Origin of the sequence: Ureibacillus sp. FSL K6-2830 (assembly GCF_038004145.1) — a bacterium.
Lineage (GTDB): Bacteria > Bacillota > Bacilli > Bacillales_A > Planococcaceae > Ureibacillus > Ureibacillus thermosphaericus.
The window spans coordinates 1,441,790-1,499,460 of record NZ_JBBOQR010000001.1 but is presented as its reverse complement, the minus strand read 5'-3'; the positions used below and the strand labels follow the sequence as shown (position 1 = coordinate 1,499,460).

62 protein-coding genes, 1 pseudogene and 2 other annotated features (2 of these 65 running past the window's edge) are annotated in these 57,671 nt (G+C 37.9%); of the genes and pseudogenes, 58 read left to right on the top strand and 5 right to left on the bottom strand.

What is annotated here, in order from left to right; all coding sequences use genetic code 11:
* Together NSU17_RS07430 and NSU17_RS07425 are read right to left on the bottom strand one after the other, a co-directional pair.
* Positions 1 to 455: the 5' end (the start) of an IS110 family transposase gene (locus NSU17_RS07430; protein ID WP_096549889.1), read on the bottom strand. The gene continues 685 nt to the left of window position 1, outside the view; 455 of the gene's 1,140 nt are visible here — the first part of the coding sequence; its start codon is at positions 453 to 455; its stop codon lies off the left edge, out of view.
* A gap of 284 nt (positions 456 to 739) precedes the next feature.
* Positions 740 to 1,459: a DUF6904 family protein gene (locus NSU17_RS07425; RefSeq protein ID WP_096550045.1), complete on the bottom strand. Its 720-nt coding sequence runs from the start codon at positions 1,457 to 1,459 to the stop codon at positions 740 to 742.
* A gap of 360 nt (positions 1,460 to 1,819) precedes the next feature.
* On the opposite strand from NSU17_RS07425, the gene adh reads away from it, so the two are divergent.
* From adh to NSU17_RS07400, 5 genes are all read left to right on the top strand, one after another.
* Entirely contained in the window at positions 1,820 to 3,355 is a 1,536-nt protein-coding gene (gene adh, locus NSU17_RS07420; protein WP_340704694.1) for an aldehyde dehydrogenase, read from the top strand.
* A gap of 24 nt (positions 3,356 to 3,379) precedes the next feature.
* Positions 3,380 to 3,742 (top strand): DUF779 domain-containing protein, encoded by a 363-nt coding sequence (locus tag NSU17_RS07415; RefSeq protein ID WP_340432649.1) that lies wholly within the window; start codon positions 3,380 to 3,382, stop codon positions 3,740 to 3,742.
* A 99-nt stretch (positions 3,743 to 3,841) separates the two neighbouring features.
* Positions 3,842 to 4,810, top strand: a complete 969-nt coding sequence (locus NSU17_RS07410; RefSeq protein ID WP_016838518.1) for a DUF4003 family protein — start codon at positions 3,842 to 3,844, stop codon at positions 4,808 to 4,810.
* A 61-nt stretch (positions 4,811 to 4,871) separates the two neighbouring features.
* Positions 4,872 to 6,299: an aldehyde dehydrogenase family protein gene (locus tag NSU17_RS07405; protein WP_340704693.1), complete on the top strand. Its 1,428-nt coding sequence runs from the start codon at positions 4,872 to 4,874 to the stop codon at positions 6,297 to 6,299.
* Between the two features lie 100 nt (positions 6,300 to 6,399).
* Positions 6,400 to 6,873 carry an acyl-CoA thioesterase gene (locus NSU17_RS07400; RefSeq protein WP_340704692.1) on the top strand — a complete coding sequence of 158 codons (474 nt, stop codon included), beginning with the start codon at positions 6,400 to 6,402 and terminating at the stop codon, positions 6,871 to 6,873.
* 142 nt (positions 6,874 to 7,015) lie between these two features.
* On the opposite strand, the gene NSU17_RS15920 is transcribed toward NSU17_RS07400, so the two are convergent.
* Positions 7,016 to 7,540, bottom strand: a complete 525-nt coding sequence (locus NSU17_RS15920; RefSeq protein ID WP_232019929.1) for a methyl-accepting chemotaxis protein — start codon at positions 7,538 to 7,540, stop codon at positions 7,016 to 7,018.
* 240 nt (positions 7,541 to 7,780) lie between these two features.
* Positions 7,781 to 8,332: pseudogene (locus NSU17_RS15915) on the bottom strand (protoglobin domain-containing protein); the annotation flags it as partial.
* A 151-nt stretch (positions 8,333 to 8,483) separates the two neighbouring features.
* Between NSU17_RS15915 and NSU17_RS07390 the strand changes: the two are divergent.
* The 32 genes from NSU17_RS07390 (at position 8,484) to NSU17_RS07235 (ending at position 44,509) form a co-directional block, all read left to right on the top strand.
* Positions 8,484 to 8,711 carry a hypothetical protein gene (locus NSU17_RS07390; RefSeq protein ID WP_016838522.1) on the top strand — a complete coding sequence of 76 codons (228 nt, stop codon included), beginning with the start codon at positions 8,484 to 8,486 and terminating at the stop codon, positions 8,709 to 8,711.
* 231 nt (positions 8,712 to 8,942) lie between these two features.
* A complete protein-coding gene (locus NSU17_RS07385; protein WP_016838523.1) occupies positions 8,943 to 9,248 on the top strand; it encodes a DUF4870 domain-containing protein in 306 nt (101 codons plus the stop codon).
* A gap of 212 nt (positions 9,249 to 9,460) precedes the next feature.
* Entirely contained in the window at positions 9,461 to 9,925 is a 465-nt protein-coding gene (locus NSU17_RS07380; RefSeq protein WP_096552383.1) for a CtsR family transcriptional regulator, read from the top strand.
* Positions 9,926 to 9,939: 14 nt separating this feature from the next.
* The gene (locus tag NSU17_RS07375; RefSeq protein ID WP_340432639.1) at positions 9,940 to 10,494 is read left to right on the top strand and encodes a UvrB/UvrC motif-containing protein; all 555 of its coding nucleotides are present in this window, start codon (positions 9,940 to 9,942) and stop codon (positions 10,492 to 10,494) included.
* The gene (locus NSU17_RS07370) at positions 10,491 to 11,591 is read left to right on the top strand and encodes a protein arginine kinase (RefSeq protein WP_340704690.1); all 1,101 of its coding nucleotides are present in this window, start codon (positions 10,491 to 10,493) and stop codon (positions 11,589 to 11,591) included. Before NSU17_RS07375 ends, NSU17_RS07370 begins: the two co-directional genes overlap by 4 nt.
* Positions 11,581 to 14,019, top strand: a complete 2,439-nt coding sequence (locus NSU17_RS07365) for an ATP-dependent Clp protease ATP-binding subunit (RefSeq protein ID WP_016838527.1) — start codon at positions 11,581 to 11,583, stop codon at positions 14,017 to 14,019. Before NSU17_RS07370 ends, NSU17_RS07365 begins: the two co-directional genes overlap by 11 nt.
* 449 nt (positions 14,020 to 14,468) lie before the next feature.
* Positions 14,469 to 15,839 (top strand): DNA repair protein RadA, encoded by a 1,371-nt coding sequence (gene radA / locus NSU17_RS07360; protein WP_340704689.1) that lies wholly within the window; start codon positions 14,469 to 14,471, stop codon positions 15,837 to 15,839.
* Positions 15,840 to 16,037: 198 nt separating this feature from the next.
* Positions 16,038 to 17,132, top strand: coding sequence for a PIN/TRAM domain-containing protein (locus NSU17_RS07355; RefSeq protein ID WP_016838530.1), 1,095 nt, complete (start codon positions 16,038 to 16,040; stop codon positions 17,130 to 17,132).
* A gap of 31 nt (positions 17,133 to 17,163) precedes the next feature.
* Positions 17,164 to 17,874 (top strand): 2-C-methyl-D-erythritol 4-phosphate cytidylyltransferase, encoded by a 711-nt coding sequence (gene ispD / locus NSU17_RS07350; protein WP_096550052.1) that lies wholly within the window; start codon positions 17,164 to 17,166, stop codon positions 17,872 to 17,874.
* A 177-nt stretch (positions 17,875 to 18,051) separates the two neighbouring features.
* Positions 18,052 to 18,531 carry a 2-C-methyl-D-erythritol 2,4-cyclodiphosphate synthase gene (gene ispF, locus NSU17_RS07345; RefSeq protein ID WP_016838532.1) on the top strand — a complete coding sequence of 160 codons (480 nt, stop codon included), beginning with the start codon at positions 18,052 to 18,054 and terminating at the stop codon, positions 18,529 to 18,531.
* 189 nt (positions 18,532 to 18,720) lie between these two features.
* Complete coding sequence (gltX, locus tag NSU17_RS07340) at positions 18,721 to 20,181, top strand: glutamate--tRNA ligase (protein ID WP_016838533.1); 1,461 nt, start codon at positions 18,721 to 18,723, stop codon at positions 20,179 to 20,181.
* 48 nt (positions 20,182 to 20,229) lie between these two features.
* Positions 20,230 to 20,443, top strand: a binding site (T-box leader).
* 126 nt (positions 20,444 to 20,569) lie between these two features.
* Complete coding sequence (gene cysS / locus NSU17_RS07335) at positions 20,570 to 21,973, top strand: cysteine--tRNA ligase (protein ID WP_340704688.1); 1,404 nt, start codon at positions 20,570 to 20,572, stop codon at positions 21,971 to 21,973.
* Position 21,974: 1 nt separating this feature from the next.
* A complete protein-coding gene (locus tag NSU17_RS07330; protein ID WP_168412262.1) occupies positions 21,975 to 22,385 on the top strand; it encodes a Mini-ribonuclease 3 in 411 nt (136 codons plus the stop codon).
* 1 nt (position 22,386) lies between these two features.
* Positions 22,387 to 23,136, top strand: coding sequence for a 23S rRNA (guanosine(2251)-2'-O)-methyltransferase RlmB (rlmB, locus tag NSU17_RS07325; protein ID WP_340432625.1), 750 nt, complete (start codon positions 22,387 to 22,389; stop codon positions 23,134 to 23,136).
* A gap of 2 nt (positions 23,137 to 23,138) precedes the next feature.
* Positions 23,139 to 23,651 carry an NYN domain-containing protein gene (locus NSU17_RS07320; protein WP_340704687.1) on the top strand — a complete coding sequence of 171 codons (513 nt, stop codon included), beginning with the start codon at positions 23,139 to 23,141 and terminating at the stop codon, positions 23,649 to 23,651.
* A 70-nt stretch (positions 23,652 to 23,721) separates the two neighbouring features.
* Positions 23,722 to 24,369 carry an RNA polymerase sporulation sigma factor SigH gene (gene sigH, locus NSU17_RS07315; protein ID WP_016838538.1) on the top strand — a complete coding sequence of 216 codons (648 nt, stop codon included), beginning with the start codon at positions 23,722 to 23,724 and terminating at the stop codon, positions 24,367 to 24,369.
* A gap of 81 nt (positions 24,370 to 24,450) precedes the next feature.
* A complete protein-coding gene (gene rpmG / locus NSU17_RS07310) occupies positions 24,451 to 24,594 on the top strand; it encodes a 50S ribosomal protein L33 (protein ID WP_340704686.1) in 144 nt (47 codons plus the stop codon).
* Between the two features lie 44 nt (positions 24,595 to 24,638).
* The gene (gene secE, locus NSU17_RS07305) at positions 24,639 to 24,824 is read left to right on the top strand and encodes a preprotein translocase subunit SecE (protein WP_016838539.1); all 186 of its coding nucleotides are present in this window, start codon (positions 24,639 to 24,641) and stop codon (positions 24,822 to 24,824) included.
* Positions 24,825 to 24,973: 149 nt separating this feature from the next.
* Complete coding sequence (gene nusG / locus NSU17_RS07300) at positions 24,974 to 25,510, top strand: transcription termination/antitermination protein NusG (protein WP_016838540.1); 537 nt, start codon at positions 24,974 to 24,976, stop codon at positions 25,508 to 25,510.
* Between the two features lie 251 nt (positions 25,511 to 25,761).
* Entirely contained in the window at positions 25,762 to 26,187 is a 426-nt protein-coding gene (gene rplK, locus NSU17_RS07295) for a 50S ribosomal protein L11 (protein ID WP_016838541.1), read from the top strand.
* Between the two features lie 109 nt (positions 26,188 to 26,296).
* A complete protein-coding gene (gene rplA, locus NSU17_RS07290; protein WP_016838542.1) occupies positions 26,297 to 26,995 on the top strand; it encodes a 50S ribosomal protein L1 in 699 nt (232 codons plus the stop codon).
* A gap of 67 nt (positions 26,996 to 27,062) precedes the next feature.
* Positions 27,063 to 27,206 (top strand) — a sequence feature (ribosomal protein L10 leader region).
* 32 nt (positions 27,207 to 27,238) lie between these two features.
* Positions 27,239 to 27,739 carry a 50S ribosomal protein L10 gene (rplJ, locus tag NSU17_RS07285; protein ID WP_096550056.1) on the top strand — a complete coding sequence of 167 codons (501 nt, stop codon included), beginning with the start codon at positions 27,239 to 27,241 and terminating at the stop codon, positions 27,737 to 27,739.
* A 73-nt stretch (positions 27,740 to 27,812) separates the two neighbouring features.
* Positions 27,813 to 28,178: a 50S ribosomal protein L7/L12 gene (gene rplL, locus NSU17_RS07280; protein ID WP_096550057.1), complete on the top strand. Its 366-nt coding sequence runs from the start codon at positions 27,813 to 27,815 to the stop codon at positions 28,176 to 28,178.
* Positions 28,179 to 28,266: 88 nt separating this feature from the next.
* Entirely contained in the window at positions 28,267 to 28,866 is a 600-nt protein-coding gene (locus NSU17_RS07275) for a class I SAM-dependent methyltransferase (RefSeq protein ID WP_096550058.1), read from the top strand.
* A gap of 244 nt (positions 28,867 to 29,110) precedes the next feature.
* Positions 29,111 to 32,671, top strand: coding sequence for a DNA-directed RNA polymerase subunit beta (gene rpoB, locus NSU17_RS07270; protein ID WP_340432617.1), 3,561 nt, complete (start codon positions 29,111 to 29,113; stop codon positions 32,669 to 32,671).
* A 112-nt stretch (positions 32,672 to 32,783) separates the two neighbouring features.
* A complete protein-coding gene (gene rpoC / locus NSU17_RS07265) occupies positions 32,784 to 36,473 on the top strand; it encodes a DNA-directed RNA polymerase subunit beta' (protein ID WP_096550060.1) in 3,690 nt (1,229 codons plus the stop codon).
* Between the two features lie 256 nt (positions 36,474 to 36,729).
* The gene (locus NSU17_RS07260; RefSeq protein WP_016838548.1) at positions 36,730 to 36,981 is read left to right on the top strand and encodes a 50S ribosomal protein L7ae-like protein; all 252 of its coding nucleotides are present in this window, start codon (positions 36,730 to 36,732) and stop codon (positions 36,979 to 36,981) included.
* A 98-nt stretch (positions 36,982 to 37,079) separates the two neighbouring features.
* Positions 37,080 to 37,499 carry a 30S ribosomal protein S12 gene (gene rpsL / locus NSU17_RS07255; protein WP_016838549.1) on the top strand — a complete coding sequence of 140 codons (420 nt, stop codon included), beginning with the start codon at positions 37,080 to 37,082 and terminating at the stop codon, positions 37,497 to 37,499.
* 37 nt (positions 37,500 to 37,536) lie between these two features.
* Positions 37,537 to 38,007, top strand: a complete 471-nt coding sequence (gene rpsG / locus NSU17_RS07250; protein ID WP_016838550.1) for a 30S ribosomal protein S7 — start codon at positions 37,537 to 37,539, stop codon at positions 38,005 to 38,007.
* 89 nt (positions 38,008 to 38,096) lie between these two features.
* The gene (gene fusA / locus NSU17_RS07245; RefSeq protein ID WP_016838551.1) at positions 38,097 to 40,175 is read left to right on the top strand and encodes an elongation factor G; all 2,079 of its coding nucleotides are present in this window, start codon (positions 38,097 to 38,099) and stop codon (positions 40,173 to 40,175) included.
* 123 nt (positions 40,176 to 40,298) lie between these two features.
* Positions 40,299 to 41,486: an elongation factor Tu gene (gene tuf, locus NSU17_RS07240; RefSeq protein WP_340704685.1), complete on the top strand. Its 1,188-nt coding sequence runs from the start codon at positions 40,299 to 40,301 to the stop codon at positions 41,484 to 41,486.
* A gap of 839 nt (positions 41,487 to 42,325) precedes the next feature.
* Positions 42,326 to 44,509 carry a malate synthase G gene (locus tag NSU17_RS07235; RefSeq protein ID WP_340704684.1) on the top strand — a complete coding sequence of 728 codons (2,184 nt, stop codon included), beginning with the start codon at positions 42,326 to 42,328 and terminating at the stop codon, positions 44,507 to 44,509.
* A gap of 54 nt (positions 44,510 to 44,563) precedes the next feature.
* On the opposite strand, the gene NSU17_RS07230 is transcribed toward NSU17_RS07235, so the two are convergent.
* A complete protein-coding gene (locus NSU17_RS07230) occupies positions 44,564 to 45,451 on the bottom strand; it encodes a LysR family transcriptional regulator (RefSeq protein ID WP_340704683.1) in 888 nt (295 codons plus the stop codon).
* A gap of 161 nt (positions 45,452 to 45,612) precedes the next feature.
* On the opposite strand from NSU17_RS07230, the gene NSU17_RS07225 reads away from it, so the two are divergent.
* From NSU17_RS07225 to rplF, 21 genes are all read left to right on the top strand, one after another.
* A complete protein-coding gene (locus NSU17_RS07225; protein WP_340704682.1) occupies positions 45,613 to 46,290 on the top strand; it encodes a response regulator transcription factor in 678 nt (225 codons plus the stop codon).
* A complete protein-coding gene (locus NSU17_RS07220; protein WP_340704681.1) occupies positions 46,287 to 47,279 on the top strand; it encodes a sensor histidine kinase in 993 nt (330 codons plus the stop codon). The genes NSU17_RS07225 and NSU17_RS07220 overlap by 4 nt, the downstream gene beginning before the upstream one ends.
* 101 nt (positions 47,280 to 47,380) lie before the next feature.
* Positions 47,381 to 48,145 (top strand): ABC transporter ATP-binding protein, encoded by a 765-nt coding sequence (locus NSU17_RS07215; RefSeq protein WP_340704680.1) that lies wholly within the window; start codon positions 47,381 to 47,383, stop codon positions 48,143 to 48,145.
* Positions 48,132 to 50,093: an ABC transporter permease gene (locus tag NSU17_RS07210; protein ID WP_340704679.1), complete on the top strand. Its 1,962-nt coding sequence runs from the start codon at positions 48,132 to 48,134 to the stop codon at positions 50,091 to 50,093. The genes NSU17_RS07215 and NSU17_RS07210 overlap by 14 nt, the downstream gene beginning before the upstream one ends.
* Positions 50,094 to 50,559: 466 nt before the next feature.
* A complete protein-coding gene (gene rpsJ / locus NSU17_RS07205; protein ID WP_016839367.1) occupies positions 50,560 to 50,868 on the top strand; it encodes a 30S ribosomal protein S10 in 309 nt (102 codons plus the stop codon).
* A gap of 41 nt (positions 50,869 to 50,909) precedes the next feature.
* Positions 50,910 to 51,542: a 50S ribosomal protein L3 gene (gene rplC / locus NSU17_RS07200; RefSeq protein WP_096550066.1), complete on the top strand. Its 633-nt coding sequence runs from the start codon at positions 50,910 to 50,912 to the stop codon at positions 51,540 to 51,542.
* 26 nt (positions 51,543 to 51,568) lie between these two features.
* Positions 51,569 to 52,192 carry a 50S ribosomal protein L4 gene (rplD, locus tag NSU17_RS07195; RefSeq protein ID WP_096550067.1) on the top strand — a complete coding sequence of 208 codons (624 nt, stop codon included), beginning with the start codon at positions 51,569 to 51,571 and terminating at the stop codon, positions 52,190 to 52,192.
* Entirely contained in the window at positions 52,192 to 52,476 is a 285-nt protein-coding gene (gene rplW / locus NSU17_RS07190; RefSeq protein ID WP_016839370.1) for a 50S ribosomal protein L23, read from the top strand. The genes rplD and rplW overlap by 1 nt, the downstream gene beginning before the upstream one ends.
* Before the next feature lie 46 nt (positions 52,477 to 52,522).
* Complete coding sequence (gene rplB / locus NSU17_RS07185) at positions 52,523 to 53,353, top strand: 50S ribosomal protein L2 (protein WP_016839371.1); 831 nt, start codon at positions 52,523 to 52,525, stop codon at positions 53,351 to 53,353.
* 60 nt (positions 53,354 to 53,413) lie between these two features.
* Positions 53,414 to 53,692: a 30S ribosomal protein S19 gene (gene rpsS / locus NSU17_RS07180; protein WP_016839372.1), complete on the top strand. Its 279-nt coding sequence runs from the start codon at positions 53,414 to 53,416 to the stop codon at positions 53,690 to 53,692.
* Positions 53,693 to 53,714: 22 nt separating this feature from the next.
* The gene (rplV, locus tag NSU17_RS07175; protein WP_096550069.1) at positions 53,715 to 54,062 is read left to right on the top strand and encodes a 50S ribosomal protein L22; all 348 of its coding nucleotides are present in this window, start codon (positions 53,715 to 53,717) and stop codon (positions 54,060 to 54,062) included.
* A 2-nt stretch (positions 54,063 to 54,064) separates the two neighbouring features.
* Positions 54,065 to 54,721 carry a 30S ribosomal protein S3 gene (gene rpsC / locus NSU17_RS07170; RefSeq protein ID WP_016839374.1) on the top strand — a complete coding sequence of 219 codons (657 nt, stop codon included), beginning with the start codon at positions 54,065 to 54,067 and terminating at the stop codon, positions 54,719 to 54,721.
* Between the two features lie 2 nt (positions 54,722 to 54,723).
* A complete protein-coding gene (gene rplP, locus NSU17_RS07165) occupies positions 54,724 to 55,158 on the top strand; it encodes a 50S ribosomal protein L16 (RefSeq protein ID WP_016839375.1) in 435 nt (144 codons plus the stop codon).
* On the top strand, positions 55,148 to 55,348 hold the full coding sequence (rpmC, locus tag NSU17_RS07160) for a 50S ribosomal protein L29 (RefSeq protein ID WP_016839376.1): 201 nt from the start codon (positions 55,148 to 55,150) through the stop codon (positions 55,346 to 55,348). Before rplP ends, rpmC begins: the two co-directional genes overlap by 11 nt.
* An 18-nt stretch (positions 55,349 to 55,366) precedes the next feature.
* Positions 55,367 to 55,630, top strand: a complete 264-nt coding sequence (rpsQ, locus tag NSU17_RS07155) for a 30S ribosomal protein S17 (RefSeq protein WP_016839377.1) — start codon at positions 55,367 to 55,369, stop codon at positions 55,628 to 55,630.
* Between the two features lie 44 nt (positions 55,631 to 55,674).
* Entirely contained in the window at positions 55,675 to 56,043 is a 369-nt protein-coding gene (gene rplN / locus NSU17_RS07150; RefSeq protein ID WP_016839378.1) for a 50S ribosomal protein L14, read from the top strand.
* Between the two features lie 37 nt (positions 56,044 to 56,080).
* Positions 56,081 to 56,389, top strand: coding sequence for a 50S ribosomal protein L24 (rplX, locus tag NSU17_RS07145; RefSeq protein ID WP_016839379.1), 309 nt, complete (start codon positions 56,081 to 56,083; stop codon positions 56,387 to 56,389).
* Between the two features lie 27 nt (positions 56,390 to 56,416).
* Positions 56,417 to 56,956, top strand: coding sequence for a 50S ribosomal protein L5 (rplE, locus tag NSU17_RS07140; RefSeq protein ID WP_096550070.1), 540 nt, complete (start codon positions 56,417 to 56,419; stop codon positions 56,954 to 56,956).
* Positions 56,957 to 56,974: 18 nt separating this feature from the next.
* Positions 56,975 to 57,160 carry a type Z 30S ribosomal protein S14 gene (locus NSU17_RS07135; RefSeq protein ID WP_016839381.1) on the top strand — a complete coding sequence of 62 codons (186 nt, stop codon included), beginning with the start codon at positions 56,975 to 56,977 and terminating at the stop codon, positions 57,158 to 57,160.
* Between the two features lie 32 nt (positions 57,161 to 57,192).
* Positions 57,193 to 57,591, top strand: a complete 399-nt coding sequence (gene rpsH / locus NSU17_RS07130; RefSeq protein ID WP_096550071.1) for a 30S ribosomal protein S8 — start codon at positions 57,193 to 57,195, stop codon at positions 57,589 to 57,591.
* A 30-nt stretch (positions 57,592 to 57,621) separates the two neighbouring features.
* Positions 57,622 to 57,671 carry the start of a 50S ribosomal protein L6 gene (gene rplF / locus NSU17_RS07125; protein ID WP_016839383.1) on the top strand. It continues 490 nt past the right edge of the window, so the window shows 50 of its 540 coding nt (coding positions 1–50); the start codon lies at positions 57,622 to 57,624; its stop codon lies beyond the right edge, outside the window.

Here is a 57,671-nt window from a genome sequence, read left to right as displayed (position 1 = left end):
ACTTTCAGAATCCTATTTTTTTCTGAAGTCAAATGGCCGATCCATTTTTTACGAAGCCGAGTTAAATCACGAAGGTTTCGTATATCTTCTGGTGGAACAAAACTTTTTTCAATCAGTCCATAACGCAATAACTTCGCAATCCACTCTGCATCCGAAACATCTGTTTTTCTTCCAGGGACATTCTTGATTCTTTGAGCATTCGCTAATGTAATATCAAAGTAATCCTCCAAAATGTTATAAACAGGTTTCCAATAAACTCCAGTACTCTCCATCGCAATGTGCGTAATGCCATGGTTTTCCAACCACTTTAGTAAACGAAAGAGATCCTTTGTTAAAGTGGGGAAAGTTTCTGTTTCAATGAATAATTCATCGTCCTGTTCGCCAATCATGACACAAGCAACAATTGTTTCAGCATGTACATCTAATCCTGCACAACGTGTCATCAGTACATCCAATATAATCCCTCCCATAAAGTAGATTCACAAACAGCGAGTGAATTTGAAATATAAGCATTTTTCTGTACGTAGTCATCATTCCAAATGAATGAGCTAACAATGGGTTGTTCACCAAATCCACTCAAACAGTTTTTTATTCAGGGTATCATCCACCATAAAAGCCTACGTATTGTTAACTGTTTGTGTTATCTACATTATGGGAAAGAAATATCCATTTTCATGCCAGGGTTGTGAATGAAAATTCATGATTGTTTTTTATCATTTGACTGAATAGCAATCTAATATTACCATTCAATATATTCAGGATATTTCATTTGAAGAGGTAATTCATGAATTTCATGTTTTGTGATATTGGCAGTGGCTAATATTTGATCCTTTAAAGCCAAGTATTCATCATCTTCCACCATTAATCGAATAGCAAAGGCACCTAAATGCTTTTTTCTTTCCTCAAATGTTAGCTTTAGATATTCTAAGTTTAAAATATCTACATATTGAGTTGCGTAACGGAAGTATTTAGGCGATTTTGATAACATTAAGTGTATAAGTACATTGTAATGTTCTTCAGGCAAATGTTCTTTTAAACATTCCGTAACAAGAGATTGGAATTTTCGAATGGATGTAGTATGTGGGTTCCATGGATTATTGTCTATAAATTCATTGTATAAATCGATGAAGTCGTTTAAAGCGAGTGCTGTAAAAATTAATTCAGGCCATAAAATTTCAACGGAGAAATATACATTTTTTTCAGGAGCAAGCGTGTCTTTTTTCTTTTCAATTCCTTTATGGATGCCGTTCGCTACAAACTCGATATTACATTCTCCTTGAGTTGCTTTCCGCAATTTAAGACAAACCCCTAATATACGTTGTCTCGCACCTCGGTAATCATAATATCTATTTTCATCTCCAATAACTTCGTAGATATTCTTAATTAACTCATCTAAATCCCAATAGTCACCACTAATTCGTCCCCCTGTTAAACGTTCAGTGCTTTGAATGGATAACATTTTTATCCCACCTTTTCTAGTCCGCAAAATCTATTACATATATTGTACAATCTTTTAAATAGAAAAAACTATATATATCTTTGATTCTACTAGTTAATCGTTATTTATATAAAATATAGAAAATTGTAAAAATTTAAAATAGAAAGTTTATTTTTTCATTTTGGGGTATATGGTTAGCAAAGTTCACTCTAAAAAGGTCGTTTCATAGAGAAGGGTGACGAAGGAAAATATAAAATATTTTTCAATATTAGAAATAATCTACTAACCTTTCGAATATATATTATTAGATACCTTTAGGAGTGAGTATGTTGTCATCAAGAAGTAAAGGTATAAAAATCAAAAAATAGGGGGAGTAGGAAAATGTCTGTATTAACTGCTGCATATGCATTTCCTAATACTGAAGGAGCGATTGTAAACTTCAAGGAACGCTACGATAACTATATCGGAGGACAATGGACACCACCAGTTAATGGCGAGTATTTCGATAATGTATCGCCAGTAACAGGAAAAGTTTACACAAAGGTTGCTCGTTCCACAGCGGAAGATATTGAACTTGCCATCGATGCAGCTTACAATGCGAAGGATTCATGGGGCAAGACTTCCGTTGCAGAAAGAGCAAGAATCTTAAACAAAATCGCAGATCGCATGGAAGAAAATTTAGAATTGTTAGCAGTTACTGAAAGCTGGGAAAATGGTAAACCGGTTCGTGAAACTTTAAATGCGGACATACCTTTAGCTATCGATCATTTCCGCTATTTTGCAGGAGTGATTCGTGCGCAAGAAGGCGGTATTAGCCAAATTGATGACAATACTATAGCTTATCATTTCCAAGAACCAATTGGTGTTGTCGGGCAAATTATTCCGTGGAACTTCCCAATCTTGATGGCAGCATGGAAACTCGCACCAGCCCTTGCAGCAGGAAACTGTGTGGTTTTAAAACCTGCAGAACAAACACCAACTTCTATACTAGTATTAATGGAACTTATTGAAGACTTATTACCACCTGGTGTTGTGAATATTGTAAACGGTTTTGGTTTAGAAGCTGGAAAACCGTTAGCTTCCAATCCACGTATTGGAAAAGTTGCCTTTACTGGTGAAACAACAACAGGTAGACTTATCATGCAATATGCTTCACAAAATATTATTCCGGTTACATTGGAGCTTGGTGGGAAATCGCCAAATATCTTCTTTGAAGATGTAATGGAAGCAGACGATGAATTTTTAGATAAAGCAATTGAAGGATTTGTATTATTTGCTCTTAACCAAGGAGAAGTGTGTACATGCCCTTCAAGAGCATTAATTCAAGAATCCATTTACGATAAATTTATGGAACGCGCACTTGAGCGAGTAAAAGCCATCAAACAAGGTAACCCATTAGATCCAACTACAATGATAGGAGCTCAAGCTTCAACAGAACAAATGGAGAAAATTTTATCCTATATTGATATTGGTAAACAAGAAGGAGCAGAGTTGCTTATCGGTGGAGAACGCAACAATTTAGGTGGAGAATTATCAGAAGGTTTCTACATTAAGCCTACTGTATTTAAAGGTCATAACAAAATGCGCATTTTCCAAGAAGAAATCTTCGGTCCAGTAGTTGCTGTTACAACATTCAAAACGCAAGAAGAAGCATTGGAAATTGCAAATGACACGATGTATGGATTAGGTGCGGGAGTATGGACTCGCGATATTAATACAGCTTATCGAATGGGAAGAGGAATTCAAGCTGGACGCGTATGGACAAACTGCTATCACCAATACCCAGCTCATGCAGCATTTGGTGGCTATAAAATGAGTGGAATCGGTCGAGAAAATCATAAAATGATGCTTGAACACTATCAGCAAACGAAAAACTTGTTAGTAAGTTATAGTCCAAATAAACTCGGTTTCTTCTGATTCTAAAATTTAGGAGGGATGGCGTTGGTAAAACGTGTTGTAGCAACAGATGCAGCCCTTGCCCTCATTGAACAATTAAAGAAAAAACATGGCCCAATTATGTTCCATCAATCAGGCGGTTGCTGTGATGGTTCTTCCCCTATGTGCTATCCTGAAGGAGATTTAATCATTGGTGATTCGGATATATTACTAGGGGAAATTGGTGGAGCAAAGTTTTATATTCATAAAACTCAATTTGAATATTGGAAACATACTCAATTAATCATCGATGTCGTTGACGGTCGCGGAGGGATGTTTAGTTTAGAAGGCGTTGAAGGTAAACGTTTCTTAACAAGGTCGAGAGCATTTACTTCTGAGGAGCTAGCAGAATTAAATAAGGTTGGTTAACATAGAATAATATATGGGGGAGCTTCAAGTATTGGAGTTCCCTCTTTATTTTGAAACATATCCTCCTTTCAATCGTAATAAGACTAGGAGTGATATGAAATGGATACAAATTTCCACATCAACTTTCAGAACAACTATAATCGAGCCGTAAATTTTTTTGGCAATGCCTATAATCAAAACTTTTTTATGTCTCTTGCAAGCAAATACACACTTGAAAACAGAGAATTTAGCGGCGTCGCTTTGCAAAAAGTGGTAGATAGGATGGTAGAAAACTCTAACAAAGCAATACAAAGGAATTCTCCCGTCACCTATCATATTGCCGTTCAATTTTTAGGGCAGAATATAGATGGTTGCATGGAAAACCTATTGCAAAGGGATATGGCGTTAAAAGAAGCCGGATTTACTAAATCTCCTTTTCGACTGGCGGGCGCCATGATGCTGGAAGAAGACATTCTTCTTCACGCCAAACGAGCAAAAACTTTATATGATGAAATGCACCGAAAACAATACTTTTTAACTTCCAAAGAAGATATTCCCTATGTGGTTCTTTTGTCGAAAGGGATGGAACAACCGCATACGCAGGTGGATACGATTTTGCAATATTACCAAAGCCTAAGAAAGCAAGGATTTATGTTGGGCAACTCTCTTCAATGCCTTGCACAAATCTTAACGATGTATAGTTCCGAATATAACGAAATGTTGCTTCAGTATGTTGCCGAGCTGAAAAGGGGATTGAATCAGAAAGGAATCAAAATAAAACCGATTCATTATCCCTATATCGGGATTTTGGCGTTGAATGCAACAGATAATGAAAAAATTGATGAAATTGCGGAATTACATAAATCGTTAATGGAATTGAAAATTTTCCGTATGGCAAAGGAATTGGCGTTGATTGTTTCCATCCAGAAAATCATCAGAGAGCTGGTCGAAGTTCAAAATATGGTCAATATGAAAGATCATGCATTTCTCGAAAATTTGATTCATGTATTGGGTATAACACTGGATGTTTTGGATTTTGCATTAATACCGGGAAGTGCAGGTGATTTCTTCGATTTCTTCAGTTCTTAATGCACTCCAAAAAATGTTGGGAGTGATAAAATGGAAATAAATCATAATGGAGGTGTCCTACATGAAAGAAACAAAATTATGGATTAACGGTCAATGGGAGGAAGCAAAAGAAACGTATGACTTGACCGCTCCCTACACTGGTGAAGTGATTGCGAAAGTGGCAAAGGCTTCTGTACAAGATGTGGAATGTGCAATTGAAGGCGCACATGAAGCGTTTCAAACGTTTAAGAAAACCACAGCCTATGAAAGAGCGGAAATTTTATATAAAGTTGTGGACATCATGCAGAAAAGAAAGCAGGAATTTGCAGAGATTCTTGCAAATGAAGCTGGAAAGCCGATTACTGCTGGACTGGCTGAATTGGATCGCACCATTTCTACATATCAATTTTCAGCTGAACTGGCAAAACACACTTTTGGCGAAACGGTGCCAATGGACGCAGCTCCCGGAGGAAAAAATCGTATAGGTTATACGAAACGAGTTCCCATTGGCGTTGTATCAGCCATCACCCCATTTAACTTCCCATTTAATTTAGTTGCGCATAAATTAGGACCCGCTTTTGCAGTTGGAAATACGGTTGTTCTAAAGCCAGCAACTCAAACACCTCTAAGTGCTTTAGTAATGGCGGAGATTTTTAAGGAAGCAGGACTTCCTGATGGTGCACTACAAATCGTGACGGGTTCGGGTGGAGAACTTAGCGATGTTCTTGTAACTCATCCTCTGGTGAAGAAAGTGACGTTTACAGGCAGCGGCGCAGTCGGAATGAAAATCAAAGAAAAGGTCGGATTGAGAAAAGTTACATTGGAATTAGGTTCCAATGCAGCTGTCATCATTGAACCAAGTACGCCATTTGAGAAAATCATCTCTCGCACGGTAAGCGGTGCTTTCGGCTTTTCTGGACAAGTATGTATTTCCCTGCAGAGAATTTTTGTTCATGAATCCATTTACGACCAATTTACAGAGGCATTCGTGAAAGAAACGAAAAAATTAAAATTAGGTAATCCATTTGACCCTTCAACAGATTTAAGCGCTATGATTCATCCGAAAGAAGTTGAGCGCATGAAAGAGTGGATTGAAGAAGCGAAATCTCAAGGAGCTAAAGTTGCGACAGGAGCTGAATTTACGGAACGTACGATGACACCAACTGTGATGGTGAACGTAAAACCAGATATGAAAATTATGTGTTTAGAAACATTTGCCCCAATTGTTTCGATTGTACCTTATAAAACATTAGACGAAGCCATAAAATATGTAAATGATTCCGATTTAGGTTTAAATGCTGGCATTTACACAAATGTTTTAACGGATGCTTTAAAAGCGGCGGATGAATTGGAAGCGGGTACAGTTGTAATTAACGATATCCCGACATTCCGTGTAGACAACATGCCGTATGGTGGCGTGAAAAATAGTGGATATGGACGCGAAGGAATAAAATACGCTATTGAAGAAATGACGGAATTAAAGTTTATTACGATTAAAACAGAATTTTAAAAGAAAAGTTGCAATACTCAACCGTATGAAATTAATATTATGTTTGCATAATAATTGCAAACTTCTCGGTAAAGCACACCATGTATTAGGAGGACAACAAATGAGTATTGCATACCCGATGAGCAGATCACGCTCAACTCAAACACGACTTGTATTACCCCCAGATACGAACCAGTATGGATCCATTTTTGGTGGGAAGATACTAGCATATATTGATGAAATCGCGGCAATTGCTTGTATGAAGCATACGAAAAAAGAAGTGGTAACCGCTTCTTTTGATTCAGTAGATTTCGTTTCCCCTGCATATGTTGGAGATATGTTGGAGTTAGAAGCAATTGTCACATCCACTGGAAGAACATCAATGGAAGTGTATGTGCGTGTTATGTCTCGCAATGTTAAAACAGGTGAAGAAAAATTGACAACCGAATCATTTGTTACGATGGTAGCAATTGATAAGGGTGGAAAACCGACACCGATTCCAGCAATCTACCCTGAGACTGAGGAAGAGGAGAAGTTATATAAAGCGGGGGTAGAAAGACAAAGATTAAGAAAAGAAAAAAGAAAAAAGAATTAAAGTAAAAGAGGTCGTCATTCAAAAGTAAATTAGGTTGGGACAAAAACCGCCTCAAATAAAAAAACCGTAGACACTTTTAATGTCTGCGGTTTTTATACATCAAAAAGGACAATTTACTACTAAATTTAGTATTTTTTATCTCTCATTTGGAAAAATCATTTACCACTTTGAGTAATGTGTCAGATGATTTTGAAATTAGAGTTGAACTTTCTACTAAATTAGCAATATTGCTTGAAATATTTTCGATATCTTTTGACGTGGAAGCATACTGATTGCGTATCCCAGAAACTTTTTGGGCAATTTGTTCAAATGATTCTGCTAAGTGCTCTTGAGTTTGTACACTTAATTGTACTTGTTCATCTACATTGTTGACACTAGACGTCATATCCGTAATGTTTTCTTCCATTTCTTGTATTAATCCAGAGACATTTTGTACTGCTTTCTTCGTTTCTTCAGCCAGTTTTCGAACTTCTTCTGCAACGACAGCAAATCCTTTTCCGTGTTCACCCGCACGAGCCGCTTCAATTGATGCATTTAAAGCAAGTAAGTTTGTTTGATCCGCTATGTTCGTCACTAAGTTTACAATTTCAGAAATGCTTTTAGAAGAAGAACGTAGGTTTGTCATGGACTCTTCTAATAAATTTACACTGTTTAAAATCGTGTTCATTAAGTTTGTCTGTTTTGCTAATTGTGCTTTCCCTTGGTTAGATTTTTCCTCTGTATCAGCAACGAAATCTAAACCTTGTGATGTGGCTGATGCGATATTTTGTGATTGTTCAGAAATCATTTGAATCGATGCTGTCGTTTCTTGATTCATGGCATTTAAATCTTCAGCAATGTTTTGGATGGAGATTAATAATGATTGTTTTACTTGATCATTTTCCATACGTAATCGTTCTTGCTCAATTTCGTATGCTTCAATCACAAGTTGCATTTCTAAATTGATAATTTTAGAAAATGTATTGATGGCAAGAATTGCTTCTTCTTTAGAAATATCAAGCTTATTAATAAACTGAGTAAAGGTTGTTGTTAAAGATTGGAAAGAAGCGATATACCATTTAGATGATAATCCAATTTTGATATGAGCAAGGGCAATTCTAGTTCGGTTCTCTAAATAATGATTATCAATTTGTCCTTCAAAAATATCTTGTAAATGCTTTGTTAAAGTAATTTTCAATCGATCGATTGTTGAGTACTGATTAATTAATTCTACTAAATGTTTATTCATTGAAATGTTTTCATAAAAAATATCAACCATCTTTGGAATATAGTTCTCAATAAGTGGTTTTAATTGTTTAAGGATGGCCAATTCTTTTTTTGTTAACTGAACCATTTCAATTTGTTTGGCTACAATAGGGTTCGCAGAAACGTTTATTCCTACTTCGTGAATATGTTTTTCTTCATCAAAAAATTGATTATAATTTGATTTGTTTTCCTTGTTATAAAGTACAAACCTCATATGTATGCTCCATTCTAGTTTAATTTTTTTATTGTTTGATCCATTACAGTTTAATTCCTGAATTTGTATTTTTATTATAAACAATGTAAAATACGATTAGTTTATTAGTTCGTATTGTTTTTTATTAAATTAGTAAAGGAAGTTTGTTAAGATGAATCAGCGAAGGCTTGCTTATATTATTGTGTCCATGGTGACAGTAGCAGTTATTTCCACATTGATGTTAAACAATATGTTTGATGAGGTACCGAAAAATCATAAAATTTTAATTATCATTAGTGCCACCTTGTTTTCAGGTCTTTTTGCCCGCGGGTTATTCCCTGCTGATCATCCTGATGAAATCGATTCTAAACATACAGATAATAAAAAGAATGGTAATTAAGCCCTCCTAATTTGAAAGGGCTTTTTTCATTTCTGTTTACAGAATACCATATTATTTAATAGTATCTAAAGATTTTTTTGACTATAAAATGAAAATTGTGGAAAAGATATGAAACGGACAAAAGAATAAAATCAATGATCAATCACGCAAGGTTTTTGAAACTATTAATCAAATCATTCGTACATGTATCTAACAAGAATTTCAATAACCTTAAAGGGGGTTAACTAATATATGGAAGAAAAATGGGCTAAAGTGATTATTCACGCAAGTGCTTTTTTTGCACCAGTTCTAGTACCAATTTTATTTTTCTTAATAAGCAGTGAAGAAAGTGTTAAACGAATATCGATTCAAGCATTGCTCTTCCAGTTTGTTATGTGGGTATTAATCGGTATTTCTGTCGTACTAAGTTTTCTTTTAATCGGTATTCCATTCTTAATTATCTTTGGAATTATGACATTTGTTGTACCAATTATCGGTATTTTCAATGCGCTGCGAGAAACACCTTGGAATTACCCAATTGTTGGCCGTTGGGTATAAAATAATTTCTCGTAAATGTAAAACTCCCGAGTATTCTTCATCTTAGATGAATATATTGATAAAAAATCGGCAAAGCGTACTTTCATACGTATTGTCGATTTTTTTACAATAAAAATGGTCAAGGGTTTATCGTTGCAAATATGGAAAAAAGGAAATATAATAAAGTCAAAGATAGTCAAAGTCAAAAAGAGCGAGGTGAAGTTGTAATCATAATGAAAAATATTTCAGATTTAATTGAAGGGTATTTAAAACAAGTTATCGAATTAGGTGGTAAAGGGCATATTGAAATTAAACGCAGCGAATTAGCTGATATGTTCCAATGCGTCCCCTCGCAAATTAATTACGTTATTAATACCCGATTCACCGTGGAACGAGGCTACCTTGTTGAAAGCAAACGTGGTGGCGGTGGATATATAAGAATTTTTCGTGTGAAACCAAGTTCAAAAATTGAGCTGATTGAAAATATCATTAAACAAATTGAAAAAGGTGCCACGCAAAACATGGCTGAAGATATTATATATAGGCTGCTGGACGAAGGCGTTATAACCTACAGAGAGGCAACGTTAATGCTCGCTGCCATCGACCGGAATACGTTAAAGTTACAACTCCCAGCTCGTGATGAATTGAGGGCCGCTATTTTAACATCGATGTTACTAACTTTAAAATATGAAAAATAAAGAGGTGGTGGGTCATGATTTGTGATCACTGTAAACAACGGAAAGCAACCGTCACAGTTACACAAATAATAAATGGCCATAAAAGTGAGAAGCATTATTGTGAAGTATGTGCAGCACAATTTCATCCATTCAACCTAGACTTTCATAAAGAAGAACAAATCCCAATCCATCAATTGTTATCTAATTGGTTTGGGATGCCTGTTTGGAAAAATGAAACACAAGAAAGAGCTGTTCAACCATCCATCCAGACAAATGCATGTCCAGCTTGCGGATTTACTTTTCGTAAATTTTTAAATGAAGGTAAATTGGGTTGCCCACAATGCTATGAAACCTTTGGCGAAAAACTTCCGCAAGTACTTGCAAAAATACAAGCGGGAACCAAACATACTGGAAAAAGACCTGGACAAAAAGTGGATAACAACCGAATTATTAAAAAACAAATTGAACATGCACGTGAACAGCTGCAATTAGCTATACAAGATGAACGTTTTGAAGATGCGGCGAAATTCAGAGATGAAATTAAAGCATTGGAACGCAAGCTTGAGATGGGAGGTGTTGATACACCATGAACCTTGAATATTTCTTAAAAGCGGAAGCACCGAGTTGGATGGGTGTTGACGGTGAAGAAAATGACATTGTCATTTCCACCCGGATTCGATTAGCGAGAAACTTGGATGGTTTCCGTTTCCCATTAATATTTACTGATGAAGAAGCGAAAACGGTTGATCAAATGGTTACGCAAGCTTTTTCCCAATTGAATAACGGAAATCACCATTTCTCTCATTTCACAATTCAAGAAATGCCCGTATTACAACGTCAAGTATTAGTTGAAAAACATCTCATTAGCCCGATGCTTGCCAATAGAGAAAAATTCGCTTCGGTTATCATTTCAAAAGATGAAGCCATTAGTGTGATGGTAAATGAAGAAGACCACTTGAGAATCCAATGTTTATCCCCTGGACTTCAACTAATAGAAACTTATGAAATGGCTAATAAATTAGATTGTCAGCTTGAAAAACTTTTACCGATTGCCTTCAATAACCAATTCGGCTATTTAACGAGTTGCCCTACAAATGTAGGAACTGGTTTAAGAGCATCTGTGATGATGCATTTACCAGGACTTTCGATGATGAAGCAAATGAAAGTATTAACACAAATGCTAGTTCGTTTTGGCATGGTCGTGAGAGGTATATACGGTGAGGGTAGTGAAAATCTAGGGAACATGTATCAAATTTCAAATCAAGTAACCCTCGGTAAAGCAGAAGATGAAATAATTGATGATTTACAAACTGTCGTGATGCAAATCATTGAACAAGAACGAAACGCAAGACAAACTCTATTAAAACAATCCCAAGTTGCTTTGGAGGACCGTATTCACCGTGCCTTTGGTACTTTGAAACATGCGCGGATTATGACAAGTGAAGAAGCGGCAACATGTTTATCTAATGTTCGCTTAGGCATAGATTTAGGCATAATTAAAAATGTTTCAAAACATGTATTAAATGAATGCACAATACTGATTCAACCAGGATTCGTACAACAATACGCAGGCACAACTTTGGAACCAGGAGAGCGAGATGTATTCCGAGCAAAATTAATACGAGAAAAATTAAACGATGGAAATTCGAAATTAAAGGAAAAAGGAGAGGAAAAACATGATGTTTAATCGTTTTACTCAACGAGCTCAAAAAGTGTTACAGTTGGCGCAAGAAGAAGCCATTCGTTGGAAGCATGAATCCATCGGAACTGAACATATCTTGCTCGGGCTAATTCGCGAAGGTGGAGGCATTGCTGCAAAAGCTTTAGAAGCGATTGATGTAAGCCCAGAGATGATTGAACGAGGTATCGAGGAACTAGTTGGAAAAGGTACGAAGGATGTTGGACCAATCGTTCACTATACACCAAGAGCTAAGAAAGTTATTGAACTATCCGTTGATGAATCTCGAAAACTGGGTCATGCTTACATCGGAACAGAACACATTTTACTTGCATTAATTCGTGAAGGTGAGGGTGTTGCAGCTCGAGTGCTTGCGAACGCTGGGGTAAGCTTAAATAAAGCACGTCAACAAGTTTTATTGCTTCTCGGTAACAACGATGTTTCTCAAAATTCCAATCCAACTCAAACAGTAAGTACTCCAACACTTGATAGCCTGGCTCGAGATTTAACTGCAATTGCCCGTGAAGGTTCCCTTGACCCTGTAATTGGACGTAGCAAAGAAATTACACGAGTTATTGAAGTGTTATCTCGCCGCACGAAAAATAACCCGGTATTAATTGGTGAACCTGGTGTAGGTAAAACAGCGATTGCTGAGGGACTTGCTCAACAAATCGTTAATAATGAAGTACCGGAAACATTGCGCGATAAGCGTGTAATGACGCTTGATATGGGTACTGTTGTAGCAGGTACAAAATATCGTGGTGAATTTGAAGATCGTCTGAAAAAAGTAATGGATGAAATTCGCCAAGCGGGTAACGTCATTTTATTCATTGATGAACTTCATACATTGATTGGTGCTGGTGGTGCAGAAGGTGCGATTGACGCTTCGAACATTTTAAAACCGGCATTAGCTCGCGGTGAATTGCAATGTATCGGTGCAACTACGCTAGATGAATATCGTAAATACATTGAAAAAGATGCAGCTTTAGAACGTAGATTCCAACCGATTCAAGTCGATGAACCAACTGTGGAAGAAACAATTCAAATTATTCAAGGTCTTCGCGATCGTTACGAGGCGCATCACCGAGTAAAAATTACCGACGAAGCAATTGAAGCTGCTGCAAAATTATCTGACCGTTACATTTCAGACCGCTTCCTGCCAGATAAAGCCATTGACTTGATTGATGAAGCCGGATCTAAAGTGCGTTTGCGCTCATTTACAGTGCCACCAAATTTAAAAGCGCTTGAAGAAAAATTAGAACATGTGCGTAATGAGAAAAATGCAGCAGTTTCAAGTCAAGAATTTGAAAAAGCAGCAGCACTACGCGACACAGAGCAAAAAATTAAAGAAGAACTAGAACAAACGAAAAAATTATGGAAAGAAAAGCAAGGTAAAGAAGAATCAAAAGTAACAGTAGAAGATATCGCAGAAGTGGTATCCATGTGGACTGGAATACCAGTGAATAAACTGGCTCAAGAAGAGTCTGAAAAACTGTTGAACTTAGAAGAAGAATTGCATAAGCGCGTTGTCGGACAACATGAAGCGGTTGAGGCGATTTCTAGAGCTATCCGCCGTGCTCGCGCAGGATTGAAGGATCCGAAACGCCCGATTGGTTCATTTATCTTCTTAGGACCAACTGGGGTTGGTAAAACGGAACTTGCTAGAGCTTTAGCAGAAGTAATGTTTGGCGATGAAGATGCAATGATTCGTATCGATATGTCCGAATATATGGAGAAACACTCTACTTCTCGCCTAGTGGGTTCACCTCCTGGATATGTAGGATTTGAAGAAGGTGGGCAATTAACGGAAAAAGTCCGCCGCAAACCATATTCAGTGGTACTTTTAGATGAAATTGAAAAAGCGCATCCAGACGTATTCAATATCTTATTACAAGTGCTTGACGACGGTCGTTTAACAGATTCAAAAGGCCGCACAGTAGATTTCCGCAATACGGTTGTCATTATGACATCCAATATTGGTGCAGAAGCATTAAAGTATCAAAAGAATGTAGGATTCGGTGTGGGTGGAAGAGATAATAAATATAAAGACATGAAGAGCACGATGCTTGAAGAATTGAAAAAAGCATTCCGCCCAGAGTTCTTAAACCGTATTGATGAAACAATCGTATTCCAGCCGTTGGATAAAGAAGAATTGAAACAAATTGTATTATTGATGGCAAAATCTTTAATCAAACGCTTAAAAGAACAAAACATTGAACTAGAACTAACAGATGCAGCTTTAGAGAAAATTGCTGAAGAAGGGTACGATCCACAATACGGTGCACGACCAATTCGAAGAGCTTTACAGAAAAATGTGGAAGACCGTTTATCAGAAGAGTTATTAAAAGGCACAGTTTCAACGAACAGTACAGTTGTATTTGACTATGTGGATGGCGAATTTGTCGTAAAACAAAAAGATGTTGTTGAAAGTGTATAATTTTTGATTAGTCGAGCTGTACCAAAAGACACTGTATGCTGTCTTTTTGGTACAGCTTATTTTTTTTATATTAACAGGTACATCTCCATTTAAGGAGCATCCGCACAAGTTTGGATGTTATGTGCACGAGTAGAGGTAGTATTTGCACAAGTTTGGATGTTATGTGCACGAGTAGAGGTAGTATTTGCACGAGTTTGGATGTTATGTGCACAAGTTTGGTGGTTAAATGCACAAGCAGAGGGGATATCTGCACAAGTGAAGGATTCATACGCACGAGCAAGTAGCTTTTCTTTCGTAGAGTGTAACTACACAAACAAGTGCTTGTGCTAAAACCGATATATTCAATAAATAGACCTACCTAGTCTAACGAAATTTTCTAGTACATCAATGAATCTAATCTAGCACCTTTGTTATAATAGCTATACCAAAAAAATTTGCAGGAGGACCTAATGGCAAAAAAGAAAACAAAGTTTTGCTGTCAATCATGTGGCTATGAATCTCCTAAATGGTTGGGGAGATGCCCTGGTTGTGGTGAGTGGAATACCTTTGTAGAAGAAATAGAAGTGATGACGAAATCTCGTGGAGTGTTTCAGCATTCGGAAGCTATAAGTCAGAAGGCCGTACCAATTATCAGCATCGAAACGCAAGAAGAACAAAGAGTCCAAACAAGCATGGTGGAACTAAATCGTGTGCTTGGAGGTGGCATAGTACCAGGTTCACTTGTTTTGATTGGGGGAGATCCTGGTATAGGGAAATCAACGCTACTTATGCAACTTTCCGCTGAATTATCCAATAATGGACATCGGGTGCTTTACATTTCAGGAGAAGAATCGTTGAAACAAACAAGATTACGCGCAACAAGAATCGGTGTCCAATCAAATGAATTATTTATTTATGCTGAAACTGATTTAGAACTCATTCGTCATAGTATTGAAGAGGTTCAACCGAAGTTTATCATTGTTGACTCCATTCAAACAGTGCATCATCCAGAAGTGACGAGTGCTCCTGGGAGCGTATCGCAAGTTAGAGAATGTACTTCAGAATTGATGAGAATAGCGAAGACGAAAGGAATTGCAACATTTCTTGTAGGACATGTTACAAAGGAAGGGCAAATTGCAGGGCCTAGAATATTAGAACATATGGTAGACACCGTACTATATTTTGAAGGTGAAAGACATCATACGTATCGAATATTAAGAAGCCATAAAAATCGCTTCGGATCAACTAATGAAATTGCTATTTTTGAAATGATTCATTCGGGTTTAAAAGAAGTGTTAAATCCGTCTGAATTATTTTTAGAAGAACGTTCACATGGGGCAGCTGGTTCGACGGTCGTTGCTTCCATGGAAGGTACAAGACCTATACTTGTCGAGATTCAATCATTAGTTACACCAACTAGTTTCAATTATCCAAAAAGAATGGCTACCGGTGTTGATCAAAATAGAGTTCAATTATTGATGGCTGTTTTGGAAAAAAGAATGGGTATGCTGTTGCAAGCGCAAGATGCATATATTAAGGTGGCAGGAGGCGTAAAGCTGGACGAACCTGCGATTGATCTCGCCGTTCTTACCTCCATAGTCTCCAGCTTTAGAAATCAGCCTGTTCAAGTTACAGATGTTTATATCGGTGAAGTAGGACTTACCGGAGAAGTAAGACGGGTATCCCGCATCGAACAAAGAGTTCATGAAGCTGCAAAACTTGGATTTAAACGAGCCATTATCCCTGCTTCTAATTTAGGAGGTTGGGAATACCCAAAAGACATTGAAGTAATTGGGGTGCAAACCATTAACGAAGCATTAAGAGTTTGTTTTGGTAATTGATGAAAAGGGATGTCCATACCAATATTTATAATGTATGGGCATTTTTCCTTTTGAAATTGGGAAAAATAATTTTATATTCTGGACGAAAAGGGAAAAAAGTACAAATTATGTATTTCGTAGTTGTTTCAAATCGCAAACGATTCATGAACGATGTATAATTAATAGTAAGATAATATATCAAAAAAAGGAGGTGGCTGTATGTTAAAAAGAGTAATTCAATTTGCTTTTCTTTTTATTGGGGGAGCACTAGGTTTCGTTTTTTTACCGCCATTATACGAAATTATAAATTTGTCATCTAATCCGTTGTTAAATAATCCATATACATCAGTCGCATTAGGAGCGTTGTTATTATTTCTTCTATCGTTTTCTTTATCAGATTATTGTGTAAAATTCATCAACTGGATGGAAGAGGTACTTTTTAAAATTCCAGCTGCAGATCTACTATTTGGTACTCTTGGGTTAATTGTCGGTTTAATTGTAGCATATTTTGTTGGGTTTGCGATTGAACGAATCAATATACCGGTAATTACTGATTTTTTACCAATAATCTTATCTATTACACTCGGATATTTAGGATTTAGAGTCGGATTTAAAAAGAGGGAAGAATTATCACAAATATTTACCAAATCCGGTGTAGGATCAAAAAAGAAAGTTGGAGATTCTGGGCAAGTTGTTTCACAAGAAAAAACGCTATATAAATTGTTAGATACGAGCGTCATAATAGATGGTCGAATTGCGGATATCGCAACAACAGGATTTATAGAAGGTGTTTTAGTGGTGCCGCAGTTCGTATTAACCGAATTACAACATATTGCGGATTCCAGTGATACATTGAAGCGTACCCGTGGACGAAGAGGGTTAGATATGTTGAAAAAATTACAAGACGGAAAAACGGTAAATGTCATCATTTCTGAAGAAGATTTTGATGATGTTCAAGAAGTAGATTTAAAATTAGTACGATTAGCGAAAAAAATGGGAGCAAAAATTTTAACAAATGATTTTAACTTAAACAAAGTATGTGATCTTCATCATGTACAAGTATTGAATATTAATGAGCTTGCGAACGCAGTAAAACCGGTTGTTATACCAGGAGAGGATATGCAAGTCGTTGTCATCAAAGATGGAAAAGAACAAAATCAAGGTGTTGCTTATTTAGATGATGGAACGATGATAGTTGTAGAAGGTGGTCGTAGTTACATTGGGCAATCTATTACAGTCACCGTTACAAGCGTACTGCAAACATCCGCTGGTCGCATGATTTTTGCTAAACCAAAAGACGAACAAGTTGCATAACCGTTGAAAAGTAAGAGTAGGAGTTGAGCACGTGGATTACGAAGTAGTATTGCCAGCAGCCGGTAGCGGAAAACGGATGGGAGCGGGAAAAAACAAATTATTTTTATCTTTAGCGAATAAACCGATCCTCATTCACACCCTCGAAATTTTTCAAAAGGATAGAAACTGTACGGGAATATATTTAGCGGTAAAACCAGAAGAAAGGGACTATATTCAACATTTATTAAAAGATTATAAAATTACAAAGGTAAAGGGTTTACCAAATGGAGGGAAAGAACGTCAACATTCTGTTCATTCATGTTTAAAAGTAATGAATGATGTGGAGATTGTTCTCGTCCATGATGCTGCAAGACCGTTTATATCCCAACAAGTCATTGACCGTTTAGTGGAAACCGCATATGAAAAAGGGGCTGCGATAGCAGGAGTTCGAGCGAAGGATACGATGAAAAAAGTACAAGATGGTATTATTGTTGAAACGGTAGATCGGGAAAACCTATGGTCAATCCAAACGCCGCAAGCATTTCGTTACGAACTGTTACGGCATGCGGAGGATGTAGCGGAAAAAGAAGGATTTTTAGGAACGGACGAAGCGATGCTAGTGGAGCGCCTCGGTTATGAAATCCATATTGTTGAAAGCAATTATGAAAATATTAAAATGACGACGAAAGAAGATTTATTATTTGGTGAAGCCATCTTAAAAAACCGCCAGATGCAGAAAGAAGGTACCTCACAAATCTTTTAGATTGGTGAGGTCTTTTCTTGTTTCCATACATAATAATTGGGTTAAATGCATGCTTACAATCCATACAAATGGGAAATATGTTAATATATGAAGTGGCAAATTGGAATCTGATTTTACAGTAAAGGATGGTGAACGCTGCATATAAGGCTGAACAGTCTTTCATCATGCAGCTACAATATGTTTCGTGTTGGACAAGGATTTGATGTGCATGCGTTTCAAGAAGGGCGGCCACTTATTATCGGAGGCATAGAGATACCTCATACGAAAGGCCTTGTTGGTCATTCCGATGCGGATGTGTTATTACATGCAATTACAGATGCGGCCCTTGGAGCAATTGGAGAAGGAGATATCGGACGTCATTTTCCAGATACAGATCCAAAATATAAAGATGCAGATTCAGCGAAATTATTGGAGTATATATGGAAAATAGTAAATGATAAAGGGTATATTCTTGGGAATGTTGATTGTACAATTATGGCTCAAAAGCCTAAAATGGCTCCATATATTGAGCAAATGCGAAATCGCATAGCAGAACTTTTGGATGCGAACCCGTCTCAAGTAAACGTCAAAGCAACTACAACGGAAAAATTAGGCTTTGTTGGCCGAGAAGAAGGTATAGCAGCATTAGCAACAATATTGTTAATAAAAAAGCAATAGTTCTCAAATGTTGAAAGAAGATGAATTCGTTCCAGAAAGTTAAAATTTCTTCCCTCTCATTAACTTTTCAATGTGAAGACAGAGTGGTAAAATGTACAAAAGTTAAGGGAAGCATTGGAAATGGCAATATTCTAGTAGTGGCCAAATTAAAAATGAAGGTTTTTATCTGGTAAACTTAGGAGGAAAATTATGACAAAACAAGTTCGTGTTCGGTATGCGCCAAGTCCTACCGGTCATTTACATATTGGTGGAGCGCGTACTGCGTTATTTAATTATTTGTTTGCAAAACATTACAACGGAACATTTGTTGTTCGCATTGAAGATACGGATACGGAGCGCAATGTCGAGGGTGGAGAAGCGTCACAGCTTGATAATCTGCGCTGGCTTGGAATAATTCCAGATGAATCTGTAGATATTGGCGGACCTTATGCGCCATATCGCCAAACGGAAAGACTAGATATATATAAGAAACATGCGGAAGAGCTATTAGAACGAGGTCTAGCTTATAAATGTTTCTGCACACCTGAAGAATTGGAAGCTTCAAGAGAAGCCCAAAGAGCAAAAGGCATTCCTGCTCCAACTTACGAAGGCAAATGCCGCCATTTAACGAAAGAGGAAATCGCTGAAAAAGAAGCGCAGGGAATTCCTTATACAATCCGTTTTAAAGTTCCAGAAAATGTAACATACAAATTTAATGATTTAGTGCGCGGAGAAGTTACTTTTGAATCGAAAGATATCGGCGATTGGGTTATCGTGAAGGCGAATGGAATTCCTACTTATAACTTTGCGGTTGTTTTAGATGACCATTATATGGAAATTACGCATGTATTCCGCGGAGAAGAACACTTATCAAATACACCGAAACAAATGATGATTTTTGATGCTTTCGATTGGGAATACCCTGAGTTCGGCCATTTAACAATCATTGTGAACGAAAATCATAAGAAGTTATCAAAACGTGATGAATCCATTATCCAGTTCGTTTCTCAATATAAAGAGCTTGGATATTTACCAGAAGCGATGTTCAACTTCTTTGCATTGCTTGGTTGGTCTCCGGAAGGGGAAGAAGAAATCTTTACAAAAGAACAATTGATTGAAATTTTTGATGAGAAGCGTTTATCAAAATCACCGTCAATGTTTGACCGGAATAAATTAACATGGATGAACAACCAATACATTAAAAAATTGTCATTGGATGAAGTAGTAGACTTAGCACTTCCTCACTTGCAAAAAGCCGGTTTACTTCCTTTAGAATTGACTAGTGAACAAAAACAATGGGCAACAAAATTGATTGCGTTATACCATAATCAAATGAGTTATGGTGCAGAAATTGTTGAATTATCTAGCTTGTTCTTTAAAGATGAAATTGAATATGATGAAGCTGCCCAAGAAGTACTAGCTTTAGAACATATTAAAGAATTGGCTGCATCATTTAAACAGCAATTAGAGGCTTCGGAAGCTTTTGATGCTTCGTCAATTAAAGCGGCAATTAAAGCAGTACAAAAAGAAACTGGATATAAAGGGAAAAACTTATTTATGCCAATTCGAGTGATGACAACAGGCCAAACTCATGGTCCGGAATTGGCGGATGCAATCGAATTAGTGGGCAAAGAAAAAGTTTTAGCCCGATTAGAAAAATTCACAAATTAATATTTTTTAGATGAACGGTTTTTGAGCCTTGGATATAATGATATAAAAGTGAAAGCGTTGAAAAGGAGAAGTACGTAAAATATGTTTGAAAGAGAGGGTCACCACAGGCTGAAAGTGACCTAAACCTCTATTTTACGGAAATGCACCTTTGAGCACTTTGCTGAAATGGAGTAGGCAAGTCGGCTAGTCACCGTTAAAGACCTCGAGCGGAAAGCTTCATGCTTTCAACCAGAGTGGAACCGCGCGAATTGGCGTCTCTGTCATAGTGATATGATGGAGGCGTTTTTTATTCAGCTAATTTTTATTGGCTACCTGTAGAGAAATGGTGGTAATTTAGTTATAGAAGGATATATTTGTTCGGAGAAAATTGGCTAAAGGAGAGAATGACATGGCAATTCAAATTTACAATACGTTAACAAGAAGAAAAGAACCATTTGTTCCTCTTGAAGAGGGAAAAGTAAAAATGTACGTATGCGGACCAACTGTTTATAACTACATTCATATAGGCAATGCACGTCCTGCCATTGTCTATGATACCGTAAGAAGATATTTGCAATATAAAGGGTTTGATGTGAAGTATGTATCAAACTTCACCGATGTGGACGACAAAATTATTAAGGCAGCTAACGAGTTAGGAGAAGAAGTTTCTGAACTGACAGAGCGTTTTATAAAAGCTTATTTTGAGGATATCACTGCACTTGGATGCAAAAAAGCGGATGTTCATCCGAGAGTGACAGAACATATGGATGATATTATTGAATTTATTAAAGTATTAATCAATAAAGGGTATGCTTATGAATCTCAAGGGGATGTATATTTCCGCACACGCAAGTTTGAAGGTTATGGAAAACTAAGTCATCAGTCAATTGATGATTTAAAAGTAGGCGCACGTATCGAAGCGGGTGAAAAGAAAGAAGACCCACTAGACTTTGCTCTTTGGAAAGCTGCAAAACCAGGTGAAATTCACTGGAGTAGCCCTTGGGGTGAAGGACGACCTGGATGGCATATTGAATGCTCCGTAATGGCAAGAGCTCATCTAGGTGACACAATTGACATTCATGCTGGAGGTCAAGATTTAACGTTCCCGCACCACGAAAATGAAATTGCTCAGTCTGAAAGCTATACCGGAAAACTTTTTGCCCGTTACTGGATGCATAATGGGTATATTAATATTGATAACGAAAAAATGTCAAAATCTCTTGGGAATTTCGTATTAGTCCACGATATTATCCAGAAAATTGATCCGCAAGTATTAAGATTTTTCATGCTTTCTGTACATTATCGTCATCCAATCAATTTCTCAGAAGAATTGATTGAATCCGCTCGAAGTGGATTGGAGCGCTTGCGCACAGCTTATTCGAATCTTCAACATCGACTAAAATCTACGACGAACCTTGCAGAAAATAGTGAATTGTATTTAGAAAAAATCGATGAGTTGAAAAAACAATTCGAGAAGGAAATGGATGATGATTTCAATACAGCTAACGGTATTTCTGTTTTATTTGAACTAGCTCGCACGTCAAATACGTATGTAAACGAAACAAATACGGATGAAAAAGTGCTAAAAGCATTTATTGAAACATTTGAAGTTCTTAGTGGTGTTTTAGGAATTAAATTAGCTGTTGAGATGGAAATTTTAGATGAAGAGATTGAAAAGTTAATTGAAGAGCGTAATATTGCACGAAAAAATCGTGATTTCAAGAGAGCGGATGAAATTCGTGACCAATTATTAAGTATGGACATAATTTTAGAAGATACACGACAAGGTACTCGCTGGAAACGAGGTTCATAAGATGGCACAACTAGTTGATATTAAGCAATTAAACGCACTTGCATTAGCATATATGGGGGATGCCGTTTTAGAGGTGCGCGTTAGGGAACATTTATTGTTAAGCGGTCGAACGAAACCGAATACGCTGCACCATGAGGCGACAAAATATGTCTCTGCTAAAGCTCAATCAATGATTGTGCATCGCATGATAGAAGAACAGTATTTAACGGAAGAAGAGTTAGCAATTTATAGACGTGGGCGCAATGCAAAGTCTGGTACTGTTCCGAAAAATACGGATGTTCAAACTTATCGGAATAGTTCCGGATTTGAAGCAGTTCTCGGCAGTCTTTATTTAACAAAACAGTATGAACGTATGAATAAAATAATTGATTATGCAATACAAATCGTTGAAGAAGCGAAAGGAGCGTCATAACATGAGCGAAAGTGGAGAAATGATTGCTGGTAAAAACCCGGTATTAGAAGCCCTTCGTTCAGGCCGAGAAATGAACAAAATATGGATTAGTGAAGGTGTGAAAAAATCGGGAATTAAGGAAGTGCTGGATTTAGCCCGCGAACGAGGAGTATTTGTACAGTTTGTGCCAAAGAAAAAAATCGATCAACTTTCAAGCGCCAACCATCAAGGTATCGTTGCTTCTGTCGCTGCTTATAAGTATGCGGAACTCGATGAATTATTTGATGTGGCCAAAGCAAGAGGCGAAGATCCATTTTTCATCATTTTAGATGAACTAGAAGACCCTCATAATCTTGGCTCGATTATGCGAACTGCAGATGCGATTGGCGTTCATGGTATAATCATACCAAAGAGACGTTCTGTTGGACTTACAGCAACGGTAGCGAAAGCTTCTACAGGAGCTATTGAGCATGTTCCTGTTTGCAGAGTGAACAATTTAGTGCAAACAGTAGATGAGTTAAAAGAAAGAGGCGTCTGGATTGCTGGAACAGATGCAAAAGGTAGCACCGACTATCGAAAAATGGATGCTACCTTGCCGCTAGCTATCATTATTGGAAGTGAAGGGAAAGGAATGAGTAGACTACTGAAGGAGAAATGTGACTTTCTCTACCATTTGCCAATGGTTGGGCATGTTAATTCATTGAATGCGTCTGTTGCGGCGGCATTATTAATGTATGAAGTGTACCGAAAACGTCAAGAAGTGAATGATTAGTTATGAAAAACATTCTAATAGTTGATGGATACAATATGATAGGTGCTTGGAAAGAATTGCGACCTTTAAAAGATACAGATTTAGAGGGAGCTAGAAATCGCCTGCTTGAACTAATGGCAGAATATAAAGCCGCTATGGGATGGCGGGTGATTGTTGTTTTCGACGCCTATCATGTTTCCGGGGCAGAAAAATCCTATGTACAAAATGCAGTGGAAGTAATTTTTACAAGAAAGAACGAAACGGCAGATGAGCGTATTGAAAAATTATCAAACGAGCTGAAAGGGAGGAAAGTCCAAATATACGTAGCAACTTCTGATATGACGGAGCAAAACGTAATATTTGGGAATGGTGCCCTTCGAAAATCAGCCCGTGAACTAGAAATAGAGTTGGAAATTATTCAATCAAAAATATCAAAAAGAGTAGAAACTTCGCAGAAAGAAAGACCCAAATCTAGAATCCCATTATCGAAAGAAGTAGAGTTAGCCTTCGAAAAATGGAGAAGAGGTTTAAAATAATCAATTGACCTATATTTTCCAATTCATATATACTGTTCCTAATATGATTTATACGTCTGGGGTGAGGCCGTTGCTAAAAACAGAGCAATCGCAAGTAGTACAATCTTTTGACGAGCTAACGGATGAACAACTTGTTGAACTAGTGCATCAAGGTAATACAGAGGCGTTAGATTACTTAATTAATAAATACCGTGTATTCGTAAAGGCGAAAGCTCGCTCTTATTTTTTAATAGGAGCGGACAAGGAAGATATTATACAAGAGGGAATGATAGGTTTATATAAAGCCATAAGAGATTTTAAAGAGGACAAGCTTGTTTCCTTTAAAGCTTTTGCAGAGTTATGTATTACGCGCCAAATTATTACTGCTATTAAGACGGCAACGCGTCAGAAACATATTCCACTCAATTCCTATGTTTCTCTTGATAAACCAATATATGATGAAGAGTCGGATCGGACGTTGATGGATGTCATTACATGCTCGGAATCAGAAAATCCAGAACATTTAATGATTAACCGAGAAGAGTACTCCTATTTGGAAGAAAAAATTAGCGAAATTTTAAGCGAACTTGAACAACAAGTGCTTACTTTATATTTAGATGGACAATCTTATAATGAGATTTCTGAAGAATTAAATCGTCATGTAAAGTCAATTGATAATGCATTGCAACGGGTGAAACGGAAATTGGAGCGCCATTTAGAAAATGGGGAAATTATTTGAAACTCTTTCCTCAATTATTGACAGCATGTTTTTTTGGTGTTAGTCTTTAAAAGATAAAATGCCAGAATAGAGGTTTTTTCAGTGGCAAAGAAAATTGTATTAAGCTGTGAAGAGTGTGGTTCTAGAAATTACACTTATCCTGAACAAGATAGCTCAACTAGATTACAATTGAAAAAGTATTGTCAGCGCTGCAATCGACACACATTACACAAACAAACGCGCTAGTTGAAATAGAGAAGACAGATGATTTATTCGGAGGTTAAGCTAGAATGGGCAAAATAAAACAATTTCTGCAAGAAGTTATGTCCGAAATGAGAAAGACAAGCTGGCCAAAAAGCAAAGAGCTTACAAAATATACGATTGTTGTAATCACAACAGTCATTTTTGTAGCAATCTTTTTTGTGCTTGTAGATTTATTGATTTCGGGAGCATTCCGTTGGTATTTAAAAATATAATTATAGCCCCATACTAAATATCTTTCGAAAAATAGCCCGTCTAACATTTCGCGGGTTTTTTTCATTTATGTTGTAAATTATAATATTAAATACAGATTCAACGGGTTGTAATTGTAAAGGAGGGAAGGACGAATAGTCCAATATACATTATGGAAAAACAATGGTATGTAGTTCATACTTATTCAGGTTATGAAAATCGTGTAAAAGCAAATCTCGAAAAACGAGTAGAAACAATGGGGATGCAAGATCTCATTTTCCGTGTAATCATCCCTGAACATGAAGAAACTGATTTAAAAGATGGAAAAAAACGTACGGTGATGCGAAAAGTTTTCCCGGGTTACGTATTAGTTGAAATGATTTTAACTGATGATTCTTGGTACGTTGTTCGCAATACCCCAGGAGTGACAGGATTTATTGGCTCATCAGGCGGAGGAGCAAAACCGACACCTTTACTGCCTGAAGAAGTAGATCGTCTGCTTCGTTCAATGGGATTACACAAAAAAGCAATTGGCGAGTTAGATATTGCTGTTGGCGATCTAGTTGAAGTGTTAGATGGACCATTTGCTCATTTCCAAGGAAATGTAGAGGAAATCGATGTGGATAAAGGAAAAGTAAAAGTTTCAGTTGACATGTTCGGTCGGGAAACGAAAATGGAATTAGATTTCGAACAAGTACAACGGGTATAAACCTTTGAAAAAGAGTAAAAAATTTCAATGGTTTGCACATTTTAACCAATTTGGTTAACAAATAATTTATATCTTTATAATATTTTTACTTGCTTAAGAATATGAAAAATGATATCATTTCATAGGTCAGACTAGTTTTTTTAGTCTGAGATATGAGTTAATGATATTTTATCGGCATGGCTGATAAATGTATATTTGAGTGGGAGGGGCAACCCAATATACCACATCACGGACTTAAGGAGGTGTGTCTCGTGGCTAAAAAAGTTATTAAAATCGTTAAACTTCAAATCCCTGCTGGTAAAGCGAATCCAGCGCCACCAGTTGGTCCTGCATTAGGTCAAGCAGGTGTAAACATCATGGGATTCTGTAAAGAATTTAACGCTCGTACTGCTGATCAAGCAGGTTTAATTATACCTGTTGAAATTACAGTATTCGAAGACCGTTCTTTCACTTTTATTACAAAAACTCCACCTGCAGCTGTATTGCTTAAAAAAGCAGCAGGTATTGAATCAGGTTCTGGTGAGCCAAACCGTAAAAAAGTTGCAACGGTTAAACGTGATAAAGTTCGCGAAATCGCAGAACTAAAAATGCCTGATTTAAATGCTGCATCTGTTGAAGCGGCTATGGCAATGGTTGAAGGTACAGCACGAAGCATGGGTATTGAAATCGTTGACTAATCCATTGTAATTCGTGTTAGTTTTTGTAGGTTGCGCAAGTTCTGTTGAACACGCAACCTTTATTCGTGGGAGGTAAATTTCCGCTAAAACCACAAAGGAGGAAAAAGTAATGGTAAAACGCAGTAAAAGAATGCAAGAACTTGCAAAATTAATTGATAAAACTAAATTATATCCAGTAGAAGAAGCTGTTGCATTAGCTCAAAAAACAAGCAATGTTAAATTTGATGCAACAGTAGAAGTAGCTTTCCGTTTAAATATTGATACTCGTAAAAATGACCAACAAATCCGTGGAGCAGTTGTGCTTCCAAACGGAACAGGTAAAACTCAACGTGTATTAGTATTTGCAAAAGGTGAAAAATTAAAAGAAGCTGAAGCTGCTGGAGCAGACTATGTAGGCGATGTAGACTACATCAACAAAATCCAACAAGGTTGGTTTGAGTTTGATGTAATCGTAGCTACACCTGATATGATGGGTGAGGTTGGTAAATTAGGTCGTATTTTAGGTCCAAAAGGATTAATGCCAAACCCTAAAACAGGAACAGTTACTTTCGATGTTGCGAAAGCAATCCAAGAAATCAAAGCAGGTAAAGTAGAATACCGCGCTGATAAAGCTGGTATCGTTCACGCTCCTATCGGTAAAGTATCTTTCGAAACAGAAAAATTAGTAGAAAACTTCTTAGCTGTATTCGAAGCAATTCAAAAAGCAAAACCTGCTGCAGCTAAAGGTACTTACATGAAATCTGTAAACATCACTACTACAATGGGGCCATCAATTAAAATTGACGCTTCTAGCGTAGTGATTAAATAATAAATAAAGATAGAATAAAACTATTGACATTCATCCTATTCGTTAGTATTATGGATGATGTTCTGAATATAGTAATCCATTTGTACCGTAGACAGTAGGGGTGCTCTTTGCACTTAAACTTCCCTACCGAGGACATAAAATCGGATTCTTTTTTAAGATGATGACTTTTTATGCCTTCGTGTGTCTACACGAAGGCTTTTGTTTTATCGGTATGAATGACCCATTCTAATAGGAGGTGTCAAAATGTCTAAGGCAATTGAAGCAAAAAAAGTACAAGTACAAGAGATTGCAGACAAATTTAAAAATTCTGCTTCTGTAGTGCTTGTTGATTACCGCGGTTTAAACGTAGCTCAAGTTACTGAATTGCGTAAACAACTTCGTGAAGCTGGCGTAGAATTTAAAGTTTATAAAAACACTTTAACTCGCCGTGCTGTTGAAGAAGTTGGACTAGAAGGACTTAATGAATATTTAACAGGTCCAAATGCGATCGCTTTCTCTACAGAAGATGTTGTAGCACCAGCTAAAATCATTAACAACTTCGCAAAAGAAAACGATGCATTAGAAATTAAAGCGGGTGTTATTGAAGGAAACGTTGCTACAGTTGAAGAGGTTAAAGCTCTTGCTGACCTTCCATCTCGCGAAGGTTTACTTTCAATGTTACTATCTGTACTTCAAGCTCCAATCCGCAACTTCGCTCTTGCAACAAAAGCTGTTGCAGAACAAAAAGAAGAACAAGGTGCGTAATTTATCGCTTAAACCAATATTTCGAATACAGGCAAATAGCCTAACAAAAATACCTATATAGGAGGAATATGGAATGACTAAAGAACAAATTATTGAAGCTATTAAAGAAATGACAGTTCTTGAATTAAACGATTTAGTAAAAGCTATCGAAGAAGAATTCGGCGTAACTGCTGCTGCTCCAGTTGCAGTTGTAGGTGGCGCTGCTGCAGGTGCTGCTGCAGAAGAAAAATCTGAATTCGATGTAGTATTAGCTAACGCTGGAGATCAAAAAATCAAAGTTATCAAAGTTGTACGCGAACTTACAGGCCTTGGCTTAAAAGAAGCAAAAGAATTAGTTGACAACACTCCAAAACCACTTAAAGAAGGCGTTTCTAAAGAAGAAGCTGAAGAAATCAAAGCTAAACTTGAAGAAGTTGGCGCTTCTGTAGAACTTAAGTAATAATTGCTTGAGTATCGTTTATACCAAAAAATAAAAAGCTCGTCCTATTTGGCGAGCTTTTCTTCATTTATTTAGGGAGGCCACTCAAATGACTGAACATTATTATTCACGAAAGCCTCAAACGGAAAGTAAACCTCAACAATGGCAGTTTACTTTATTAGGACACTCATTTTTATTTGAAACAGATACAGGAGTGTTTAGTAAAAGCGAAGTAGATTTTGGATCCCGTTTGTTAATTGATACATTTAACATGCCCGATGTAGAAGGAATTGTTTTAGACGTTGGTTGTGGCTACGGTCCAATCGGGTTAGCGATAGCAAAACAATATCCAGAGCGAACAGTATATATGATGGATATTAATGAGCGAGCACTTCAATTAGCTAGAAAGAATGCAGAATTGAACGGAATCCAAAATGTGCGTATTTATGAAAGTGACGGTGTATATGTGGATGAGCAAGTCCAAGTTGCTGCTGTGTTAACGAACCCGCCAATTCGAGCTGGGAAAGAGACGGTTTTTAAAATCTATGACGGGGCTTATCAGCATTTGTGTACAAGTGGAGAACTTTGGGTTGTGATTCAGAAGAAACAAGGAGCACCATCTACGTTAAAGTATTTGGAAGAAAAGTTTCGGTCAGTGGAAATTGTCGAGAAGAAAAAGGGATATTGGATTATCAAAGCTGAAAAATAAAACGAATTCCCATTAAATATTGACTTGACAAATCGGCTATGATAACATAATAAAATGCAAAAATATTATTTTTTGGGAGTATGCCCTTTTGTATGCAATAATTTTTATGTGGGTATACTTGCCATGAATAAGTTAAGTTTAACCGAAAATGAGGTTTTGAAAAAGTCTCGTTTTCTTTTTGTCTTTGGAAAATCATACACTATTTATTTGATTTTGCAAAGACCTATTATCGCTTTATTGAGGGGTGAATAAGTTGACAGGTCAACTAGTTCAGTACGGACGACACCGCCAGCGTAGAAGCTTTGCGCGTATTAAAGAGGTGCTGGAGCTTCCGAATTTAATAGAGATTCAAACAGCCTCTTACGACTGGTTCCTTAAAGAAGGATTGCTTGAAATGTTTAAAGAAATTTCCCCTATTGAGGATTTCACAGGCAATCTTTCGCTAGAATTCATCGACTATTCTTTAGGAGAACCAAAATATGATGTCGATGAATGTAAGGAGCGCGATGTAACTTATGCAGCACCATTGCGCGTAAAGGTACGTCTTCATAACAAAGAAACAGATGAAGTTAAAGAACAAGATGTCTTTATGGGGGATTTCCCATTAATGACAGAAACAGGCACTTTTATTATTAACGGTGCCGAGCGTGTAATTGTATCCCAATTGGTACGTTCACCAAGCGTATATTATCACGATAAAACGGACAAAAACGGCAAAAAAGGCTTCGGTGCAACAGTCATTCCAAACCGTGGGGCATGGCTGGAGTTTGAAACGGATGCAAAAGATATTATCTATGTTCGCATCGATCGCACACGTAAATTGCCTGCAACAGTGCTACTAAGAGCGTTAGGCTTTGGTTCAGACCAAGAAATTATCGATATTATCGGTGATAATGAGTATTTGAGAAATACGCTTGAGAAAGATAATACAGATAGCACTGAAAAGGCGCTATTAGAAATCTATGAACGCCTTCGTCCAGGTGAACCACCAACAGTTGAAAGTGCAAAAAGCTTGCTATATTCCCGCTTCTTCGATGCTAAACGCTATGATTTAGCAGCCGTTGGGCGTTATAAAATGAATAAAAAGCTTCACATAAAAAATCGTCTATTTAATCAAAAAATCGCAGAAACGTTAGTAGATCCTGAAACAGGAGAAATTATTGTTGAAAAAGATACAATTCTTGACCGACGTACGTTAGATAAAATTATTCCTTATTTAGAGAAGGGTGTTGGATTCCGTACATTATCTCAAGTAGGTGGTGTATTGGATGAAGATATTACAATCCAATCCATTAAAATATATGCTCCTAATGACGAAGATGGAAAAATCATCAATGTCATTTCCAATGCTTACGTTGATGAAGAGGTAAAACATTTGACTCCTGCGGATATTATCGCGTCATTATCCTACTTCTTCAACTTACTTTATGGTGTAGGAAATGTTGATGACATCGACCATTTAGGAAATCGTCGTTTACGCTCTGTTGGTGAGTTGTTGCAGAACCAATTCCGTATTGGACTATCGCGTATGGAACGAGTTGTGCGTGAGCGCATGTCAATTAATGACACAGCGTCAATCGTACCACAACAATTGATTAATATTCGTCCAGTAATTGCATCAATAAAAGAGTTCTTTGGTAGCTCTCAATTATCGCAATTCATGGACCAAACAAATCCGCTAGCAGAATTGACGCATAAACGCCGCCTTTCCGCTTTAGGACCTGGTGGTTTAACGAGAGAACGTGCTGGTATGGAAGTGCGGGATGTTCACTACTCGCACTATGGCCGCATGTGTCCTATTGAAACACCAGAGGGTCCAAACATCGGTCTAATTAACTCATTATCAACTTATGCGAAAGTGAATAAGTTTGGTTTTATTGAAACACCTTATCGTCGTGTTGATCCTGAAACAGGCCGAGTGACAGACCAAATTGACTACTTAACAGCCGATGAGGAAGACAACTACATCGTAGCTCAGGCAAACTCACCGTTAAATCCAGACGGAACTTTTGCCAACGAGGAAGTTTTAGGTCGATTCCGTGGAGACAACACAGTATTCAAAAGAGAATTAGTTGACTACATGGACGTATCACCTAAACAAGTAGTATCTGCTGCGACAGCATGTATCCCATTCTTAGAAAACGACGACTCTAACCGTGCATTAATGGGTGCAAACATGCAGCGTCAAGCAGTACCATTAATTCAACCAGAGGCTCCGTATGTAGGGACAGGAATGGAATACGTAAACGCTCGTGACTCTGGTGCTGCTGTAGTTAATAAGTATGAAGGAATCGTTGAACATGTTGAATCGCGTGAAATCCACGTTCGTCGTATCGAAATTAGAGATGGAAAAGAAGTAAAGGGCGAACTGGATAAATATAAGCTTCAAAAATTCCAGCGTTCCAACCATGGAACTTGTATTAATCAACGCCCAATCGTTAAAGTTGGGGATCGCGTAAAACCAAAAGATATTCTTGCAGATGGACCTTCCATGGATAAAGGAGAACTTGCTCTAGGTCGCAACGTTCTTGTTGCTTTCATGACTTGGGAAGGTTTCAACTACGAAGACGCGATTATTATGAACGAACGTCTTGTAAAAGATGATGTTTATACATCCATTCATATTGAAGAATATGAATCTGAATCTCGAGATACTAAACTAGGCCCAGAAGAAATTACTCGCGAAATACCAAATGTCGGTGAAGATGCGCTACGTAATCTTGATGATCGCGGTATCGTTCGAATTGGTGCTGAAGTACGTGACGGTGATATTTTAGTAGGTAAAGTAACACCAAAAGGAGTTACGGAATTAACAGCTGAAGAACGCTTACTTCATGCCATTTTCGGTGAAAAGGCTCGTGAAGTTCGAGATACATCATTACGTGTACCACATGGAGCAGGTGGTATCGTCCTCGATGTTAAAGTGTTTAATCGAGAAGACGGTGATGAATTACCACCTGGAGTAAACCAATTAGTGCGTGTTTATATTGTTCAAAAACGTAAAATTCGCGTCGGTGACAAAATGGCCGGTCGTCACGGTAACAAAGGGGTAATTTCCCGCATATTACCTGAAGAAGATATGCCATTCTTGCCAGACGGAACTCCAGTTGACATCATGTTAAATCCATTGGGCGTACCGTCTCGTATGAACATCGGACAAGTGTTGGAACTTCACTTAGGTATGGCTGCACACTTATTAGGCGAATACATGGCGACACCTGTATTCGATGGTGCGAACGAAGAAGATGTTTGGAATACGATGGAAGAAGCCGGAATGAATAGAGACGGTAAAACGATTCTTTATGATGGGCGTACAGGAGAACCGTTTGATAACCGAGTATCAGTTGGTATCATGTATATGATCAAATTGGCGCACATGGTTGACGATAAACTTCATGCCCGTTCAACAGGTCCATATTCACTTGTAACGCAACAACCATTAGGTGGTAAAGCGCAATTTGGTGGCCAACGTTTCGGTGAGATGGAGGTTTGGGCACTTGAAGCGTATGGTGCAGCATATACACTACAAGAACTATTGACAATCAAATCAGACGACGTTGTAGGACGTGTGAAAACATATGAAGCGATTGTAAAAGGTGAAAGTGTTCCAGAACCAGGCGTGCCAGAAAGCTTCAAAGTATTAATTAAAGAGCTTCAATCACTGGGATTAGATGTGAAAATGCTTACTGTAGACGAAGAAGAGATTGAACTGAGAGATATGGATGATGATGATGATCTACAACCAGCTGATGCCCTAAACATCTTGCCAACTAAAGAAGAAAAACCTGTTGAAACTCAAAATTAATCTACATGTGGGCAGGTAGACGCCTGCCCGATTCTTCATTAAAACTCTCTGATTCAGAAATCTTAATTAATGGAATGTCAAAAGGACTTATAACTAAAGGGAGGTAGGCTCCTTGGTTGACGTAAATGAATTCGAATTTATGAAAATTGGTTTGGCTTCACCGGATAAAATTCGTTCTTGGTCCTATGGGGAAGTAAAAAAACCTGAGACAATTAACTATCGTACATTAAAACCTGAGAAAGATGGTCTTTTCTGCGAACGCATATTTGGTCCGACGAAAGACTGGGAATGTCACTGTGGAAAATACAAACGCGTTCGATATAAAGGTGTAGTATGTGACCGATGTGGTGTAGAAGTAACGCGAGCAAAAGTTCGACGTGAACGTATGGGACACATCGAACTTGCGGCGCCAGTTTCACACATTTGGTACTTTAAAGGAATTCCAAGCCGTATGGGGCTCATTCTTGATATGTCTCCAAGGGCATTGGAAGAAGTAATTTATTTTGCTTCTTATGTAGTAATCGATCCTGGCGTTACAAACTTAGAGAAGAAACAACTTTTATCTGAAAAAGAATATCGTACTTGCCGTGAAAAGTTTGGTAATAGCTTTGAAGCAGGAATGGGTGCAGAAGCTATCAAAAAACTTCTAGAGCAAATTGACCTAGAGGAAGAAGCAAATAAATTAAAAGAAGAATTAAAAACAGCTCAAGGTCAACGTCGCACCCGAGCAATTAAACGCCTTGAAGTCATTGAATCATTCCGCAGTTCTGGAAATAGACCAGAGTGGATGGTATTAGAGGTGCTTCCGGTTATCCCACCAGAGCTTCGACCAATGGTACAGCTGGATGGTGGCCGATTCGCAACATCTGACTTAAACGATTTATATCGTCGTGTTATTAACCGTAACAATCGTTTAAAACGCCTTTTAGATTTAGGGGCTCCTAGCATTATTGTTCAAAACGAAAAACGCATGTTGCAAGAAGCGGTAGATGCATTGATCGATAATGGACGTAGAGGTCGTCCTGTAACGGGACCGGGTAATCGACCATTAAAATCCTTGTCACACATGTTAAAAGGTAAACAAGGACGTTTCCGTCAAAACTTGCTTGGTAAACGTGTAGACTATTCTGGTCGTTCCGTTATCGTCGTTGGTCCAACGTTAAAAATGTATCAATGTGGTCTACCTAAAGAAATGGCGATTGAATTATTTAAGCCTTTTGTAATGAAAGAGTTAGTTGAAAGAGGCTTGGCTCACAACATTAAGAGCGCAAAACGCAAAATTGAACGTATGCACAACGAAGTATGGGATGTGCTTGAAGACGTAATTAAAGAACATCCAGTGTTACTTAACCGTGCCCCAACGCTACACAGATTGGGGATTCAAGCGTTCGAACCAACTTTAGTTGAAGGTCGTGCAATACGACTACACCCGCTTGTATGTACAGCTTATAACGCAGACTTCGACGGTGACCAAATGGCGGTTCACGTGCCGTTATCAGCAGAAGCTCAAGCAGAAGCTCGTTTACTGATGCTTGCTGCACAAAACATCCTAAATCCAAAAGACGGTAAGCCGGTTGTAACACCTTCCCAAGACATGGTATTAGGAAACTACTATTTAACTCTTGAGCGCAAAGGTGCTCGTGGAGAAGGTTCAGTATTCTCTAGTCCAGATGAAGTGTTAATTGCTTACCAAAACGGTAATGTGCACCTGCATAGCCGAATTGCCGTAAAAGCAAGCTCTTTAAACAATAAAACATTTACGGAAGAGCAAAATAAAAAAATCTTGATTACAACAGTAGGTAAAATTATCTTTAATGAAATTTTGCCAGAGTCTTTCCCATACATTAACGAACCAACATCTTACAACTTGGAAGTAGCTACACCAGATAAATACTTTGTCAGCTTAACAATCGATGATGAGCTACTAAAAGAACTAGAAGCTTCAGAAGAATATAATCAACTATCTGAACAAGAAAAAATCGAATATCAGCGTAAAGCGGTATTGAAAAAATACATTGAGGATCAAGAGTTGATTCCTCCATTCCGTAAAAAATTCTTAGGAAGCATTATTGCGGAAGTATTCAAGCGATTCCATATTACAGAGACATCCAAAATGCTAGACCGCATGAAAGATTTAGGATTTAAATATTCAACGCGTGCGGGTATTACAGTAAGTATTTCAGATATCGTTGTATTACCTGAAAAAGGTGAAATTTTAGATAAAGCTCAGAAAAAAGTTGATAAAGTAATGCAACAATTCCGTCGCGGTTTAATTACAGAAGAAGAACGTTATGACCGCGTAATTTCAAGCTGGTCTGAAGCAAAAGATGAAATCCAAGCAAAACTAATGAACTCTTTACCAAGATTGAATCCGATCTTCATGATGAGTGACTCCGGTGCCCGTGGTAACGCATCGAACTTCACTCAGCTTGCAGGTATGCGTGGACTCATGGCCAACCCAGCTGGTCGTATTATCGAACTTCCAATTAAATCTTCATTCCGTGAAGGTTTAAGCGTATTGGAATACTTCATTTCAACACACGGTGCCCGTAAAGGTCTTGCGGATACTGCGCTAAAAACTGCGGACTCTGGTTATTTAACTCGCCGTCTTGTTGACGTTGCACAAGACGTGATTATTCGTGAAGAAGATTGCGGTACAGACCGTGGATTAACTATTGGTGCGTTAATGGATGGTACTGAAGTAATTGAAACGCTTGAAGAACGTATTGTTGGACGCTATGCTAAGAAAACAATTCGTCATCCTGAAACTGGCGAAATAATCTTAGAGCGCGACAATTTAATTACGCAAGATATTGCTCGAAAAATTATTGATGCTGGTATTGAAAAAGTATCAATCCGTTCAGCATTCACATGTAATACAAAACATGGTGTATGTAAAAAATGTTATGGTATCAACTTAGCAACTGGTGAAGAGGTTGAAGTGGGAGAAGCGGTTGGAATTATCGCTGCTCAATCAATCGGTGAACCAGGTACACAGTTAACGATGCGTACATTCCACACTGGTGGGGTTGCTGGTAACGACATTACGCAAGGTCTTCCACGTATTCAGGAGATCTTCGAGGCGCGTAATCCAAAAGGTCAGGCTCTTATTTCAGAAATTAAAGGTGTCGTTACTGAAGTTGAAGAAAGTCGAGACGGCTTAAGAGAAATTACTGTTGTTGGTGAAATTGAAACTCGTAAATATCAAGCTCCTTACAATGCACGATTGAAAGTTGCTGTAGGTGACGAAGTAGAACAAGGTCAAATTCTAACTGACGGTTCAATTGATCCAAAACAATTATTAAAAGTCAAAGACGTAGCAACGGTACAAGAATATTTATTAAAAGAAGTTCAAAAAGTATACCGTATGCAAGGGGTAGAAATCGGGGACAAACACATCGAAGTAATGGTACGTCAAATGCTTCGAAAAGTTCGTGTAATTGAAGCTGGAGATACAGACTTACTTCCTGGAACACTCCTCGATGTTCACCAATTCACAGAAGCAAATAAAGAAGCGATTATGAATGGTAAAGTACCTGCAACATGTCGTCCAGTTATCCTTGGAATTACGAAAGCTTCGCTTGAAACGGAATCCTTCTTATCTGCTGCATCATTCCAAGAAACAACTCGTGTATTAACAGATGCTGCAATTAAAGGTAAGCGAGATCCGCTACTCGGATTGAAGGAGAACGTAATTCTAGGAAAACTTGTTCCAGCAGGTACAGGTATGCAAAGATATCGTCAAATCAAGATCAAAGAAGAGCCTGTTAGCGCTCTAGAAGAATTAACATCAGCCGAATAATTCGGAAAACATTTCAGTGAAAATACAAGAGCTTGAGTCTCCGAAGTTGTAAACAAACATTATGCGATAGGGAGGCTCAAGCCATTTTCACTGGATGAATAATGGAATAAATTCATTAAATCGTTTACTTGCTCTGTTTCTATACTTATCAAAAAAATTTTTTAACTCAATTACAAAAAAAATTGACAGATTGAAATGATAATGATAATATACTTAGGGTTGATAGTAACTGTCTGTACTTCGGAGGATATTGTCAATGTCTTATGAAAAAGTTAAACAGGCAAGTAAAACAATCATTGGTACAAAGCAAGCAGTAAAAGCAATAAAAGCTGGCCGAGTAAAAGAGCTCATTGTAGCACAAGATGCAGAAGAGAGAATAACAGAACCGGTTATTGCCCTTGCAAAGGAAAATGGAATTCCGGTAGATCTTGTGGAATCAAGAAAAGAGCTTGGCAAAGCGTGCGGAATCCAAGTTGGAGCTGCAGTTGTTGCGATTGCTGCGGAGTAGTTTTTGTGGGAAAACACAAAAGCTTTGTTTTTACCCTAAAAATGAACCACCTGGATATGTGGTATTAAAAAACGATAACATGAAGGGAGGAAAAACCGATGCCTACAATTAACCAATTGGTACGTAAGCCTCGTAAATCTAAAATTACTAAATCAAAATCACCTGCGTTAAACAAAGGTTACAATAGCTTTAAAAAGTCTCTAACAAACGTTAATTCACCTCAAAAACGCGGAGTATGTACACGTGTTGGTACAATGACACCGAAAAAACCAAACTCAGCGTTACGTAAATATGCACGTGTTCGTTTAACAAACCAAATCGAGGTTACAGCTTACATTCCTGGTGAAGGTCACAACTTACAAGAACACAGCGTTGTATTAATTCGCGGTGGACGTGTAAAAGACTTACCAGGGGTACGTTACCACATCATTCGCGGTGCGCTTGACACTGCAGGTGTAAACGGCCGTATGCAATCACGCTCTTTATACGGTACGAAAAAACCAAAAGAGAAAAAATAATAAAAATTCGTAATACTCGTTGAAAGGAGGAAAACACATGCCTCGTAAAGGTCCTGTTTCCAAACGTGACGTGTTACCTGATCCGATTTACAATTCAAAATTAGTAACACGTTTAATTAATAAAATCATGATTGACGGTAAAAAAGGTACAGCGCAAAAAATTCTTTACAGTGCGTTCGATATTGTAAAAGAACGTTCAGGCAAAGATCCATTAGAAGTGTTTGAAGAAGCATTAAATAATGTAATGCCAGTTCTTGAGGTACGTGCTCGCCGTGTTGGTGGTTCTAACTATCAAGTACCGGTTGAAGTTCGTCCAGACCGTCGTATTACTCTAGGTCTTCGCTACCTAGTGAACTACGCTCGTCTTCGCGGTGAAAAAACAATGGAAGAGCGCTTAGCTAACGAAATCCTAGATGCAGCAAACAACACTGGTGCTGCAGTGAAAAAACGCGAAGATATGCATAAAATGGCAGAAGCAAACAAAGCCTTTGCACACTATCGTTGGTAATCTAAATTTTGTACTAGCTTTTTGCTAGTACAAAATTTAAATATAACACTTTTTTAGTCTAAACCCAATTTGGAAGGAGACAATTCCCTATGAAACGCGAATTCTCTCTAGAGAATACACGTAATATTGGGATCATGGCTCATATTGATGCTGGTAAAACAACAACAACTGAGCGTATCCTTTATTACACTGGTAAGATTCACAAAGTCGGTGAAACTCACGAAGGTGCCTCTCAAATGGACTGGATGGAGCAAGAGCAAGAACGTGGTATTACAATCACTTCTGCTGCTACAACGGCTCAGTGGAAAGGTCACCGCATTAACGTCATCGACACTCCGGGACACGTGGACTTCACTGTAGAGGTTGAACGTTCATTACGTGTACTTGACGGTGCAGTTACAGTACTAGATGCTCAATCTGGTGTTGAACCACAAACTGAAACTGTATGGCGCCAAGCTACAACATACGGAGTTCCTCGTATCGTATTTGTTAACAAAATGGACAAAACTGGTGCCGACTTCTTATACTCAGTAAATACTTTACATGATCGTCTTCAAGCGAATGCGCATCCAATTCAATTACCTATTGGTGCGGAAGATCAATTTAAAGGTATTATTGACTTGGTTGAAATGAATGCGACATTCTACGGTAACGACGAAGGTACAGATGTTACTGTAGGAGAAATTCCAGAAGAATACAAAGCACAAGCTGAAGAATACCGTGAAAAATTAATTGAAGCAGTAGCTGAACTTGATGAAGAATTAATGGAAAAATACTTCTCTGGTGAAGAAATTACAGTAGAAGAATTAAAAGCTGCAATCCGTAAAGCAACAATTGCGGTACAATTCTACCCTGTACTTTGCGGTACTGCGTTCAAACATAAAGGTGTTCGTAAAATGCTTGATGCAGTAATCGACTACTTACCTTCACCACTCGATATTCCTGCTATTAAGGGTATCGTGCCAAAAACTGAAGAAGAAACTGAGCGTCATGCAAGTGACGAAGAGCCATTCTCAGCATTGGCATTCAAAGTTATGACTGACCCATATGTAGGTAAGTTAACATTCTTCCGTGTGTATTCAGGTATTCTAGATTCTGGTTCATACGTTCTTAACTCTACAAAAGGTAAACGTGAACGTATTGGACGTCTTCTACAAATGCACGCAAATCACCGTGAAGAAATTTCAAAAGTATTCGCAGGGGATATTGCTGCAGCAGTAGGTTTAAAAGATACAGTAACTGGTGACACACTTTGTGATGAGAAAAACCCAGTTATCTTAGAATCAATGGAATTCCCAGAACCAGTTATTTCGGTTGCTATTGAACCAAAATCAAAAGCAGACCAAGATAAAATGAGTACAGCTCTTGGAAAACTTCAAGAGGAAGACCCAACATTCCGTGCTCATACTGACCAAGAAACAGGTCAAACAATCATCTCTGGTATGGGTGAGCTTCACCTTGATATCATTGTTGACCGTTTAAGACGTGAATTCAAAGTGGAAGCTAACGTAGGTGCTCCACAAGTTTCATATCGTGAAACATTCCGTACAACTGCTCAAGTTGAAGGTAAATTCGTTCGCCAATCTGGTGGTCGTGGTCAATACGGTCACGTTTGGATCGAATTCTCTCCAAATGAAGAAGGAGCAGGCTTTGAATTTGAAAACGCGATTGTCGGTGGGGTAGTACCTCGTGAATACATCCCAGCTGTAGAAGCAGGTTTAAAAGACGCTATGGAAAATGGTGTACTAGCTGGATACCCAGTGATTGACATCAAAGCGAAATTATTCGATGGTTCTTACCACGATGTTGACTCTAACGAAATGGCGTTCAAAATCGCTGCATCCATGGCACTTAAAAATGCTGCAGCAAAATGTAACCCTGTATTACTTGAACCAATAATGAAAGTTGAAGTTGTAATACCAGAAGAATATCTAGGCGATATCATGGGTCACGTAACTGCACGTCGCGGTCGTGTTGAAGGTATGGAAGCACGCGGTAACGCACAAGTGGTTCGTGCTATGGTTCCACTTGCTGAGATGTTCGGATATGCAACTACATTACGTTCTGCTACTCAAGGTCGCGGTGTATTCTCAATGGTATTTGACCACTATGAAGAAGTACCAAAATCAATTGCAGAAGAAATTATCAAAAAAAATAAAGGTGAATAATAATTGAAATCTCACCTTTAATCAAGTATAAATAATTTGTAAGCTATGATTGTTTGACAAGAAAGTAATTTCTTGTCAGCAGTTGTAAAAATAAAAAATACAAGTAATAGGAGGCTTTCTCTAATGGCTAAAGAAAAATTTGATCGTTCAAAACCACACGTTAACATTGGTACAATTGGTCACGTTGACCATGGTAAAACTACTTTAACTGCTGCTATCGCAACAGTTCTTGCGAAAAAAACTGGTGGTGAAGCTAAATCTTACGACCAAATCGACAACGCACCAGAAGAAAAAGAACGTGGTATCACAATCAACACTTCTCACGTTGAATATGAAACAGACAAACGCCACTATGCACACGTAGACTGCCCAGGACACGCTGACTACGTTAAAAACATGATCACTGGTGCTGCTCAAATGGACGGCGGTATCTTAGTAGTATCTGCAGCTGACGGTCCAATGCCACAAACTCGTGAGCACATCTTACTTTCTCGTCAAGTGGGTGTACCATACTTAGTAGTATTCTTAAACAAATGTGACATGGTTGACGACGAAGAATTATTAGAATTAGTAGAAATGGAAGTTCGTGACTTACTTTCAGAATATGACTTCCCAGGCGACGAAGTTCCTGTAATTAAAGGTTCTGCTCTTAAAGCTCTTGAAGGAGAGGCTGAGTGGGAAGCAAAAATCATTGAATTAATGGATGCAGTTGACGAATACATTCCAACTCCACAACGTGAAACTGATAAACCATTCATGATGCCAGTAGAGGACGTATTCTCTATCACTGGTCGTGGTACAGTTGCTACTGGTCGTGTAGAACGCGGTCAAGTTAAAGTTGGTGACGAAGTAGAAATCATCGGTTTAGCTGATGAGCCAACAAAAACAACTGTAACAGGTATCGAAATGTTCCGTAAATTACTTGACTATGCTGAAGCTGGTGACAACATCGGTGCTTTATTACGTGGTATTTCACGTGACGAAGTTCAACGCGGTCAAGTATTAGCAAAACCAGGCTCAATTACACCACACACAGCTTTCAAAGCACAAGTTTACGTATTATCTAAAGAAGAAGGTGGACGCCATACTCCATTCTTCTCTAACTATCGTCCACAATTCTACTTCCGTACTACAGACGTAACTGGTGTAATCACTTTACCAGAAGGTGTAGAAATGGTTATGCCTGGCGATAACATCGAAATGACTGTAGAATTAATCTCTCCTATCGCGATTGAAGAAGGTACTAAATTCTCTATCCGTGAGGGTGGACGTACTGTAGGAGCAGGTTCTGTATCTGAAATCATTAAATAATAAACGTAAATAGCTTACGATTGAACCATCTTGTAGTTTATCTACAAGATGGTTTTTTTAGTGCGCCTGGCATGGGTGTAATCTATAGGGTGTAAGTCCCGAACTGTGAAGGCAGAAGTAACAGTTAGCTTAACGCAAGGGTGTCCGTGGTGACGCGGAATCTGAAGGAAGCGAGCGGCAAACTTCCGGTCTGAGGAACACGAACTTCATATAAGGCTAGGTATCATTGGATGAGTTTGCTAAACAAAACAAAGTCCTTTCTGCCAAAGGTGGTACAGAGTAAATGAAGCAGATAGATGGAAGGAAAGATTACATTCTTACCCGGGGAGGTCTGGCGGATATGTGAAGTACGCTTCATAACCTACTTAGTGATAAGTAGCTGAACCGTCAGAAGTCAGCAGAGGTCATCGTATTAGTTGGTTTAGAACTACTAAGAAGGACCGAACAATTAAGAGAGAATAGCCCTTGGCATTCAGTGAGTCATGATGAACACAGAAAACGTAGTACCTCACTTGAGGAAGGAAGCGGTGAATCCCGTGGGAGACCTCTTGGAGGGTGGAGTGACCACTGGCATAAAGAGAACAGCTATTCACGGAAGTTATAAAGACTTGCGTCAATCATCTTAATTGAACCGCCGTATACGGAACCGTACGTACGGTGGTGTGAGAGGACGGGAGTTAATCGCTCCCTCCTACTCGATTTTTTTCTATAGCTAAAGTGAATATTGTTTATTCAAAATATGTATTTCATTTATATGCTCTTTCCCCCTTATAATATTATTAAGGAGATTTTGGAATCTTCAAAATCATTGTTCGAATTATTGAGGGGGATGCGGTATTATGGCAAATTACGTTACAGTGGGGAATTTACAAGTAGAAAAAGTGTTATACGATTTTGTAAATGAGCAAGTTTTGCCTGATGCAGAAGTAAATAAAGATGAATTTTGGGCAGGATTTGATACATTAATTCATGACTTAACGCCGGAAAATAAAGAACTTCTTGAAAAGCGAAGAGAATTAGAAGAGGCAATTCATAACTGGCATAAAGAAAATAAAGATCACTTTCATTTCGATCAATATAAAAAATTCCTTGAAGATATCGGCTACATTGAACCGAAAGTAGAAGACTACCATATTACAACTGAAAACGTTGACGAAGAAATTTCGTTTCAAGCTGGTCCTCAATTAGTTGTACCAGTAAACAATGGACGTTATGCCCTAAACGCTGCCAATGCTCGTTGGGGAAGCCTTTACGATGCATTATACGGTACTGATGCCATTAGCGAGGAAGATGGAGCGGAGAAAGGAAACAGCTACAATCCAGTTCGTGGACAGAAAGTAATTGAATATTCGAAGAAGTTTTTAGATCAAGCAGTTCCTTTAAAAGATGCAACTCATTTAGATGTTACAAAATATGCGATTGTAAACGGAAAGCTAGTTGCTACACTTTCAAATGGCAATGAAACAGGACTTGTGGATGAATCAAAAGCTGTGGGGTATAACGGGTCGCCAGAAGAACCTTCTGTAGTTTTATTAAAGAATAATGACCTGCACATTGAAATTGTAATCGATCGAAATCATCCTGTAGGAAAATCAGATCCGGCTGGTATTAAGGACATTATTTTAGAATCAGCTGTGACGACAATAATGGACTGTGAGGACTCTGTTGCTGCAGTTGATGCAGAAGATAAAGTAGAAGTATACAGCAACTGGTTAGGATTAATTAGAGGAGATTTATCAGCTACTTTTGATAAAGGTTCGAAAATAATGACTCGTACGTTAAATCCTGACCGCACGTATAAAGGGGTTAACGGCGAAGACATTACATTACCAGGTCGCTCATTAATGTTTGTCCGCAATGTAGGTCACTTAATGACAACAAACGCCATTTTAGATAAAAATGGAGAAGAAATCCCAGAAGGAATTATGGATGGTGTCATTACGAGCTTAATTGCTAAACTTGATATATTAGGTAAAACAAAATACAAAAATTCGAAAAAAGGCTCTATTTATATTGTAAAACCAAAAATGCACGGTTCAAAAGAAGTAGCATTTACAAACAAATTATTTGGTAGAATTGAAGATTTAATTGGACTTGAGCGTTACACATTAAAGGTTGGGGTAATGGATGAAGAACGTCGTACGTCTCTAAACTTAAAAAATTGCATTAAAGAAGTAAAAGAACGGATTGTCTTCATTAACACGGGATTCTTAGATAGAACAGGTGATGAAATTCATACATCAATGGAAGCAGGTCCAATGATTCGCAAAAATGAAATGAAATCTTCTGTTTGGTTAAATGCATATGAAAGATCAAATGTATTCGTAGGATTAAATTGCGGTTTACAAGGCCGTGCCCAAATTGGTAAAGGAATGTGGGCAATGCCTGACTTAATGGCTGCAATGCTAGAGCAAAAAATCGCTCATCCAAAAGCAGGAGCCAATACAGCTTGGGTACCATCACCAACAGCTGCAACGTTGCATGCCATCCACTATCATTTAGTAGATGTAAAAGAAGTTCAAAGAGGTATTACCGACTTTGAAGATTTACAAGATGATATTCTTCAAATTCCTGTAGAGAAAAATCCAAACTGGAGCCCAGAAGAAATTCAAGAAGAGTTGGACAACAACTGTCAAGGAATTTTAGGATACGTAATTCGCTGGGTAGAACAAGGAGTTGGATGTTCAAAAGTACCAGACATTAACGATATTGGATTAATGGAAGACCGTGCAACACTTCGTATTTCCAGCCAACATATCGCAAACTGGCTACACCATGGAATTGTGACAAAAGAACAAGTGTATGAAACGCTTAAACGTATGGCTGTAGTGGTGGATAAACAAAATGCTGATGATCCAAACTATCGCCCAATGGCTCCAAACTTCGAAGAGTCTGTTGGTTTCCAAGCAGCTTGCGACCTCATTTTCAAAGGATATGAGCAACCAAATGGTTATACTGAACCAATCCTTCATAAGCGACGCCTTGAAGCGAAACAAAAATATGGCGTTGTAAGTACAAACTAATTATAAAAAGACATCCCTTCCAAAATAGATAACCATTTTGGAAGGATGTCTTTTTTATTTCGATATAAACTGTTGAGTCAATCCTATAAATTCTCGTACGGCAAACGATAAATATTTATTCTTTTTCCAAGTCAATCCTAACTCTAGAAAAAGATTTTCATGTTTGAAAGGAATTGAAACAATTTTTTCATTTTGAAGTTTTTCACATATTTTTTTCGGAAGTAACGCAATCCCTACTTTAGCAGCCACCATCTCAACGATTAAATCTTTCTGTGATGATTCACAGGCTATTGTTGGGTAGAACCCGTTTTTTGAACATTCTTCTATAATGCGATCGTACAATGTAAAATCTTTGCGATATATAATAAAATCTTCTTTCTCTAACCGGGACATTTCAACGGATGGCAATGCAGCAAGGGGATGATCTCTATGAACAATTAACATTAACGGATCTTTTAATATACTAATAGATTCTAATTGATCATTTGGATCGCATAAATTACAAATTAGGCCTATATCCAATTCTCCTTCTTCTACCCCTCGCCGAATTTTTTTTGTCCCTACTTCCGTTAGTTTAATTTCAATATAAGGATATTTTTCTTTATATAAACTAATTAATTTTGAAAAAAACTCCACACCTACAATCGGTGGAATTCCAATACGAATTTCTCCTTTTTTCAACTCCATTAAATCCGTTAATTCTGAACGTAAATTTTTAAAGGCGGCTAATACATGTTGCGCATTTGCTAATACCGCCTTTCCTGCATCCGTCAACTCCAATTGTTTTGAAGAGCGGTAAAATAAAGGTACACCAAGCTCGGCTTCTAAATTTTGAATGGCTTTACTAATGGATGGTTGTGATACGTGTAAAGTGGAAGCAGCTTTCGTGAAACTCAAATGTTTGGCTACTTCTGTAAAATACTCGATTTGGCGGATGTCCACTACAAACATCTCCTTTTTACGCACTATTTGTTCTTTGTTCCATTATACTAATTTACATACATATTTCTCATAAAAAGAGAATAAAATTGATTTTCTTAAACAAAGTGCAAAATATATTACAATATAATATAAAAATTTTATGTATGTGAAAGGATGAAAGAATGAAAATATTTTTAATAGAGGACGATCAATCCATTTTCAATTCAATAAGGGAACGTTTTAACCAATGGTCGATGGAAGTAGTAGGACCAAAAGATTTTCAACAAGTGCTAGATGATTTTTTAAACGTGCAGCCACATCTAGTCATCATTGATATTCAACTCCCCGCATTTGATGGTTTTCATTGGTGCCGTGAAATTCGTGCCATCTCAAAAGTGCCAATTCTATTTTTATCATCTAGAGACCATCCAATGGATATGGTAATGGCTATGCAAATGGGGGCGGATGATTTTGTGCAAAAACCTTTTCATATGGAAGTATTGCTAGCAAAAGTACAGGCGATATTAAGAAGAACTTATGATTATGGGGAGAATATGCAACATGTTGTGAGATGGAATGGTGCAATTATTGATTATGACAGAGGAACCATTCAATACGGTGAGAAAGTGATAGAATTGACGAAAAACGAATTGTTTATTTTGAAGACATTATTAGCTTCTGTTGACAAAATTGTTTCTCGTGATGAGCTAATGCGTAAATTATGGGATGACGAGCGATTTGTGAATGATAATACGTTAACGGTCAATGTCAATCGATTGCGACAGCGATTAGATGAAATTGGTTTATCGGAAACCATTGTAACGAAAAAAGGACTTGGCTACATGGCGGTGACAAAATGATTGGACTATTTTTAAAAGAAAGAAGATCGTGGATTTTATTCTTCCTGTTTATGCAAATATGGCTGAATGGATTGTTTTTCATCGATAGCGGCATATCAAATATATCCATCATATATGTAAACATCATGAATCTTTTATTCTTTCTTCTTTTCTTAATTTGGCGTTATGGAAGAGAAACAAAGCAGCTAAAAGCTATCTATGAGCAACCAATCAATAAAGAGCTGCTTTCTCCTTTCCAGCAAATGTACATGGAACATTTCCAACAACAATATGAAGAAATAGATTATAGACTTCACCACATAAAAATGGAAATGCTCGAACAGCAAGATCAGATGCTGGCGTGGGTGCATGAAATGAAATCGCCGATGACTGCCATGAAATTAATCGTGGAACAAGTAAAGCCTTATGCGTTAAAAGAAAAGATTGAAAAAGAATGGGTTCGCATATTTTTGTTGCTTGATCAAAAAATCCATGAAACAAGGCTTTCAACGATTGAAAAAGATAACCGGCTGGAAAAGGTTTGCTTGGAAACAGTCGTTCATCAACAAATTAAAGATTTTCGTTCATGGTGTATTGAAAAAGGGATTGGTGTTGAAACCAAGAATTTGCAAAAGACCGTGACAACAGATGCCAAATGGCTTGGGTTCATTATTCGCCAAATCTTTTCTAATGCAGTGAAGTACAGCCATGACAATAGTGAAATTCACATATTTACAACCCGGAATCAAGAGGGGCATCTATTATTACATATACAAGACTTCGGAGTTGGGATTCGAGCTGAAGACTTGCCCCGTATTTTCCAACGGTCCTATACAGGAACGATCGGAAGGGAAACAATCGCTGCGACAGGGATGGGTCTATACTTGGCAAAGGAAGCGGCTGAAAAACTTGGGCTTACGCTGAAGGTAGATTCACAAGTGGGTGCCGGCACAACTTTTACAATCCAATTTCCTCTTGAAAATCAATACATTCAATCTTATGGTATGTGACAAAATTGTCATTTACCATTTTATTTGTCACGAAAATCGAACGATTGTAAGGTACTGAAAGGGTACAATTTAGTAAGGAATCAATACAAGGGGTTGACGAAATGGCTGTTTTAGTGGCAAGAAAAATAAGAAAAACCTATGGAAAACGTACGTTACAACAAGAAGTGTTAAAAGGGATTGACCTGGAAGTACATGAAGGAGAATTCGTTGGTATCATGGGGCCATCCGGTTCGGGTAAAACAACTTTATTAAATGTCCTTTGTTCCATAGATTATCCAACAGAAGGAATTGTTGAAATCAACGGGAAACCGTTACAAAAGATGAAAGAACGGGATTTGGCAAAATTTCGCCGGGAACATTTAGGGTTCATCTTTCAAGATTATAATTTGCTTGATACGTTAACGGTAAAAGAGAATATTCTGCTGCCGTTATCTGTTGGCAAAGTATCAAAAAACGCGGCAGAGAAGCGTTTAGCAATGCTCGTCGAATATTTAGAAATCAAAGACATTTTAAGTAAATATCCAAATGAAATATCCGGCGGACAAAAGCAGAGAACATCTGCTGCAAGAGCTCTTATTACTGAACCATCTATCGTTTTTGCCGATGAGCCGACAGGGGCCCTTGATTCTAAAGCGGCGACGGCATTACTGACAAATTTGGAAAACATCAATAAGGAAAGAGGAGCAACCATCATGATGGTGACCCACGATGCAGTGGCAGCAAGCTTCTGTAGTCGAGTGTTGTTCTTGAAAGACGGTCAAATTTATACGGAGCTCTATAAAGGGGATAAAACGAGACAGGCGTTTTTCCAAGATATTTTGAATACCCAAAGAGTGCTTGGCGGTGATGGATATGACGTTAACTAATTTAGTTTTTAAAAGTATGAAGAAGAACATAAAGCATTATTACTTATACTTCTTTGCATTAATTTTTAGTGTGACCCTTTGCTTTTCATTCATCACCATACAATATAACCCTTCTGTTACCGCGGCGTTGGAAGCAAGCGGTACCGCAACGGCAGGTTTTGAATCCATTACGTATGTTTTATATTTTATTTTGATTTTTTTTATTCTTTACGCGAACCAATTATTTATGAAACGCCGCAGTAAAGAAATTGGCTTATATCAATTAATCGGAATGACTAAAGGTTTGATCTTTCGGTTATTATTGATTGAAAATGTAGTATTGTTCACGTTGGCTGTAGGAATCGGGATGGTTTGGGGATTTTTAACTTCTCGTTTTTTTGCGATGATTTTAATGAAGTTAATGTTAAACGACGCAATTGTCAGTTTATCTTTTTCCATGACTGCTTTTTCAAAATCGCTCATTATTTTTGCTCTTCTATTAGTGGTGGTCTTGATTCAAATTTTTATTATGATTCGGAAAGCATCGCTGTTATCGCTATTTAATGCAGCAAAAATAGCCGATGAACGAATTAAAAAGTTCAGCATTTTCCATATGATTATGGGAATCATAGGAATTGGTTTAATTGCATATGGGTATTACGATTCTACAAGATTGTTCAGCGTGGAGGGTGCCACAACAAACAACTTGTTGGTCAATATGTTGCTTATTCTTGGTTCAACAATTTTAGGCACCTATTTATTTTTCCGATATTCCGTGGCACTTATCATGAACTTAATCCGGAAAAGCAAAAAGGGACATTTAAAAATAACAGATGTTTTAGGTGTTACAACAATTATGCACCGCATGAAGGGAAATGCTAGTTCTCTTACATTGATTACTGTGTTGACAGGATTAGCCGTCGGGATTATGACGCTGTCTTATATTTCTTACTACTCTTCAGAATCCAATGCAAAACAATCTTCTCCATTTGATTATATCTTACTTAATAATAACGGAAATGAATTTTTAGAACAGCTAAAGGCAGAAGGAATTGAATATGAAAAAACAACTTTTCATATTTCTAACGTAAATATTAAAATGTCTGATTTATTTAATTTAGATGAAAAAAATGCTGAGTATATAAATGTCAATCAAGAGGTGGTAACAGCTGCCGTTCCTCTATCAGATTACAAAAAAATAAATCCGGATGTCCATTTGAAAGATGGGGAAATCATGATGACAAGCTACTCAAATGTATTATCTAAATTACTGCCGTTGGAAAGCAAAAAGAAAATTAATGTAAAAACAAGTGAGAAGAATTACGCTTTATTTATTAAAGAAGTAAGAGAAGATCAATTTTTTCTATCAGTGTTAGCAAGTGATAGTTTGCCTGTGTTGATTGTGAAAGATGAATTATTTCATGAATTAGAAAAAGCTCAAAATCCTGCTATTTCAACTCAAATTGGTATTAATTTAGCAAAAGAAAAAGACCGAGAAAGGGCAGAGATAATATTTAAGAACTTGAGAGAAAGAAATGTCATTCAATATGCAAATCTAAAAACTTATAAAGAATATTACGATGAGAATACAGCTATTAGTGGAATGAGTATTTTTGTAACAGGATTTTTGGGATTGGCATTTTTATTGACAACAGGAAGCATTCTTTACTTTAAACAAATGGGTGAAGCGGAAGATGAAAGAGATTCCTATACAATTTTGCGGAAAATCGGATTTTCCAATGGTGAGTTAATGCGCGGAATTTATGTAAAACAATTGTTTAACTTCGGCATGCCGCTTATGATTGGACTTTTTCACAGTTACTTTGCAGTGAAATCCGGCTGGTGGCTGTTTGGTTCAGAGATGACTACGCCAATGATGATTATCAACATATTCTATGTAGCGATGTACACGGTATTTGGCATATTATCTGTTTTGTATTATAAAAAAATAGTAAAAGAAGCATTATAAAGATAGGAAACAATTAAATAGGTAGAGATCAATTTTTAGACTCCATGATCAAGTGGTTGGCAAAAAATTTTGGCCGACCACTTTTTTCGCATTCATCTTGAATGCCGCAAAGTATTTTTGATAGTTAAAAACTATGTTCCTATTTATAATAGGAAACATTTTATGAAAGCGCAGTTATATATTTTAATGTAGATAGCGGGGAATTTTCAGAATTTTATTGGAGTTGATTTATATAATCTCCTCCTATATACTAAAAAACAGCTTAGGGAGTGCAAAATTTGAAAGACCAATAAAATTCGAGAAAACACTTGCTAACAACTATTTTATTGTATATAATGTTGAATGTTGGTCTTTGACTGCGATGAAGCGGGAGGTTGCCGACACACCCGGCCGCTTTGCCATGGCGAGTGTGTGGGAAATTTCCGTGGAGAATGTCTAGTAATTAGGCGATAAAGGAGGGAAAATAATGGCAAAACAAAAGATTCGTATTCGTTTAAAAGCGTATGATCACAGAGTATTAGATCAATCCGCTGAAAAAATTGTTGAAACTGCTAAACGTTCAGGCGCAAGTGTATCAGGTCCGATTCCGTTACCAACGGAAAAAACTGTGTACACAATCCTTCGAGCTGTTCACAAGTATAAAGATTCACGCGAACAATTCGAAATGCGCACTCACAAACGTTTAATCGACATCATTAACCCAACTCCTCAAACAGTTGATGCGTTAATGAAGCTTGATTTACCGTCTGGCGTTGACATCGAAATCAAACTTTAATAGTAAAATAAAACTTTTAATTATCACAGGAGGTGTGACAAATGACCAAAGGAATCTTAGGTAGAAAAATCGGTATGACGCAAGTTTTTGCTGAGAACGGCGATTTAATACCAGTAACAGTAATTGAAGCAACTCCAAACGTTGTACTTCAAAAGAAAACTGTTGAAAACGATGGCTACGAAGCAATCCAACTTGGTTTCGAAGATAAGCGCGAAAAGCTTGCTAACAAACCGGAAAAAGGACACGTAGCAAAAGCAAATACTGCTCCTAAGCGCTTCATTCGTGAAATTCGTGGAGTAAACTTAGATGAGTATGAAGTTGGTCAAGAAGTCAAAGTAGATATTTTTGCAGAAGGCGATTGGGTAGATGTAACAGGAGTAACAAAAGGGAAAGGTTTCCAAGGTGTAATTAAACGCCATGGCCAATCTCGTGGATCAATGTCTCACGGTTCTCGTTACCACCGTCGTCCAGGTTCAATGGGACCTATTGCTCCAAACCGAGTATTTAAACAAAAAGCTTTACCTGGTCAAACTGGTGGAGATACAGTAACTATCCAAAACTTACAAATTGTTAAAGTGGATACTGAACGTAACTTACTACTAGTAAAAGGTAATGTTCCTGGTTCTAAAAAATCTTTAGTAACAGTAAAAGCAGCTGTTAAAAAATCTAACTAATTTCTTGAAGAAAGGAGGAAACAGGAATGACAAAGGTAACTGTACTTAGTCAAACAGGCGCTTCTGTTGGAGAAATCGAATTGAATGATGAGATTTTCGGTATCGAACCAAACGAAGCAGTATTATTCGACGCAGTAATCGCTCAACGCGCATCTCTACGTCAAGGTACACATAAAGTAAAAAACCGCTCTGAAGTTTCTGGTGGTGGTAGAAAACCATGGCGCCAAAAAGGAACAGGTCGTGCTCGTCAAGGATCTATCCGTTCTCCACAATGGCGTGGTGGTGGTACTGTATTCGGACCACAACCAAGAAGCTATAGCTATAAATTACCTAAAAAAGTTCGTCGTTTAGCTCTTAAATCTGCATTATCTGCTAAAGTGAACGAACAAAACTTCCTAGTGTTAGATGCATTGAAATTAGATGCACCTAAAACAAAAGACTTCAAAGAAATTTTAGGTAACTTAAAAATCGATTCAAAAGCATTATTTGTTACAGCTGAATTAGATGAAAACGTGGCATTATCCGCACGTAACATCCCAGGCGTAACAGTTTTAACAGCTTCTGGAATCAACGTTCTTGATTTATTAGGTCATGACAAAGTTGTATTCACGAAAGCTGCAGTAGAAAAAGTTGAGGAGGTGCTTGGATAATGGATGCACGTGATGTAATTAAACGTCCTGTCATTACTGAGCGTTCTTCTGAACTGATGGCTGATAAAAAGTACACTTTCGAAGTTGATCTTCGTGCGAACAAAACACAAGTGAAAGATGCAGTAGAAGAAATCTTCGGCGTAAAAGTGGCTAAAGTCAACATCATGAACTACAAAGGCAAAGTAAAACGTGTAGGTAAATTCCAAGGATTAACAAACAGACGTCGTAAAGCAATCGTAACATTAACACCTGATAGCAAAGAAATTGAATTATTCGATTTCTAATTGTAAAATGTGTTCGTTTTGACATTTAAAGAAGGAGGGAAACAACATGGCGATTAAAAAGTATAAACCAACCTCAAATGGTCGTCGTAACATGACATCATTTGACTTTGCGGAAATCACAACGGATAAACCGGAAAAATCATTATTAGCGCCTTTAAAACGCAAAGCTGGTCGTAACAACCAGGGTAAAATTACTGTTCGTCATCACGGTGGTGGACATAAACGCCAATACCGTATCATCGATTTCAAACGTGATAAAGATGGCATTCCAGGACGCGTTGCTACAATCGAATACGATCCAAACCGTTCTGCTAACATCGCATTAATTAACTATGTTGATGGTGAAAAACGTTATATTATTGCACCAAAAGGATTAAAAGTAGGTCAAGAAATTATTTCTGGTCCAGATGCTGATATTAAAGTAGGTAATGCTTTACCATTAGCAAACATCCCAATGGGTACTACAGTTCACAATATCGAATTAAAACCAGGTAAAGGTGGACAATTAGTACGCTCTGCTGGTGCATCTGCGCAAGTACTTGGACGTGAAGGAAAATACGTAATCGTACGTCTTCAATCTGGTGAAGTTCGTTTAGTATTAGCTACTTGCCGCGCAACAATCGGTCAAGTGGGTAACGAATCTCACGAATTAGTAAACATCGGTAAAGCGGGTCGTTCTCGTTGGTTAGGTAAACGCCCTACAGTTCGCGGTTCTGTAATGAACCCTAATGATCACCCACACGGTGGTGGTGAAGGTAAAGCACCAATCGGTCGCAAATCACCAATGACACCATGGGGTAAACCAGCTCTTGGATACAAGACACGTAAGAAACGTAATAAATCTGATAAATTAATTATTCGTGGACGTAAAAAATAATGTGATAAAGCTACGGTTCGAGCGAAGAGCCGTGGTGAAATCACGGAGGGAGGTTACTAAATGGGTCGCAGCTTGAAAAAAGGACCATTTTGTGATGAACATTTAATGAAAAAGGTAGAAGCACAACAAGGTCTAGACAAAAAACAAGTAATTAAAACTTGGTCTCGCCGTTCTACGATCTTCCCTAACTTCATCGGATTAACAATTGCGGTTTATGATGGACGCAAACATGTTCCGGTATACATCACAGAAGATATGGTAGGTCACAAACTTGGCGAGTTCGTACCAACTCGTACTTATAAAGGTCACGGTGCGGATGACAAAAAAACAAGACGCTAATTTTGAGAGGAGGTAGATCCTGATGACAACAAAAGCTAAAGCCGTTGCTCGCACAGTCCGAATTGCCCCTCGTAAAGTGCGCTTAGTAGTAGATTTAATTAGAGGCAAGCAAGTAGGAGAAGCAGTTGCAATTTTACGTCATACTCCAAAAGCGGCGTCTCCAGTCGTTGAGAAAGTATTAAAATCTGCAGTTGCAAATGCTGAGCACAATTACGAATTAAATCCAAACAACTTATACATTTCTGAAATTTATGTTGATGAAGGACCAACATTAAAACGTTATCGTCCACGTGCGCAAGGACGTGCAAGCGCAATTAATAAACGCACAAGCCACATCACTGTAGTGGTATCTGAGAAGAAGGAGGGTTAATTTTGGGTCAAAAAGTACATCCAAACGGATTGCGAATTGGTATCATTCGTGATTGGGAGTCAAAATGGTACGCTGAAAAAGACTACGCTGAATTACTTCACGAAGATATCAAAATCCGTAAATATATCGAAACTACTTTAAAAGAAGCAGCGATTTCCAAAGTTGAAATCGAACGTGCTGCAAATCGAGTGAACATTACGATTCACACTGCAAAGCCAGGGATGGTAATCGGTAAAGGTGGTACGGAAGTAGAAAACTTACGTAAATACTTAAGCGATATCACTGGTAAACGTGTGCACATCAACATCGTTGAAATTAAAAAAGCGGATCTTGATGCAAAATTAGTTGCAGAAAATATCGCTCGTCAACTTGAAAATCGTGTTTCATTCCGTCGTGCGCAAAAACAAGCGATTCAACGCACTATGCGCGCAGGAGCAAAAGGGATTAAAACGCAAGTATCTGGTCGTTTAGGCGGTGCGGATATCGCACGTGCAGAACATTATAGTGAAGGAACTGTACCACTTCATACGCTTCGTGCAGACATCGATTACGCTCACGCAGAAGCAGATACAACATACGGAAAATTAGGTGTAAAAGTATGGATTTATCGTGGTGAGGTCCTTCCTACGAAGAAAAACTCTGCGGAAGGAGGAAAATAATTATGTTAATGCCAAAACGTGTTAAATATCGTCGCGAACATCGCGGTAAAATGCGCGGTCAAGCAAAAGGCGGTCGTGAAGTACAATTTGGTGAATGGGGTCTTCAAGCTCAAACTGCTAGCTGGATCACTAACCGTCAAATTGAAGCCGCTCGTATTGCGATGACTCGTTACATGAAACGTGGCGGTAAAGTTTGGATTAAAATTTTCCCACACAAACCTTATACGAAAAAACCTCTTGAGGTACGTATGGGTTCCGGTAAAGGTTCTCCAGAAGGTTGGGTAGCTGTAGTAAAACCAGGAAAAGTTATGTTCGAAGTTGCAGGTGTTTCTGAAGAAGTTGCACGCGAAGCGCTTCGTTTGGCATCACATAAACTTCCTGTGAAATGTAAAATTGTGAAACGTCAAGAAACTGGTGGTGATTCTAATGAAAGCTAAAGAAATCCGTGAACTTGCCACTTCTGAAATCGAATTAAAAGTTAAATCACTGAAAGAAGAGCTTTTCAACCTTCGCTTCCAATTGGCGACTGGTCAATTAGAAAACACAGCTCGCATTCGTGAAGTTCGTAAAGCGATTGCGCGTATGAAAACTGTGATTCGTGAAAGAGAAATCAGTGGAGATAACTGATAAAGGAGGTCCGCTAATATGACTGAGCGTAAACAGCGCAAAGTTTACACTGGCCGTGTAGTTTCAGACAAAATGGACAAAACAATCGTTGTCCTAGTTGAAACTTATAAAAAACACAAATTATACGGCAAGCGTGTAAAGTATTCTAAAAAATTCAAAGCTCACGATGAGCACAACGAAGCAAAAGTCGGTGACATCGTACGCATTATGGAAACACGCCCGCTATCAGCTACAAAGCATTTCCGTCTTGTAGAAGTAGTAGAAAAAGCGGTTATTATTTAATAGAAATTCGGAAAATACGCGAATTCCGAAGGGAGGTAACCTAAGTGATCCAACAAGAATCTCGTTTAAAAGTTGCTGACAACTCAGGTGCACGTGAAGTGTTAACAATTAAAGTGCTTGGTGGTTCTGGTCGTAAAACTGCAAACATCGGTGATATTATCGTTTGCACAGTTAAGAAAGCAACACCAGGAGGCGTTGTTAAGAAAGGTGACGTTGTAAAAGCCGTTGTAGTACGTACTAAATCTGGTGTTCGCCGTAAAGATGGCACTTACATTAAATTTGACGAAAACGCATGCGTTATCATCAGAGACGATAAGTCACCACGTGGTACTCGTATTTTCGGACCGGTTGCACGTGAGTTACGCGATAACAACTTTATGAAAATCATTTCCCTAGCTCCAGAAGTTCTTTAATTATCTGATAGTACCAATTAAGGAGGTGCGACACATAATGCATGTTAAAAAGGGCGACAAAGTAAAAGTTATTACAGGAAAAGACAAAGGTAAAGAAGGTATCGTACTTGCTGCTTTTCCAAAGAAAGATCGGGTAATTGTTGAAGGTGTAAACATCGTTAAAAAACACGTAAAACCTAATCAATTAAACCCACAAGGTGGTATTGTAAGCCAAGAAGCACCAATCCACGTTTCGAACGTAATGCTAATCGATCCAAAAACTGGCGAGCCGACTCGTGTAGGTTATAAAATCGAAAACGGCAAAAAAGTTCGTGTTGCAAAAAAATCAGGTGCAGTAATCGACTAATAAGAAATTTTGAAAGGAGGTACAAACATGAACCGCCTAAAAGAAAAATACAACAACGAAGTAGTTCCTGCTTTAATGAATAAGTTTGGATATAAATCAATCATGCAAGTTCCAAAAGTTGAAAAAATCGTAGTTAACATGGGTGTTGGTGACGCAGTACAAAACTCTAAAGCATTAGATGCTGCTGTTGAAGAACTAGCTATTATTACTGGTCAAAAACCTGTTGTTACTAGAGCGAAAAAATCAATCGCTGGATTCCGTTTACGTGAAGGGATGCCAATTGGTGCAAAAGTTACATTACGTGGTGAACGTATGTATGATTTCCTTGATAAATTAATTTCTATCGCACTTCCGCGTGTACGCGACTTCCGCGGTGTTTCTAAAAAAGCATTTGATGGTCGTGGAAACTACACATTAGGTGTTAAAGAACAATTGATTTTCCCTGAAATCGATTACGATAAAGTTTCAAAAGTGCGCGGTATGGATATCGTGATCGTAACGACAGCGAACTCTGATGAAGAAGCTCGCGAGTTATTGACACAATTCGGTATGCCGTTCCAAAAATAATAAAAGGAGGGCGAAAACGTGGCAAAAAAATCAATGATCGTTAAACAAAAACGTAAACCTAAGTTTAAAGTACAAGAATATACACGTTGTGAGCGCTGTGGTCGTCCACACTCTGTATATCGTAAATTTAAACTTTGCCGTATTTGTTTCCGTGAACTTGCATATAAAGGACAAATTCCTGGTGTGAAAAAAGCTAGCTGGTAATCCCCAAAAAATGGGAAGGAGGTAATAAGAATATGACAATGACAGATCCAATTGCAGATATGCTAACTCGCATCCGTAATGCGAACATGGTTCGTCACGAAAAGTTAGAAGTACCGGCTTCCAACATTAAAAAGGAAATCGCTGAAATCCTTAAGCGAGAAGGCTTCATCCGTGACGTTGAATATATCGATGACAACAAACAAGGTATCATCCGTATTTTCTTAAAGTATGGAAAAAATAACGAACGTGTAATTACTGGATTAAAACGTATTTCTAAACCAGGTTTACGCGTATATGCGAAAACTGACGAAATTCCAAAAGTGTTAAACGGCTTAGGTATCGCAATTCTTTCAACTTCTCAAGGCGTGTTAACTGATAAAGAAGCACGTGCTAAAAAAGTGGGCGGAGAAGTTTTAGCTTACGTTTGGTAATAAGTAATTTGTGAATGGAGGTGCAATGAAATGTCTCGTGTAGGTAAAAAACCGATCGAAGTTCCTGCTAACGTTACAGT

What these genes read in the sequence shown, in the direction of transcription:
- NSU17_RS07425 (WP_096550045.1), bottom strand. Translation starts at nt 1,459, where the DNA reads ATGTTATCCATTCAAAGCACTGAACGTTTAACAGGGGGACGAATTAGT.
- adh (WP_340704694.1), top strand. Translation starts at nt 1,820, where the DNA reads ATGTCTGTATTAACTGCTGCATATGCATTTCCTAATACTGAAGGAGCG.
- NSU17_RS07410 (WP_016838518.1), top strand. Translation starts at nt 3,842, where the DNA reads ATGGATACAAATTTCCACATCAACTTTCAGAACAACTATAATCGAGCC.
- NSU17_RS07405 (WP_340704693.1), top strand. Translation starts at nt 4,872, where the DNA reads ATGAAAGAAACAAAATTATGGATTAACGGTCAATGGGAGGAAGCAAAA.
- NSU17_RS07400 (WP_340704692.1), top strand. Translation starts at nt 6,400, where the DNA reads ATGAGTATTGCATACCCGATGAGCAGATCACGCTCAACTCAAACACGA.
- NSU17_RS15920 (WP_232019929.1), bottom strand. Translation starts at nt 7,540, where the DNA reads ATGAACACGATTTTAAACAGTGTAAATTTATTAGAAGAGTCCATGACA.
- NSU17_RS07390 (WP_016838522.1), top strand. Translation starts at nt 8,484, where the DNA reads ATGAATCAGCGAAGGCTTGCTTATATTATTGTGTCCATGGTGACAGTA.
- NSU17_RS07385 (WP_016838523.1), top strand. Translation starts at nt 8,943, where the DNA reads ATGGAAGAAAAATGGGCTAAAGTGATTATTCACGCAAGTGCTTTTTTT.
- NSU17_RS07380 (WP_096552383.1), top strand. Translation starts at nt 9,461, where the DNA reads ATGAAAAATATTTCAGATTTAATTGAAGGGTATTTAAAACAAGTTATC.
- NSU17_RS07375 (WP_340432639.1), top strand. Translation starts at nt 9,940, where the DNA reads ATGATTTGTGATCACTGTAAACAACGGAAAGCAACCGTCACAGTTACA.
- NSU17_RS07370 (WP_340704690.1), top strand. Translation starts at nt 10,491, where the DNA reads ATGAACCTTGAATATTTCTTAAAAGCGGAAGCACCGAGTTGGATGGGT.
- NSU17_RS07365 (WP_016838527.1), top strand. Translation starts at nt 11,581, where the DNA reads ATGATGTTTAATCGTTTTACTCAACGAGCTCAAAAAGTGTTACAGTTG.
- radA (WP_340704689.1), top strand. Translation starts at nt 14,469, where the DNA reads ATGGCAAAAAAGAAAACAAAGTTTTGCTGTCAATCATGTGGCTATGAA.
- NSU17_RS07355 (WP_016838530.1), top strand. Translation starts at nt 16,038, where the DNA reads ATGTTAAAAAGAGTAATTCAATTTGCTTTTCTTTTTATTGGGGGAGCA.
- ispF (WP_016838532.1), top strand. Translation starts at nt 18,052, where the DNA reads ATGTTTCGTGTTGGACAAGGATTTGATGTGCATGCGTTTCAAGAAGGG.
- gltX (WP_016838533.1), top strand. Translation starts at nt 18,721, where the DNA reads ATGACAAAACAAGTTCGTGTTCGGTATGCGCCAAGTCCTACCGGTCAT.
- cysS (WP_340704688.1), top strand. Translation starts at nt 20,570, where the DNA reads ATGGCAATTCAAATTTACAATACGTTAACAAGAAGAAAAGAACCATTT.
- NSU17_RS07330 (WP_168412262.1), top strand. Translation starts at nt 21,975, where the DNA reads ATGGCACAACTAGTTGATATTAAGCAATTAAACGCACTTGCATTAGCA.
- rlmB (WP_340432625.1), top strand. Translation starts at nt 22,387, where the DNA reads ATGAGCGAAAGTGGAGAAATGATTGCTGGTAAAAACCCGGTATTAGAA.
- NSU17_RS07320 (WP_340704687.1), top strand. Translation starts at nt 23,139, where the DNA reads ATGAAAAACATTCTAATAGTTGATGGATACAATATGATAGGTGCTTGG.
- secE (WP_016838539.1), top strand. Translation starts at nt 24,639, where the DNA reads ATGGGCAAAATAAAACAATTTCTGCAAGAAGTTATGTCCGAAATGAGA.
- nusG (WP_016838540.1), top strand. Translation starts at nt 24,974, where the DNA reads ATGGAAAAACAATGGTATGTAGTTCATACTTATTCAGGTTATGAAAAT.
- rplA (WP_016838542.1), top strand. Translation starts at nt 26,297, where the DNA reads ATGGTAAAACGCAGTAAAAGAATGCAAGAACTTGCAAAATTAATTGAT.
- rplJ (WP_096550056.1), top strand. Translation starts at nt 27,239, where the DNA reads ATGTCTAAGGCAATTGAAGCAAAAAAAGTACAAGTACAAGAGATTGCA.
- rplL (WP_096550057.1), top strand. Translation starts at nt 27,813, where the DNA reads ATGACTAAAGAACAAATTATTGAAGCTATTAAAGAAATGACAGTTCTT.
- NSU17_RS07275 (WP_096550058.1), top strand. Translation starts at nt 28,267, where the DNA reads ATGACTGAACATTATTATTCACGAAAGCCTCAAACGGAAAGTAAACCT.
- NSU17_RS07260 (WP_016838548.1), top strand. Translation starts at nt 36,730, where the DNA reads ATGTCTTATGAAAAAGTTAAACAGGCAAGTAAAACAATCATTGGTACA.
- rpsL (WP_016838549.1), top strand. Translation starts at nt 37,080, where the DNA reads ATGCCTACAATTAACCAATTGGTACGTAAGCCTCGTAAATCTAAAATT.
- rpsG (WP_016838550.1), top strand. Translation starts at nt 37,537, where the DNA reads ATGCCTCGTAAAGGTCCTGTTTCCAAACGTGACGTGTTACCTGATCCG.
- fusA (WP_016838551.1), top strand. Translation starts at nt 38,097, where the DNA reads ATGAAACGCGAATTCTCTCTAGAGAATACACGTAATATTGGGATCATG.
- tuf (WP_340704685.1), top strand. Translation starts at nt 40,299, where the DNA reads ATGGCTAAAGAAAAATTTGATCGTTCAAAACCACACGTTAACATTGGT.
- NSU17_RS07235 (WP_340704684.1), top strand. Translation starts at nt 42,326, where the DNA reads ATGGCAAATTACGTTACAGTGGGGAATTTACAAGTAGAAAAAGTGTTA.
- NSU17_RS07225 (WP_340704682.1), top strand. Translation starts at nt 45,613, where the DNA reads ATGAAAATATTTTTAATAGAGGACGATCAATCCATTTTCAATTCAATA.
- NSU17_RS07220 (WP_340704681.1), top strand. Translation starts at nt 46,287, where the DNA reads ATGATTGGACTATTTTTAAAAGAAAGAAGATCGTGGATTTTATTCTTC.
- NSU17_RS07215 (WP_340704680.1), top strand. Translation starts at nt 47,381, where the DNA reads ATGGCTGTTTTAGTGGCAAGAAAAATAAGAAAAACCTATGGAAAACGT.
- NSU17_RS07210 (WP_340704679.1), top strand. Translation starts at nt 48,132, where the DNA reads ATGACGTTAACTAATTTAGTTTTTAAAAGTATGAAGAAGAACATAAAG.
- rpsJ (WP_016839367.1), top strand. Translation starts at nt 50,560, where the DNA reads ATGGCAAAACAAAAGATTCGTATTCGTTTAAAAGCGTATGATCACAGA.
- rplC (WP_096550066.1), top strand. Translation starts at nt 50,910, where the DNA reads ATGACCAAAGGAATCTTAGGTAGAAAAATCGGTATGACGCAAGTTTTT.
- rplD (WP_096550067.1), top strand. Translation starts at nt 51,569, where the DNA reads ATGACAAAGGTAACTGTACTTAGTCAAACAGGCGCTTCTGTTGGAGAA.
- rplW (WP_016839370.1), top strand. Translation starts at nt 52,192, where the DNA reads ATGGATGCACGTGATGTAATTAAACGTCCTGTCATTACTGAGCGTTCT.
- rplB (WP_016839371.1), top strand. Translation starts at nt 52,523, where the DNA reads ATGGCGATTAAAAAGTATAAACCAACCTCAAATGGTCGTCGTAACATG.
- rpsS (WP_016839372.1), top strand. Translation starts at nt 53,414, where the DNA reads ATGGGTCGCAGCTTGAAAAAAGGACCATTTTGTGATGAACATTTAATG.
- rplV (WP_096550069.1), top strand. Translation starts at nt 53,715, where the DNA reads ATGACAACAAAAGCTAAAGCCGTTGCTCGCACAGTCCGAATTGCCCCT.
- rplP (WP_016839375.1), top strand. Translation starts at nt 54,724, where the DNA reads ATGTTAATGCCAAAACGTGTTAAATATCGTCGCGAACATCGCGGTAAA.
- rpmC (WP_016839376.1), top strand. Translation starts at nt 55,148, where the DNA reads ATGAAAGCTAAAGAAATCCGTGAACTTGCCACTTCTGAAATCGAATTA.
- rpsQ (WP_016839377.1), top strand. Translation starts at nt 55,367, where the DNA reads ATGACTGAGCGTAAACAGCGCAAAGTTTACACTGGCCGTGTAGTTTCA.
- rplX (WP_016839379.1), top strand. Translation starts at nt 56,081, where the DNA reads ATGCATGTTAAAAAGGGCGACAAAGTAAAAGTTATTACAGGAAAAGAC.
- rplE (WP_096550070.1), top strand. Translation starts at nt 56,417, where the DNA reads ATGAACCGCCTAAAAGAAAAATACAACAACGAAGTAGTTCCTGCTTTA.
- rpsH (WP_096550071.1), top strand. Translation starts at nt 57,193, where the DNA reads ATGACAATGACAGATCCAATTGCAGATATGCTAACTCGCATCCGTAAT.